Raw genomic sequence first — 57,671 nt, 5'->3', positions numbered from 1 at the left:
ACACTTTACCAGCCGTGATATTGGACGTTTTACCTAAGTTAATGTCGATGAAACGTTCATAGTGACCTAAATCTAAGTCAGTTTCTGCACCGTCGTCAGTGACGAACACTTCACCATGTTGATAGGGACTCATTGTACCTGGGTCAATATTGATATATGGGTCAAATTTTTGAATTGTCACCTTATATCCACGGTTTTTCAACAAACGTCCCAAGGATGCTGCAGTAATGCCTTTACCTAATGATGATACGACTCCACCTGTTACGAAAATATACTTTGTTGACATGATGCCTCCCTAATAATTATATGCTTCTGATTACATTTTTTCAGGAGCGGAAATACCTAAGATACCAAGACCATGTTGTAATACATGCGCAGTTGCTGTAATCAAGCCTAATCGAGCTTGTTGCAATTCTGGGTCAACGCCCATGATACGGCCTTGTTTATAGAAGGAATGGAATAAACTTGCTAGATCGTACAAGTATTTAGCTATACGATGTGGGGCTTTATTATTAGCAGATAACTGAATTTCTTCTGGGTAGGCTGCTAATTTTTTAATCAATTCCACTTCTTGTTCACTTTGCAATGCTGTGAAAGATGTATTCGCCCAATCGCCATACGCAATACCCGCCTCTTTTACTTGTCCAAAAATACTGTGAATACGAGCATGCGCATATTGGATGTAGTACACCGGATTGTCATTGGATTTAGAAGATGCCAAGTTGATGTCGAAGTCCAATTGGCTATCTAAGGAACGCATCAAGAAGAAGTATCTTGCTGCATCTACTCCTACATCTTCGATTAACTCATCTAAAGTAATGGTTTCACCAGTACGTTTAGACATTTTTACAAGTTCTCCATCACGGTATAAGAATACCATTTGTAATAATAGAACTTCTAGTTTATCTGGATTGAATCCAAGCGCTTCCATAGCTGCTTTCACACGGGCAATATAACCATGATGGTCAGCACCCCAAATGTTAATTAATTGTTTGTAGCCACGTTCATATTTATCTTTGTGGTACGCAATATCTGCGGCTAAGTATGTTGGTTCTCCATTGTCACGGATAACCACGCGATCTTTGTCATCACCATATTGCATAGATGCCAACCAATAAGCTCCATCTTTTTCGTACATAGCACCAGATTCTAAAAGCTGATTCACCAATGTACGAATTTCACCGCTTTTATGCAAACTACGTTCACTGAACCAACGGTCAAAGCCAACACGGAAATTACGCAATGTTTTGCGTAATCCATTTAATTTTTCTGTTAAAGCAAATTCTTTAAAGAATGGAACACGCTCTTCTTCTGGAAGCACTGCGAAGAAATCACCTCTCCAGTTAATCAATTCTTGCGCTGTATCGATGACATCTTGACCACGATAGCCAGATTCAGGGAACTCATGTTTCATGTCTAACAATTCTAAATAGCGAGCATTCACAGAGGCCGCCAAGTTATCGATTTGTTTGCCTGCATCATTAATGTAATACTCAGCAAATACATTATAACCTGCTGCACGCATTAAATTTACCAAAGCACTTCCATAGGCAGCACCACGACCATGGCCTACATGTAACAAACCTGTTGGGTTGGCACTGACATACTCGATTTGCACTGTATCTTCTTCACGAAGTGGAGCATTACCGTATGTTTCACCTACAGTTAAGATATTTTTTAAAGTATCGTAAATCACATCTGATGCTAAAAAGAAATTGATAAATCCAGCACCTGCTACTTCAGCACGCGTTAACCAATCATAATTCATATGAGAAATGATCGTTTCTGCGATCGCTCTTGGATTCGATTTCGCTACCCGTGCAGATTGCATAGCAATATTCGTAGAAAAATCACCAAATTCTTTCTGCGGAGGCACTTCCAACTGTGCCTCTGGATAGGTACCTTCTGGTAGTTCTCCTTGTTCCAGAGCTATCTGCAAAGCATCCTTAATGGCTGCTTTCAAAACTTCTTTCATGTCCATAATGTACATCCTCCCGAATCTCTACATATAGTTGGTTGTAAAATTGCCATTCACCACCAACAGAGATATCATATCCTAAACAAATATGGCCCTTGCCATCTTTTAAATCTATGTCTAATTCATGGGTTAGCATAGCTAGTTCTACCGCCCCGTATGGGGTTTCTAAGCTTGCAATGTTCGTCTTCCCCAGTTGATACTCATGGCGCATAGAAAATTCACCAGTTCGCAAGAGTACTACCGAATCCTTATAGGCTTTAATTGTCGTTTTCGTATTCCCCAAACCAGTGACTTCACTTTCATCATAAATAATATGTTTCGCCAAAGCTGTTTCATAATACTTACCAGAGGATACTAATTCCACCACCGTATCTTCTCCATCCGCATCACGTTGCGTACTTTTTACGGACACAATGACTCGTTTCATTAGCATTCCTCCTCTCGTATTCACGCACTATCTGTATCATTTCATTATATCACAACTTGCCGCAATGAGGGCATCTTTTTGGGACCGTTCCATGCGCTTCACTTGCTGTTCCATGGATTGAGCATCTTGCTTTCTACTGAAAGCTGTACTCCACACCAAAGTGACCGGTCTACGACCTCGTGTATACTTGGCTCCCCCTTTAATTTCACCATTATGGGCTCGTATGCGTTTCTCTAAGTCCGTAGTCCAGCCAGTATAAAGAGATCCATCTGCACAACGCACCATATAGGTATAAAACTTTTCTTCCATCTTATTCACCAGCTGGAATTGGTGCTAAGTCAACAGATTGAATCACCACTGGTTCTTTCGGTGTATCTCGCTTATCTCGTGGTACACGACTGATGGCTTCTACCACATCCATGCCCTGTACAACTACTCCAAAGATGGTGTGTTTATTATCTAACCAAGGCGTTGGTGCCACAGTAATAAAGAACTGCGCATTCCCTGTATTTGGACCCGCATTGGCCATAGCCAAGATACCCATTTTATTAAAGTGTAAATCATTACTCACTTCATCAGGAATCGTATACCCAGGGCCGCCCTTTTTATTATCTCCACCTTGGATCATAAAACCATCGATAACACGGTGAAAGGTTAAATTATTGTAGTATCCTTGTTCAATTAAACTTTTAAAGTTTTTCACAGTGATAGGTGCCTTGCTACCATACAGACGCACTTTGATATCACCTTTATTCGTATGAATCGTAGCATATTCATCAGCAATTGGTGTGGCATCAAAGCTAGGCATCTTTGCTTCCACTTTCACGTCTTTACCTACTTCAGATTTTGCTTGCTGAGCTGCATCAGTACCACAAGCAGCTGTCACTACTAATGTTGCTCCTAATAGTGCACTCAGTAAGATACGTTGTATATTCATTAATTATCTCCATTTCTAAAATAAAAACCACCGTTAGATGAAACCTCTAACGGCGGTCTTTACTTATTGTATCATACTTGACGCAGATGTGCAAAAAGAATCTACCCTATCTCGCTAAGACTTGACGAATATAATAGCCACGTGCTCGCAAGGAACCATTCAAATAAACAATCTCATTCGATTTCACACGAATCAAGTATAATGCATCATCACGGTCTAATAATTTTTCCATACCAATTTCTGTTAGTACCTTAGCATACTCTTCATCATCAGGACCTAGCACAGTGGCTACGCCTTCAATCTGAACACTCTTCGCTGTACCTGGACCCTCATAAGAATCAAACACTGTAAGAGATACATTTTTATCTTCTTCTAAATGAAAGAATTTCTCACCACCTTCAGAGAAGATATCAATGTATCCACCATGCACAGTATATGATAATGGTGTGCAACGTACACCCGTTTCACTATGCGTCGCCAAAGCACACGTATGATGGGCCTTCAAAAAATCAACAATCTCAACATGCAATTCACGTGGGTCCATCTTTCTTGCAGTTTTATCCTTCTCTGTCCAAAAAGAAGCTGCTACTTTATAATCCATCAATTCTCCTTTCAACCCCTGCACGAACTTACCTCATTCTATTATAGCACTAACAGCCGTGTCCATTTCAAGTGCTCAAGGAATAATTTTGAAAGTTATTATTAAAAAGATGCAAATCTACAACAAAAGAACTAACACAACTCCAAAGAAAATCAAGTAACACGCAAATTCACAGATGATACCGTCACAATCTGTCCCCTCAAGGAACGCAATTAGACGTAGCAGCCTTTGTGGCCCCCTTACTAACTAAAATCACACAAACCCAAGAAGAGCACGGTGTGCCCCCAAATACACTAAGGAAATGTCACGTTCACTTGTATCATAATTACACTCATCCTAAAAGAGCACGGCATGTTCCTGAAGAAACATTATGAAATACCGTTTCTGAAGGAATGTGCCGTGCTCTTTATTTGCTTTATACAGTATTGTTTGAACGTGACAATCATCAACAGAGAAGCATCGTGCTTTTCCCTTATGCTAGTTACGAGCGCCACAGGCTACATAGCCAAGCAAGAGACGATTGTAATATACCTATAAACTATGTTATACTAAAAGCAAGAAAAGAAGAGCCGTCAACGTGCAGCTAGCGTTAGGCTCATCTCTAGAGTTTAAAAATTAGAAACGGCCTAACGTGTCAAGGTGTAGTAGACCTTATACGTTAGGCTTTTTCATTGTCTACTTAAGTAGATCAATGAGCTGAATTGCTAAACTAGCAATAGAAATAATCAATGAGATTTTTTCATATTTAGTCATAGCAACCACCTCCTCCCATACTAGGAAGAGATGAGCCCAACAACACGTTGTCGGCTCTTACACTTTTATTATACTACAAAACTTCTCATATCGTTAATATTTCTCAAAAAAATACACCTTCTTCTCCAAAGAACCGCAGTTAGGCGTAGTAGCCTTGTGGCGCCCTTACTAACTAAATAACACAAACACAAGAAGAGCACGGTGTGCCCCCGAACAAACATTATGAAATACCGTTTGAGAGAGGGTATACCGTGCTCTTCCCTTCGGCACTATTCAGTTAAAACCGCCACAGGCTACATAGCGAAACAAGAGACGCCCCACAGGCTACATAGTGACAAAAGAGTCACTATTAGCATCACAAAAAACGCCACATAATCAATGCCTTGTAAACTTACTTTTCGCATAAACGTATGTTGCTGACTCCCAAAGCCTCGAAGTTCCAAAGATAACGCCATTGTCTCAGATCGACTTAATGATTTCAGCATCAATGGTTGAATTACAGTCATGTAAGATTTTATCTTTGTCAGCCAATTGCCTTCTAAAGACATGCCACGGCAAGCCTGTGCTTCTTGTACCGCTTTACTTTCACGTAAAAAGTCTGGTACAAATCGTAAAGCCGCTGTAAACATAAATGCATAGGCATAGGGGATGCGACATTGTTGCACAAGAGCCACTGTTAAATCTTGTGTTTTTGTTGTCACGATGAGCATCATAAAAATAGTAGTCATCGTCAACATGCGCAAAGCCGTCACAATAGCAGAATCCACAGACCAGCTACCCAAATACTGTACGATACCTAAGAATGCAGAAAATCCAATTAAAGCCAATAAAGGTTTCCATTGACGGAACAAGATACCACCAATCAACATTAATAGCAATTCTACCCCAAATAAAGCTAACAATAGCTCTGGAGTTTTCATAGCAATGGCTAAGATGGACACGAAAATAGTAGCCCAAATTTTTGTTAATGGTACAAACTTCATCAGTCTCCTCCTAACCTTTCACATACTCTGCATATCGCAGTTCAAACTCTTTCATAGACTTACAATACCCTAAGGCTGGTACCGTTTCACTGAGTACCACACTCGGTGGTTTTGTCAAACCAAGTTCCAACAGATCCTCACGGTTTGTAAATAATTCTTCTGGGGATCCATCAAAAGCTTTCGTGCCGTATCCCATAATGATCACTCGTGTAGAATATTCTGCCATAATTTCCATGTCATGAGTAATTAATAATATGGTCAAACCTTGAGCTTGTAATTCTTGCAATAATACCAAAAGTTCCTTTGTTTCCGTTCCATCTTGACCGCTCGTTGGCTCATCAAGAATTAACAATTTCGATTGCATCGCCAAGGCAGAGGCGATAGCTACCCGTTGCTTTTCTCCACGGCGCAGTCCTAATGGATAGGATTCTGCTAAATGAGAAATGCCTACTCGTTCCAACGCATCTTTCACGATACTACAAACGGTTTCTTTATCATATCCCAACTGTTCAGGCCCAAATGCCACCTCTTCTGCCACGGTTTGGCGGAACATTTGACGATCTGGTTGTTGAAATACATAGCCAATAAAACGCCCTCTTTCAGAGGTAGGCATATGTGTAATATCTTGGCCATCGTAGGAAATCTTGCCCTCAGATGGCGTTTCTAAACCCACTAATAAACGGGTCACTGTCGTTTTCCCACAACCATTACGACCACCTAATGTAATGAACTCACCACTGCCAATGGTGAAAGTCACATCTTTCATAATGTCTTGTCCTGGCACATAGGAAAAGCACAAATTTTCAACTTGTAACATATTAGCGTTCTCCTTTCAATAGACTAGACTGGGCAGATTCCAAGGACAACCATGGTGTATCTAAGGCGATCCCTTTCGCTGCTAATGATTTATACGTCACAAACAAGGATGGTAATGCATCTACATAGGTATTTGTATCATACATGTAAGACAACACATCTTCTACGGAACTATCGATTTTTAGCTCCCCGCCATCGACTAATACCATACGATTTGCGTACGGCAATACAGCATGTAAATCGTGGTCGATAACAACTACAGTAATACCATGGTCACGATTCAAGGAACCTACCAAACGATACAATTCTTCTGTTCCTTCTGGATCCAAGGAACTAGTTGGTTCATCTAAGACTAAGATAGATGGGTTTACAGCTAGTACAGAGGCAATCGCTAAACGCTGGCGTTGACCACCAGACAAGCTATATACATTGCGGTCTTCTAAGCCCGTCAATCCCACTTGATCCAATACAATGGCAGTACGCTCTTCGATAGCTTCCGCCGTATAGCCTCGATTTTCTAGGGCAAAGGCTACTTCTTCTGCTACCGTCATTGTTACTAATTGTGTATCATAATCAGCTAAGACAATACCGATATCATCGGCTACATCTGGTATTTCTAATTGTGTCACCGCTTTACCATTGATGAATACCATACCTTCCATAGTACCACCATAAAACTTAGGCACCGCCCCTGCCATGGCCATACAGATGGTAGATTTACCACAACCTGCTGGTCCTGTGATGACAAGAAAGTCTCCTTCGTTCACAACTAAGTTGATGTCTTTCACGGCATACTTCGTTTGATTTCCATAACGATAACTCATATGATCGATGACGATAGGAGCTTTCACGGATGGTACAATGTGTAAATCACTGTGATCACTGCTGTCCGTCAATTGTTGTCCTTTCACAGTTTGGCGAGCCAACAATTTTTGCGCCGGAATGTACAAGAATGGTGCCACTACGGCATTACAGAGGGCCACCATCAACACCAATGGCCACATGGCATTCCAATACACATTGCTAGGCAAACCTAACACGAGATACAAGCAAGTAATGAAAGCGCCACCAGACGCCACAGTACTGATGAAAGCGCTCAATATAGGCATCAAATTTAACTTACCAATTTTTAGATTAGAAATGTAATGCACTAATACGGCACATGTGAAAGCCCCTAAAGGCTCACTGATCAAGTTGCCATATGGCAATGCCGATTTCGATGTAAATACATTGATCAAGGCGGCTACCAAGCCGATGCCCAAACTTTGTCTAAGGGTCGGACGCGTTAAGTTGATAGCTACACAATAGGTCGCTATGGTCCAGTTCGGCGTCACTCCCGCCACACTTGGGGATACTGCATGCAGAATCGTTCCCAAAGCTAGCATGATGGTACTTACCGTTATCCAACGAAACTGACCACCCTGCACATGGGTATAACTCAGTTTCGACACATCTTTGATTTCTTTCATTCGTTCCTCCCTATCTTCTTCTATATTAATAGTATCGTATATTCTAAAATACAATTATACTATTTTTTTACGATTCATGCTATCACTAACCCCAATATTTACATTCACTCCCTGTAAGGATTCTTACGATGCACCCTATCACTAATGCAATTTTTATGTAGATGCGCTTGGTTGATATACACCTACTTTTCCATACATCAAGCAAACATGACGCCACGCATATACTAATCAGTTACACTGATTGTATTTCTATTATCCTTCTACTATATCTAAGAACGTCCTACAGTATTTTAAATCTCTATGTGCTACTCACGCTACAACAACCCATACAACACAAAAAACCGCAACACTTTCTCCACTAAGAAACTGTTGCGGTCTTTGCCACTTTATAGGCAATAGCCATTTATCCACGGCTAGCTGCCAATAATTGTTGTGTATACGGGTGCATTGCTAATCCCAAATCTTTTGATGCCAAGGTTTCAACGATAGTTCCCTCTTTCATGACAATAATGCGATCTGTGAGAGCCTGCAACACTCCTAGGTCATGGCTGACGAACACATAGGTAAATGGTTGCTCTTCATAAACGCTTTGAATCAGTTCGATAACCCGCGCTTGATTGCACACATCGAGGGCGCTCGTCGGTTCGTCAAACAAGACCAGCTCAGCACCGACTGCCATCATTCGAGCTAAGGCCAATCGCTGTAACTGACCTCCGCTCAATTCATGGCGGTATTTCTGCCACACCGATAGATCCAATCCCACTTTTGAAAGCCACCATTCACAGCGCTCTTTTGCCTCTTGTTTTGTGCCTATACCAAAGTTCACGCAAGGCTCTAACATAAATTCACCTAATGCCATCCGAGGGCTAATACTGTGAAAGGAACTTTGAAACATTATCTGCAAAGAACGATAGAGCTCTGTTTCATGTCCTTTCCACTCTGCCACCGACCGACCAAAGAGAGTTAACTCCCCCTTAGTAGGTGCTTCTTGCAAGGACAATAGTCGTAGTAACGTACTTTTACCACAGCCACTACCTCCTGCAATACCGATTCGCTCCTGTACACCAACGCTAAGGCTCACATCGTGTAAAGCTGTGACCGTTTCCGATTTACCCGTGTACACTTTGCTGATTCCCTTTGCTTCCAGTATCATACTTTCACCTCCTGCAAGGACTGTAAAAGTAGTTTCGTATATTCATGTTGCGGATTCGATAAAACCTCTTCGGTCTTACCGACTTCCACTAACACACCTTCATGCATAATACCCACACGATCCGCTAATGTCCGAGCTATCTGAATATTGTGAGTAATAAATAGCAACGTATTCTGCAAACGCTGTTGTACCTCTTGTAGGACTTTCACAATGTCCTGTTGCACCAATACATCAAGAGCGCTAGTCGGTTCATCTGCAATAAGTAGTTGTGGATGTATGAGTAAACTCATAACGATGGCCACACGCTGTTGCATGCCCCCACTCAGTTGAAATGGATAGGAATCAAGTAATACTTTTCCTCGTGGTAAGGAAACAGCCTCTAGCAGGTTCAAAATATCGCCTTCATCGTAGGTCTTTCCATGGGAGGCTAAGATTACTTTCATCTGCTCTCCAATGCGTTTGAATGGGTTTAAATAATTACCTGGATTTTGGTAAATCATGGCTATATCTACACCACGTACACCTTGCCATTCCTTAGGGCCATAAGTGAGCAAATTATCTCCCCCATAGTGGATGGCTCCCGTTAGGTCTGCCTGTTCTAACAAACCTAAGAGAGCTTTCGCTACAGTAGATTTTCCGGACCCACTTTCACCAATGATGGCAAAGATTTCATTCTGTTTTAACGTGAAAGATACCTCTTTCACGACCTTTACTCCATCATAAGAGACGGATAAATTATCTACGCTTACTAAATCTGTATTAGTCAATAGTACTATCCTTTGTCATTACATAAGAATCAAATTGGGGCTACTATTTCGCCCTTTACACATGCCTACCATCTTGTAAGGCATCACTAATGTAATTTAATAACACAACAGTGATAAAAATTGCTAACCCTGGATAGATCAACAGCCAAGGCGCTGTTTGCAAGAAATCTCGAGCATTCAGCAAGATAGCACCCCATTCTGGTGTAGGAGGTTGTACGCCAATGCCGATCAAGGAAAAGCTTGCCACCGTAATAATCGTGTCCCCCATATGTTGAATGATGACCAACAATAGAGTTCCTCGAAGATTGGGAATCATGTAGCGACGGATAATGCACCACAAAGACGCTCCAGACATACGTGCTACAACCACATATTGTGCTTGTTTTTCCAAATTCACCAAGTTCCGCGTAATCTTTGCGTATTCTGCCCAACGAGTTAGGCACAGTGAAATGATAATATTTTCCACAGACGGCCCCAATATACCGATGCAGGCAATGGCCACGATCATGCTAGGGAACCCTAGTATCATATCGATGCAACGTGATCCCAATTCATCAATATACCAAGGACTCATACTTAACAGGCCACCGATACAAATGCCAATGATACTGCTAATGGCAATGATGGATATAGCTATGAACAATGAATCTTGTCCGCCCCATAATATCCGTGAAAGTACATCACGACCCAATTGGTCCGTACCTAATAAATGCGTCGCACTTATATCTTGTAATCTAGCCCCTAAATTTGTCTCATTAGGGTCAAAGGGAGCTAAGTGAGAACCAAATAGAAAGAGTCCCATCCAAAGTATAGTCAGTAAAATGGCCCCTAAGAGTAGCTTATCTTGTTTCCATAAACGAATCATGGGCGCCCTCCATATCTTCTTTCAGGATGAAGTAAGTACATCCATATATCCACTGATGTATTGACCACCACATAGACTAGAGAAATCCATACGATATAACTTTGAATCACAATATAATCACGACTAATAATACCATGCACCATGAGTTGGCCCATCCCTTTGACAGAAAATACCGTTTCAATCACTGCAGAACCGCCCAACATAGCGCCGGTCGTAATCCCTAACATGGATAACAGCACAAGGCGCACTTGAGGAATAATGTAATCGCGATAGATATATCGTGTCCGTATACCCATCGTTTTTGCCCCTATCACCGGCAATGATGCTTGAGCTTGCACCACAGCATTGCGAACACGACGAATGTATAAGCCACAAAACCAAATCGCCAAGGTAATACTCGGCAACACGTAAGCACTTAACCCCTTCGTATTTGTCACAGAAAAAATAGGAATCTTCACGGCTAGCGCATATAATAACAACAAACCTACCCAAAATGCTGGTACTGCTAAAGCTAGAAAGGATACTATACGCACCACATAATCGATCCAAGTATCTTTATAATGCGCTGCCAGTCCTCCTAACCCTATCGATAGGATACTGCCTAAACCAATGGAAACCGCCACCAAGGATAAGGTCCTTGGTAAAGCACTTTGCAACAAATCTACAACGGGCACATTCAGGAAGATAGACTGTCCAAAATCTCCGTGTAACATCTGCCACAACCAACGACCATATTGTATATACCAAGGGTCATTAAGACCTAACTCTTGCCGAATTTGTTCCACTATAGTAGGATCTGGTGTCATACCTTGCAGATAAAATCGTGCCGATACGGGGTCTACAGAAGACATTTGCATTAAGAGAAACGTTCCCAATGTAACTGCTAATAATACACCCACCATAGATGCCAATTTATATAATAATACTCGTACCATATCAATCCACCTTTTCTTTATATTTTCTCCCTTAAAGTATATAAGATAGGGCCTCTCTTTGTAAATACAGCAATTTAATTTTATCCCTGACTATGATTACATATATAATTGTAAAAGCAGTTAATAAATTATATACTTCCAACATATATTCACTTTTATGAGAATCATTGTCTTTTAAGGAAAGATACGGTATACTATAGTTATTCTTTTAGTTTTTTATAAGGAGGATATATGAAAAAATGGGTTGCACTAGCAATGACACTGTTTGTTGCTATCGGATTAATTGCTGGCTGTGGTTCTGATGAATCAAGTAAAACTGGCAAGCATTTAAATCTTGGTTTATATTGGTTTGGTGAAACATTGAATCCTACACATGAATGGGATGCGTGGACATTAACACGAATCGGTGCCGGCGAAACGTTGGCGACAGTAAGTTCAGATATGAAATTTGAACCTCAGTTAGCCGATTCCTGGGAAGTGGTGGATCCATTGACTTGGAAATTCCATATTCGCGAAAATGTAAAATTCCATAATGGTTCCATGATGACACCTACGGCGGTAAAAGCATCTATTGAACGTACAATCGCCGAAAGCAAGCGTTCCAAAGAAGCTGTAAAGATAGACTCTATTACAGTGGATGGTCAAAATCTAATTATTAAAACAACAGAACCAAATGTTGATTTACTAGCTAGTTTAACTGAGCCTGCTTTTGTCATCGTAGATGTACAAGGTACAACAGATATGGATAATACGCCAATTTTGACTGGTCCTTACAAAATTGTAAAACATACAAAAAAAGAAGAAATTCAGTTGGCGCAGTTCAAAGAATACTGGGGTGGAACACCTGCTTTAGATTCTTTAACAGTTAAAGATCTAGAAGATAATAATAAACGTGCTATGGCTCTACAGTCTAAAGATGTAGATATGATCCAAAAGGTAGATAGTGCTAATCGAAGTTTATTTGAAAAGGGTGATTATAACATCATTGAGTCCGCAGGGGTTCGCACATATATGCTACAGTTGAATGTCCGTGAAGGCAATGTATTATCAAATCCGACCGTACGAGCAGCTATCGCAAATATGATCGATTATGATGCATTAGCAAAAGTAATCGGTAATGGTGCCGTTACTGGAGGTGCCCCATTCCCTCCAACAGCCAACCTAGGCTTTGACGAACTAAAAAATAAACAACATAAAGATTTAGCTAAAGCAGATGAATTACTAAAACAAGCTGGTTACACAAAACAAGGTGATACCTACATGAAAGATGGCAAACCATTACACTTAGTGCTAGCTCTTTTTGGTAAAGATAGTAGCGTTTACGAAAAACTTCAAGATGATTTAAAACGAGCTGGTGTTGAAGTCGAATTAAAACGTGTACAAGGTCCTGATGAATTATTAACTTTAGCTCCTAATGGTTTTGATATGGGAGAAACAAACTGGGTAACAATGTCCACAAATGATCCATATTGGTTCCTTAGCCTAGCTTTCAAAAGTGGTGCTAAATCCAATCGTGGCGACTATTCGAATCCGAAGGTTGATGAGTTAATTGATAAAATGACAACCACATTTAACGAAGAAGAACGCACAGCGATTGTCAAGGATATTCAAAATGTGTTGCTAGAAGATAATGCTGGTTATTTCTTGTACTATCCAAGCGCCAATGTTGTAACAACAAAACGAGTTAAAAATGTGAAAGTATTCCCTATTGACTATTATGTGATTACAAAAGACACTACTGTAGAATAAGGGTATGCTCTATTCAGTCTCTTTCCTATAAGAACTGTATAAAGATGTAACTATAATAAAATAAAAAGAAACATCAGTGAGATGCATGATATAACTGTTTTCAGATATAGCAAAGTAGCCTCACTTATGTTTCTTTTTTTATAGTTTTACTTTTCTCATCGGCTAGGACATCATAAATACTATTTGCTTTCCTATTTAGTCAACAGTAACATCCTTCGTCATTAAATAATAATCAATTGGGAATGCTTGTGCATTGTGAACGCGTTTTGTTGTTACAACATTGGCGCTTGGGTAGTACAGGAAGTAAGCCGCATTATCTTGAATTAATATGTTTTGAATTTCTTTTGTAATGTTACGACGTTCTTCTGCATCAAAGGTATTTGTCATTTTATCCAACAATGCATCTACACGAGGATTAGAGTACTCACCACGGTTTGCTTTCGTACCTGTTGCAAATAAAGCAGATAAGAAACGGAATGGGTCATTACTTGTTAAGGTAGACCAGTTATTTTCACCCATAGTTAAATTATCTGTAGCACCGCCTAAGACATCATCAGCGCTTTGTACACGTTTTAACTCTACTTGTACGCCAGCAGCTTTTAAGTCAGATTGGATCTTTTCATAGGATACAGTGTCTTTACCCCATACACCCATTGTTAATTGCAATGGTTGACCATCTTTTGTATATACGTCGCCTTCTTTTGTGTAACCAGCTTGTTTTAACAATTCATCTGCTTTTGCTAAATCTTGATGTTGTTTATTTGGCAAGCTATCAAAGCCTAAGTTCGCTGTTGGAGGGAATGTAGCACCACCAGGAATCGCACCATTACCCAATGCTTTTGCTAATCCTTCATAATCAATCATATAAGAGATTGCAGCACGAACCATAGTGTTTGCTAATGGAGAACCTTCTTTCATATTGATTTGTAGCATATGCGTACGAACACCAGCTACTTCTAATAAGTTGTAGTCTTTATTTTCGAATAAACTACGGTTAGCACCGTCTACTTTTTGGATAATATCTACCTCTTTAGATTGTAATGCCATAGCACGTTTGCTGTTGTCTTCGATGTTTTTAACTGTCAACGTATCTAAACCAGGTGTGCCACCCCAATACTCTTTATGTTGTTCTAGTTGAATTTCTTCTTGTTTCGTATGTTTCACAATTTTATAAGGACCTGTTAAGATTGGTGCATTTTCCATATCTTTTGTGTCCGCTACATCCACAATCACGAAAGCAGGTTCTGTTAAGTCTGCCAATAAATGTGCATTTGGCTCTGTTGTTTTAAAGATCAAGTTTTGACCATCTACAGTGATACTTTCAATTTTAATGGCATCATTAGAACGTTTGCTGTTAGCAATAGTTCTTTCAATAGATGCTTTCACCATATCTGGAGTCATCACAACACCATTATGGAATTTTACATTTTCACGGATATGGAATTTCCAAGTCAATGGATCCACATTTTCCCAAGAATCTGCCAATTGTGGTTGAAATGTCATATCTTTATCTACTGTCGCCAATGTTTCACCAGCACCAATACGAGTCAATGTCCATGCATCCCATTCATGAGTTGGGTCCAATGTTTCCCCAAACCAAAATAAACCCAAGCCTGCATGCTTACCACTTTTACTAGTGTCTGAACCACATCCAGCTAATAATCCTAGGGTAACAACCAACGTCATTGCTAGCACTAACCAACGTTTCATAGTTCCTCCTTTTACACATGCTTACCATCTTGTAAGGCATCACTAACGTAATAATACAACGGTGATAAAATCCACCTTTCCTATATACTCTATCTCCTAGTATATAGGGTGAGACCTCAATTTGTAAATATACCAACTATGAATTTAATGCATAACTATTCCTTTTTCACAAATGATAGAGTGTTCATTTATATACATTTACAGATATTCTTGCGAAAGCAATATATAAACTTTATTCATTCTAATTACGTTAGTATGCATTTATAATGTTATGCAGGACGCAAAAAAGGACGGCGGCAACCGTCCTTTTTTGTTTGACAACATGCTCGAGTTATCAATCCTTAGTACCTAAGCTTATTATATACCAAATATCCTCAAAATACAAAACATCCCTTATTATAGTCCAAAACGAGCCATAATAGTATCTACATGACGTAACAATGGTGTTGGATCAAAGCAAGCATCAATTTCTTCAGGGCTTAAATACTTAGTAATCTCTGGGTCAGATTTTAATCCTGTGGCAAAGTCTTTTCCTTCCAACCAACGAGCCATAGCATGATGTTGTACCCAACGATAGGCTTCATCACGAACAGCCCCTTTATCCACCAAATGTGTTAAAATCGTTTGGCTAAATACAAGACCACCTGTTAAGTTCAAGTTTTTCATCATATTTTCAGGGTATACTAACAATTTATCTACTGTACGTGTAGCTAGATGAATCATGTAATCCAATGTAATCGTTGCATCTGGTAAAATCACACGTTCTACAGAGCTATGAGAAATATCTCGCTCGTGCCATAAGGCTTGGTCTTCAAATGCCGCTTGTGCATGACCACGCAATACACGCGCTAAGCCACAGATTCTTTCACAAGTAATTGGATTACGTTTGTGAGGCATCGCAGAAGAACCTTTTTGTTTCGGACTGAAATACTCTTCCGCTTCACGCACTTCTGTACGTTGTAAGTGACGAATTTCCAAAGCGATACGATCCAAGGTGCCACCGATAACAGCAATCATAGACAACAATTCAGCATGACGGTCACGAGATACTACTTGTGTCGCTACTTTCACAGGTTCCAAGCCCAATTTTTCACATACATATTGTTCCACAAATGGATCGATATTAGAGTACGTGCCCACAGCACCAGATAATTTACCTACCGCTACAGACTGACGAGCTTGTTCTAAACGAGCAATGTCGCGATCAATCTCGGACATCCAATTCACCAATTTGATACCAAATGTAATCGGCTCTCCATGAATACCGTGCGTACGACCAATCATCGGCGTGTATTTAAACTCTACCGCACGGCGAGCCAACACATCACGGAAATTACGCAACCCTTTTAACAATAAATCACAGGCTTGTTTCATCATGTATCCTAATGCTGTATCTTTTACATCTGTGGACGTTAAGCCAAGATGAATGTATTTTGCAAACTCAGGACCTACATATTCGCCCACCGCAGTGACGAAGGAAATGATGTCATGATTTGTTTCCCGTTCAATTTCACGAATCCGTTCTACTTGAAAGTCACCTTTCTCACGAATCGCTACCGCCGCTTCCTTCGGGATAATACCCAATTCTGCCTGCGCTTCAGATGCCAAAATTTCAACTAATAACATCGTATCGAACTCATTGCGTTCGCTCCAAATATGTCCCATCTCTTCACGAGTGTAGCGATTAATCATTCCTTAACTCCTTTATCTAATCCATTTTCTTATAGAAATATATTTACTATCTATTATGAAAGTCATACCTCACAGGGCATTCTATATTACCTTATCATTATACAAAAATCAGGGGGAACTGTCAGCTATTAGTTAACAGTTCAGTTCCGCATATTACGCACACCTGCCGGGATAGCCCCTACTAAGCAGATCACTCCAAATACTACTAATGCGACGGTACTATTGTACTCCATCATTTGTAATGCGGACATTCCTTCTATCGTATGTGCCAAAATAACCCCAATCAAAGCCATGCTCATAGTTTGCCCCAAGAGACGTACTGTGGAAATCGTAGAAGAGGCAAAGCCAATGTACGTTTTCGGTACAGAACTCATAATTAGATTATTGTTCGGTGGCGCAAAGCAACTCACTCCGATACCTACGATGGCTAAGCTTATCATGATAATTGCCATACTTTCAGTGAAAGTACCATAGGCCATGCTAAGCAATCCTAAGCCGATGAGCACCATCCCCCATCTAGCAAATTGGGATGGATTGTATCGATCAGATAAAGCACCCATACGAGGCGCTAAAAATACCATAATTCCAGTTTGTATGCATAAAATCAATCCGGTCATACGAGAATCAAAGCCCATTATCATTTGTAAAAACAAGGATAATACAAATCCTACGCCAAAAGTGGCGCTAAAGTTCATCATGGCAGCCACACTAGACATAGTAAATCCTAGATTCGACACAAATATCCTAACTGGAATGAGCGGATCCTTACTATGCCATTCTACATATCCTAACACGCTTAATGCCACCAATCCTACTACAAAAGCATAGACACTCCACCAAAAGCGAACCCATTCGGTAATACCAACCATCACTGCGCTGATACCCAAGGCGTATAAAAGTAAACTTTTCATAGAAATACTACTATCTGGTGTATGCACCCACTCTTTATGCAACGAGCGAAAGGCCATCACATTTGCCACAACACCTAGTAAAGTAGTAAACACAAAAATACTACGCCAACCATAATAGTAATTTAGGAAACCACCTAAGGCAGGTCCTAAGGATAACCCTAAGTAGACCATTCCGCCAATCATACCGAACGCATATCCCCGCCGTTCCACTGGTACAGATAAGGTTAAAATAGACATAGACGTAGTATATACAATCCCTAAAGCAATTCCTTGCAATGCCCGATACACTGTCAACATCTCTACAGATCCAACAAAGCACATAAGCCCCGATATTATCGTAAATACAATACTACCTATATAAAACAGCTTGCGTTTCCCATAGATATCCGCTAACTTACCAGCCGGGATCACCGCCATCGTACAGCATAGCAAAAAGGCTTCTACCACCCATGCCATATCATTCGTAGATGCTCCAAACTCGCGCATCATATCTGGAAAAGACATCGTAAGAGAACTCGATGCAAAGGGGTTCAAAAACGCCGCCAGCATCATCGTATATAAAACAGATTTCATCTAATTATCACTCCTTGTTTCAATCTACTCTCATTATAACAATACAAATGAGATTTTGAAAGCGACACCCCCACAGTTGCAGCTGTGGGGTTTCTATATTTAAAGTGACAAATCTCTCTAAGTATGATATAATCCAATTGACAACAAGTTGACTAGTTCCATGGGAACAACAAACCCCCACAGCGCCTACTGTGGGGGTTCTGCTTTTTAAAGAGAGCTACCTCTAGATTGGGTTAGTTACCTTTTAAACCGTCTGTCTAACCACTTGCAGAAATAATGACTGATCGTTCCTGCCACAACAGAGATTAACAAGTTGACTAGGATCTCCATGAATCCACCCCCTTCCTGTCACCAGTATTGGGGAGGTAACATCTACAGTATAGCAAAAATCCACAAATTATAAAATAAGTACCGCAAGCAAACCATATAATCACAAGAAACCAAACGACTTATAAAAACTTTAGCACAGGTTATCTTTTAGAGTACCTACATGTTTCTGTCTAATGTTTACCACCAAGAAAAGCCGTAGTGCTTACTGAAAACTTTAGCGTAGGTCAGTTTTCAGAAGCGCTGCGGCTTTTCCTCCCCCCCTCGAGTCCCCCCCAATAGAAACAACATATCTCATTAGACACTATGATAAAGCAAAAGAAAATCCGCATTGCTTACTAAAAACTTTCGCCAGTTTTTAGAAGTAATGCGGATTTTCATTCTACCTATATACTCAACCGAGATATGTCGTTTCTATTTGAACTCGTTGCAAAGAGATGCAAACATCTCTGCATCCGGTTTCACCACGTCATGTACTAATGCACGAGCGTGTGGACCACCATTTGCTGCATATAATGCTTGTTCAAAGGATGGTTTTGTTGTATCTTGATAAATCAAGCCTGTTACAAGACCATTTGTTTCGCCTAACATAGCAAATGCTTCTGCACGATTTGTTGGATCATAACCTTCTGGCAAATTCACCAAATTATCTTTGAAGTAATCGTAGCCATTTTGTTTATTGTAAGTTACACAAGGGCTGAACACGTTAATGAAAGAGAATCCTTCGTGTTGCATACCTTGTTTAATTAAATCCACTAATTGTGCACGGTTTACCATGTAACTTTGTGCTACGAAAGTAGCACCAGAAGCGATGGCGGTTTCACAAATTGGCAATGGGCTTTCAAAAGAACCATGAGGAGATGTTTTTGTCACAAATCCCACATCAGAACGAGGAGATGTTTGGCCTTTTGTCAAACCATATACATGGTTATCCATAACCACATAGGTAATATTTACGTTACGTTTGAAAGCATGAATCGTATGGCCCATACCGATCGCGAAGGCATCACCGTCACCACCGCAAACCACAACGTTCATATCTTCATTCGCTAATTTCACACCTTGTGCATACGGAAGTGCACGACCATGTGTAGTATGCGCACCATAGGCATAGAAGTACCCACCGATACGGCTAGAACAACCGATACCAGAGATAACAGCCAACTTTTCAGGCGCAATATCAAGAGCAGCTACTGCATCAGCGATGGCTGCTTGTACCCCATAATGACCACAACCTGGGCACCAGTTAGGGCGGATATCATTTCTATATTCATTTGCTGTTGCCATTATAAAACCTCCTTAATTGCCGCTTTTACATAAGATGTTGTAAATGGATTGCCATCATATTTTAAGCAACTAGAAAGTTTTTCTTTATTCGGCATATTGATGCGGAATAAGTTAGTTAATTGACCTGTCGCATTTTGCTCACAAATCACAACTTTTTTAGCACTGTTATAGAATGGTAGCAATTGTTCTTTCGGGAACGGTTTAATTAAACGAAGTTGTAAATGGTTCACTTTGTGGCCTTCTGCCTCTAATTCTACCACTGCTTCTTCGATAGCACCACGGCTAGAGTTAATACCGATCACAAGAACATCTGCTTCCTCATGTTTTGCATTGTTCAAGAATGGTTCATATACATCCGCTACTGTAGATAATTTGCGGAAACGTTTGTCTGTTTGTGCCACGTGCATAGAAGGTGCTTCTGCTGGTTTACCTTCTTCGTTATGCTCTAGACCAGTAGACAAGAATAGACCGTTTTTCATACCTGGAATCGTACGAGGGGAAATACCGCTTTCAGTCAATTCAAAACGTTTGAAGTATTTAGGATTTTCCAATGCTGGTAACTCTTCTTCTTTCATCAAATTACCACGTTCAATACCAACACGGTTCAAATCGAATGTTGGTACAGATTGTTTATTCAAGCCTTGTTGTAAATCAGGCATAAAAATAACTGGACATTGGTATTGTTCCGCCAAGTTGAAAGCATGTTGAATTTCATAGAAACATTCTTCAATACTTGTTGGAGCAATGACGATATTGGAATAGTCCCCATGTGCATTGTAGCAAGCTGCATCAATATCGGATGTTTCCACTTTTGTAGCCATACCTGTGGATGGGCCAGAACGTTGTACATCAATGATCAGCATTGGCAATTCAGCCATAGATGCCATAGATAAAGACTCAGCCATCAAGCTCAAGCCAGGGCCAGATGTACATGTAAAGCCACGAACACCAGCGTATACGCCACCCATAGCCATCATACATGCAGCAATCTCATCTTCTGTTTGTACCACAGTAGATCCAACTTTATCCATTTTCTTAATCATGTATTCCATAACTTCAGAAGCTGGAGTAATTGGGTAAGATGCCATAAAACGGGAGCCCGCTGCAATCGCACCCAATGCTAACGCTTCATTACCAAGCAAGAACATTTGATCTTTTGGTGTTGGTTTATCCAATGTATCTACTTCTACATCACCCAATTGGTCTTTTACCAATTGATAACCCAATTGGAATGCTTGTAAGTTTTTGTTAATAATATCTTCAGATTTTTTTGCAAAGCGAGCTTTGATAGCTGTTAAGAACAATTCTGTTTCAAAGCCCAATAGCGCAACGGACATACCTAGTGCCACGATATTACGCATCAACAAGGAGCCTTGTTGTAATGCTGTTTCAGAAATTGGTAATGCTAAGCATGTTACACCAGTGCCTGTGAAAGCTTCAAAATTAGGATTTACTTTGCTATCGCAAATGATAAAGCCACCTTCACGCACTTCTTTACCGTGCATATCTACAGTTTCTTGGTCAAGTGCTACCAAGAAGTCGATATGCTCACCGACTGTCATAATTTGTTCTAATGCGATACGTAATGCAAATGTTGTGTGACCACCTTTGATACGAGATGCAAACAAACGTTGGCTGTACAAGGAATAACCTTCTTTGGCAAGAATAGTAGCTAAAATTTCGCCACAACTTTCAATACCTTCACCTTGCTGACCGCCCATTTTCCAGATAAAATCTTTACGTTTTTGCAAGAGATTCACCCTCCTTAGGATTGTAATATAGGACCACAGAAAGACTGTATTTATTCAGTGTTTTCGATACACATCAATCTCTCAAAGTTCACCTCTAATAATAGCATTTTTACAACGTTTCATCAATCATATTCCCTATATTTATAAAGCAATATTACCACTTTCACAGACTCTTTATCCATCTATTTCCTAACGTTATGACAGGCATGGTATATAGAGGCATGCCCTATAAGCTAAAAAATACAAAAACCTCGGCCAAGAGAATAAAGCCGAGGTCTTTGTATTTGAGAAAAAAGAGAGAGAACATTTGAAATAGCTTCAAATGTTTTGTTGGGGCAATGGGGGGCGCCCCTTCGGTAAAAGTAGGGTCTTTTACCTGGGAAGGTATAAGATGAACCCTTCCCTATTGTAAGTTAGGTAGATAAAGAGAGAGATCTTTATCTAGCAAAGGTAGTGTGAACCCTTTGCTTGAGTTATTATAGCAAATGATTGTGTAAAAGTAAACACATGATTTTAGAAATTCCTAGCCTTTTTATATATTTTTTATATATAACGTTAGAAACTATTAGTATTACAACCTATGAATACTTTCACCGCCAAAATATTACTTTTCTTTCTGCTTCGCCAATAACTCTGCATGAGCCTTTTTAAATACAAAGGCATTGCGCACATGGCCTCGCATCCGCTCTTCTGCCAATTCGCCGTTGCGGTCATGAATGGCTTCCATAATTTGCTGATGTTCTAAATCACAAGAAATCGTCCTCGTTTTATCTGACGTACTAATGTACATATCACGATTCACCATTTCTCTAAAATCCGCTAAATAATCCGCCACCCGATCATTACCGGAAAATTCTGCAATCAATGTATGAAAGCGGCTATTAATAGCAACCCGTTCTTCTGGATTTTCCGTATGGATACCCGCATCGCACACCTCTTGTAGTTCTACTAGTTGCTCCTCTGTACAGCGCTCCGCGCAAAGTCTAGCCCCTAAGCCTTCCATCACTTCACGACATTGGTACATAGCTACAATCTCCTCTGGAGAGTACCCTTTTACGGTAACACCTTTCCAAGGTTTAATGACCACAAGATTATCTTTCGCCAGTTTACGAAATGCTTCACGAACCGGAGTAGCACTCACATTTAATTGTTCTGCAATACGCACTTCACTTAACTTCATTTTTGGTTTCAAAGAACCCGTCAAAATAGCTTGCTTTAATGACATATATACTTGTTCACTCAACGGCAATCGCCCAATTGAGTCAATACTATGCAAACGATACTCTTCTGTCTTATCCATCGAATCCCCCTCCAGGATGTTACTGTTCTATACTTGTACCTAGTCTTGGCATACGTAACATATTTCTTTCATTATACGTGAAATAGCTCCTAAAAATCAATGAAATCTAATGTCCCTGTGATATAATAGTAATAACTAAATGTATCTGTGTATAGAATAGGAATCAACCATGAGTCGTTGTCTAATTATTATAAACCCGGTATCAGGCGGTGGTCGGGCTCGCCGATACGTAATGGAACTGCAATGGCAACTAAGCGCACTCTTTGATCGCTTAGAAGTAAAATTCACCCGACAAGCCGGCGATGCTACCCGCTTTGCCATCGAAGCCTCCGACGAGGGATTTGATGCCATCTTTTGTATGGGCGGTGATGGTACCATCAACGAAACCGTTAACGGCATTGTGAAAGCTGGCTGTCGTGCTAAATTCGGTTTCATCCCTCTTGGCACGGTCAACGATATGAGCCGCGCTTTGGGCATCCCTTTACAACCTTTAGAGGCTATTCACGGTTTAAAACATAGCACCATCCGCCATGTCGATGTAGGCCGTTGTAATGATGCGTTCTTCTGCAACAACATTGCTATCGGAGTCATTCCCGAAGTCGTTGCCTCCGTCACTCCAAAAGAAAAACAATTATTAGGACCTCTAGCCTACTTTGCCAAAGGTGGACAAGCTTTATTTACGACCAAAGATTATAAGTTCCGCATTACTACCGAAGAAGGAACCCAAGAATTTATGTCCCCATTGGTTATCGCCTTGTTAACCAATGTAGTATCTAGCTTTGAGCATTTCATGCCCACCGCCTCCGTCGATGATGGGTACATGCGCATTATCATTTTTAAAGAATACTTCATCATGAACCTATTCTTTATCTTGCCACTCATTCTAAGCGGTTCTATTTATAATTCAAAATATGTAACCATACTGAAAGTCAAACAAGCACGCATCGAGGTATGCGACACCATGGAGGCTTCCACCAACATGGATGGCGATATCGGCCCTGATGCGCCAGTAGACTTGGAAGTATTGCCTAAGTTTTTACAAGTTTACGTGCCTAGCAAACGCCCTAAAAAGACCAATGGATTATTCCACAATCCATTACAAAAATAAATCCAATAGTTTTTGAACAAGCAACAGAGGAGAGTTGAACCATCAACTCTCCTCTGTTTTCTGTTGTTTTTGAAACGTTACCGAACTACGAATCCATTCCACAGGACTATTCCGTTTGTTGCCTATATCAATTTGTTGTACCATATCCCGCAATTGTGCTTCTCGCACTACAATATCTCGAATACCACCACCTATAGTTGTGGTCTCACGAACACGCATCGCTAGTAGTACATCTTCTATCGTCAATCCTTGTAAATACACATGCTGAATCCAAGTGTTCCCTGTATTGCTAAAGATGATACCTACCTGGCTATGGCGAATCTGTAAATTATACGCATTCCACTGTTCCGTTACACTGGATCCTACAGGATGTCCTGCTAACACTACAATCCCTTGTTGCATACGTTCCATCACAAGATTATGCATCAATAGCCCTACACCATCCCAATGCAATCCATCGCCACTGTGCATACCTTCCATACGCACATCTTGGATACTCAGTTGGTCAACTTGTGTAGCCTCTACCATATGAGCCGGTGCATTTCTTAACACTGTATGTTTTAGGGAAATATCTTTACCATGATGAATGACCACTAATGAAGACCGTGTGGAATTCCCTTTTTCATAACTAGCCCCTCGATGCATAGCAGCTTGTACTTCTGACTTACTTAACAAACCAGTAGTATCAAGAGCAACTTGTGCCACTGCATCCGTTTCAGCTCCACTCTCCTCTTGCAAAAGGTCTTCTTTCCACCCATATCCATCAATAGTACCACCACGAATGACAACACTTTCAATAGGGCCTTGGTCATCACCTTCTAATTGTAAAAGCCCTAAATACGGCGTACCTCCTGTTACCACATAATTAGGTTTCACAAAGGCCGCGCTATCATTGACCGCCATCAACACGGCATCCTTATCTAGTTCCAAGGTCATATAGCTATGTAAGAATAGCGTTCCTGTGCGGTATACACCTTTACTGAGATGTAAGATGCCTCCTGCAGGGGTATCACGTATCGCTTTTTGCAAAGCTACCGTATTATCTGTAACTCCATCCCCTACAGCGCCATAAGCTGTCGCCTCTAACCGTGGTTCTCGAGGCAATGTTTTGACAGGCACCTTGGAAGAATCAGATACGGTAGAACCCGCTTCATCCACCGCTTTTACTTGCACCACATAGACTGTATCAGGATCCAATCCATTCAACTCTACCCTAGGAATCATAGTTCCTCCCTTTGTATTAGGGCGAATTTTTTTCACTTTTTCTTGATTAACGTAAATATCATACCCCGCCAATCGATCATCATCCACTGGATGCCAAGCTAAGGAAATCGTCGTGCTAGTAACATCTAATTTAGGTATTTGCAATTCAAAGTCGCCTGCTTCTACCGTATATTTCGTTACTGGCGTTGTATATTTCACATACATATTCCAGCCTACCCCTAGCAAAGCTAAGAGTAAACTCAATCCTACGACCCACCATCCATACGCTCTATATCGTTTCTGCTTCATTATGTCCATCCTGTTCTCATGTATTCGCCATAGCTCATCTATCTAGCACATGACTTATATGTACCATTCTACATGATTTACAAAAATGGTCAATACTCAGCCGATAGTGGTAACTCGCATAATATGAGACATAGGAACAAGCACGTCTCCTACAGTCATCGTTCGATACACTGTATCAATCTGCTGTAATCGTCCTTGCACCGTATCATAGGCTCGTCCATTGTGATACACCACACTGACTAAATTCCCTATCACTAGCCCCTTACACTGTTTGTCTAACACTTCCAATTGCTCCTCTGAAAGCTCTTTACGACACTCTTTATATCGTGCTGTTTCATCCAACAACTCTTGAAATCCCTTTAATGCCGCAAAGGGCATAAATTGTTTAGCCCGCTGTAACAATGTCATTTTCGGTCGTTTATGTTGCATTATGTCCTCCCACCAAGGTGTTACGAAACTGCATAGTCCCCTCTTCTTGCAAACTGCTAGCACGGAGTATGGAGTTACCGCCGAACTTTTCCTTTATAGTCAATACAGTCCGTTCCACTTGATATGCCTTTTCTTCCCTATCCTGAGACATGGAAAACAAATCTTCTTCCCAAGGTACGGCCTCACGGTTTACTAAATCATCAAATCCTACCGATAACTGCCGAATCGCTTGATGAGGGTGGGCAGTGTCTTTGTACAATTCCAGTACCGTCTGTGAAAGTACATCTAAAGAGCACGTATACTTCGATAATCGTCTTGATCCACCAGTACCTTTCACTGTTCGATCTGCATACCGCACACCTAAGGAGATATATTTCGTCAGTGCTTCTTCTGCAATCAGTTCCAATACTAAAGATTCTACCATTTCCCGAAGGGGCACAAAACACTCCTCATAGGAATAATTTCGCAGCAAAATTTGTCCTCTCGACAACGAATGTTTTGCCGGTCGGTAGGCATGAATTTCTTTCATCGTACACGTCTCATGCCCCCAAGCATGATCAATGAGTAGCTCTGCATTCACACCAAATTCTTTATACCACCTATCCTCTGGCACAGTCGTGATACCATGTAGATCTACTACGCCATACTTATGTAACCGGCTTGCTATTCCCTTTCCGATTTGCCAAATATCAGTGATGGGTCGATGATGCCAGATTTTTTCTTTAAACAGCTCTTCATTAAGAACGCCAATCCCCTGTGGCTCATGCTTTGCTAACACATCGAGAGCCACCTTAGCTAGAAACAAATTGCTTCCTAAGCCGACCGTGGCATGAATATGAGTTTGTTCCAGTACCTTTTGTTTGAATAGCAACGCCAATTCACGCCATGTTTTCTTATATAATCGGCTATATGGCGTTACATCGATAAAATATTCATCAATGGAATACACATGAATATCTTCTGGTGCCACATAGTCCAGTAAGACACCATAAATAGAGGCAGATACCTCCATATATCGTCGCATTCTAGGTTTCACTGCCATATACTCAATGTTGGAGGGAATCTCAAACAAACGACATCGATTCTTGACACCTAATCGCTTGAGTGCCGGAGAAATAGCCAGTGTAATCGCCCCTAGCCCACGTGATGCATCTGCTACAACTAATGGCGTAGTGAAAGGATCTACCCCTAAATCTGCACATTCCACAGACGCATAAAAACTCTTCAAATCTAAGCACATATACACTGCCATACTATCCCTCCTCTATAGGAGTATAATAGCATATTTGTTCTATATTTTCAATATATATGTTCGCTTATTAAACCTATCATACTATAGTAGTTATATATTATTTTTAAAAGATGACTATAGAATAATATCCGCTTTTGACTTGGTTTATTATCAAGCCCCCCTCTCTTTATCATCCTCGACACTTATTAAAGCAACTTTAACATTCAATAAACCAAGCATGTAACTAAGCTCATCACTATTAAAACCAACTCATTTGGGCCTATACCCCAAGAATAGATGAAAAAACAGGTTGCCCCGAAGGACAACCTGTTGTAAGTTTGTGTGATATGATTATATTTCTGATTATAAGAAACGGTTCAAGGAAGCAGTGCTTGCCAAGTGACGATCTGTCATACCCATTTCTGCTGGAGTGCAACCCAATGCAAGACCAATTAATTGGCTCATGTGGATGATAGGCATATCACCATTCATTGGAACAGTTGCTTTTGCTTCTTTTTGGAACATATCCAATTGCATTTGGCAAAGTGGGCATGGTGTTACGACACAATCAGCACCTTCTTTTTGCGCATCTGCATTGATAGAACCAGTCATTTGCATTACAGAATCATGTGCAGGGTATACTGCATGGAAACCACAGCAATCTAATTTACGGGAGAAATCAATTGGAGTCGCACCTAATGCTGTAATCAAGTCTGCCAAGCTTGTTGGGATTTGCATATCTTCAAAGCCCATTTCTTCTTCTGGACGAAGGATATGGCAACCATAATATTCAGCAACGCGAAGGCCAGTCAATGGGCGAGTCACTTTTGCTTTCAAATTATCTAAACCATATTCGCGGATAAGCACCCACAAGAAATGTGTTACTTCACTAGTACCTTTATAGTTCATACCTGCTTCGCCAAGAATGTTGTTTACTTTTTGACGAGTTACTTCATGCTCATCAAGCTCTTTTTTAGCTTCACGAAGCATTAACGTACAAGTGTTACAAACTGTAAGAATATCTAGACCTTCTTTTTCAGCCAACGCGATATTACGAGCGTTAGTGGAAAGAGTCAATAATGGATCGATATCTTGAACGTGGGATGCGCCGCAGCAAGTCCATCCGTCTAATTCTTGGATTTCGATACCTAATTTTTTCGCTACTGCAACGGTTGCTAAGTAGTCTTCTTTAGATGCGCCTTCTAATACGCAACCTGGGAAAAATCCGTATTTCATTATTTTCCAGCCTCCTCTACTGCACGACCGATTGTACGAACACCTTCAATACCATTTACTGGTTTATGAGGAACTACCAATTCGAATGGATTGATTTTGCCATGTTTCCATAAACGAAGAGCGTATAGACCTTGTTTTGCGGAATCTAATAATCCGTCTGTTTTCAAGCTCATTGTTACTTCGTTTAGGCGACCAGTTTTTAACAAGTCTTGTTTGAACGCGATAGCATGACGAGTACCTTTGTTGGACAAGCCAGCTTCTGTCGCTACACGGCGAAGGTTGGAAATATCTTTTTCTGGTTTCAAATGTTTAGGACAACGAGTGATACAGTTCATGCAATGTACACATTTCCACAAGCCATGATTGAAAGCTGGTGTAGTATGCGCCATTGGAGACACATCACGGGAATCCATTACAAAGCGGTTAGCTTTTGTATATACATATGGATCTAAGAAGTCTTCACGATTAGCAGACAATTTGTTACATTCGGAAGCACAGCATCCGCAAAGGATACATTCTGTGTTCATAACGAATTTTTTGAAATCTGCAGCTGTTTGACGAGTACCAGTTTTAGTAGTGAATTCTGGTTTTACGAAGATCCAAGGAGCTACTTCTTTCAAGCGGCTAACTTTTGCTTCCCAGTCAACTACTAAGTCACGGATGACATCAAAGTTACCGATTGGTGCTACTGTGATTTCGTCAGAACCGAAACGTTCTGTAATTTCGTCGATTTTAGCTTCACAACCAAGCATTGCTTGACCGTTAACTTTCACGGAGCAAGCGCCACATACTGCGGAACGGCAAGCTGCTACGAAAGTTAATGTTGGATCTAATGTATCTTTAATTTTTTGTAAGCCCCAAAGGATAGTACGGTCTGCTTCATAATCGAAAGTATAAGACTGTACATACGCGCGGCCTTCGTTAAAGCGGTGGATATGATAAGTAATTTGTCTCATCTTAGTACTTCCTTTCTTGTGGTTCGTATTTAGTGAACACTACATCGCGTTCGGACATTTCGTATTCGCCATTTGCGCCAAGTTTCCAAATTGTATGTTTTAAATATTGGGAATCATCACGTTTAGGGAATTCTTCACGAACGTGAGCACCACGGGATTCTTTACGGTTTAACGCACCTAATGCAATAGCTTTCGCAACTGTTAACATAGATTTGATTTCTACGTAGTTAACGAATGCCATGTTGTAAGTACGGTTGGAATCACCTACGTAGCAAGTTTCATACTCTTTAGTTAAACGTTCGATTACTTCAAGAGCTTCTGTGATACCTGCTTCGTTACGGAAGATACCTACTTTATTCCACATAGCTACTGCCAATTCATCACGAATTTCAGCTACTGGACGACCAGAAGTACGGGATGTAACTTCAACGAATTTAGCTTCCCATTCTTCAGCTTTTGCTTGTAATTCAGCATCGCAATCTGCGAATGTGCTAGCTTGCGCATAGTCAGCAGCGCCTGCACCGGATACTTTACCGAATACAACGCCGTCTGCCAAGGAGTTACCGCCTAAACGGTTAGCACCATGGATAGAGATACAAGAAGCTTCACCAGATGCGAAGATACCAGGGATTTCTGTTGCACAAGTTTTGTAGTCAACTACGTCGATACCGCCCATGATGTAATGGCAAGTAGGACGAATTGGCACTGGATCAGTTAGTGGATCGCAATGTTCAAAGCAAAGAGCCAAATCACGGATACCATGAAGTTTTTCGATGATAACTTCTGGTCCTAAGTGACGAAGGTCTGCTACTACATAAGCATCAAGACCAGTTCCGTTGAAACCACGACCTGCTGCGATTTCATCTTCAATTGCTTTTGCAACAACGTCACGAGACGCTAATTCCATTTTGTTAGGAGCGTATTTTTTCATGAAACGTTCGCCCTCAACGTTTAACAAGTATCCGCCTTCACCACGAACAGCTTCGGACATCAAGATACCAGTTTTACCAAGACCAGTTGGATGGAATTGGATCATTTCCATATCTTTCAAACCTACACCAGCACGGAAAGCTACTGCCATGCCGTCACCAGTGGAAAGGAATGGGTTAGTTGTACGAGTCCAGAATACACGGCCAGCACCACCAGTGGATAATACGATGGATTTAGCTTTGATAATTTCTACTTTACCTTTTTTCATATTCCAGATAATAGCACCACCAGCTTTACCGTCTTTTACAACGATATCTAATAGGTACCATTCTTGTAAGAAATGCACGCCTTCTTTAAGACATTGTTCATATGTTGTATGAAGAATCACATGACCAGTTTTATCCGCACTGTAGCATGTACGTGGATAGGACTGTCCACCAAAGTTACGTTGTGCGATTTTGCCTTCGTCTGTACGAGAGAAAGGAGTTCCCATGAAATCCATTTCTAATACGCCTTCTGGGCAACGTTGACAGAAGAATTCGATAGCATCTTGGTCGCCAAGATAGTCAGAACCTTTTACTGTATCAAATGTATGAACTTCTGTGGAGTCTTCTTTTGCTACGTTATTTAACGCCGCATTAACACCACCTTGTGCCATTGCTGTGGCAGAACGTGTTGGGAAAATTTTTGTGATCAATGCTACACGCAAACCATCGCGTCGTGCAGCTTCTAAAGCAGCTCGTTGGCCTGCTCCACCACTACCTACTACGAGAACATCATATTGTTCCATACGTACCTCCTCAAAAACACTTGTCTTATTTTGAACTATACCTCTTACATACTGTTCTGAAATAAGGAACTATGTTTAACTGCATATATGACTGACATATGCATCAATCTATAGCCTTATTATATACGCTATTTCAAAGTGTTACAATTGTCACACCACCCCCTTAAAAACCCCTTTTTTACAAGGGATTAAGCGGTTTTGATAACGTTTTTCATAGGTTTTATATAAGTATATAACAATACTATTATTTCAAGCTAATTTCCATGCAATTTATACTTATACAGTGTACTTTTATCTTTCCCTCAATTATCTTATTATTACACAATTTTTTAGGTTTTATAATTTTTTGTCATTATTAAATTTTACTTCCAAAACGCATTAGTAAAATGCTTTTAAAAGGTTTTCTTTTTTCTATGTGATATTTTTTCTCATTAATTTTTTTCATATCTATTTATACTTTTTTAGCATTAATAATATGACTTAAATTTATAATACAATATATTGATTTTTATCACATATCACATACAAGTCATATCTATTTTTTTCCATCTTCTTCCCCCCCTCTAATCACTATCTCCCCTCTCATTCACTGATGATACTCTCTAATTGGACGTGTTGTTTAATCCTTTAACTAGTTTCTATCAGTAGCCTATATCCCTCCCCATACTTAGGTTATATAAGATCAGCACATTTTTACTCACTATATTTTGTAAAGTATTTTTTCCTCATTATGGTATGCATTTTTGACATGCTGAGAGCGTTGTGAAAAAACGACTCCTATAGTATAATTTTAGAAGATGTTGTGCCAAAGTGCTTCATCGCTATACAATATATTGATATTGAGTCCGTGTGAAAACATATCTATGCACTCTCATTTACACGTTGTAAATGGGAGTCCTTTTATGGTCAAGGCCTAATACATATGTTAGCCGGATATACTTTCACATATATTCAATATATGTGCATACTCTTTACAATGAATACAAAAACGACATCGTCAGAAAAAGGAGACACTCATGAGCATTATGATCAAGAAACGGGATGGCCATTATGAGCCATTATCGGTAGAAAAAACGAAGAAAATGGTTGCCTTTGCTTGTTTAGGCCTAGATTCTTGTGATCCTATCGAACTAGAAATGGATTGTAAATTACAATTCGTAGACGGTATGACTACAAAACAAATTCAACAAACCCTTGTTCAAACTGCCATCGAGAAAGTCATCCAAAAGGTAGACGATGGGTTCGGCAACATGGTAAACCGCATGAACCAAGATTGGCAGTTCGTGGCAGCTCGTCTATACTTATTCGATTTGTACAAAGAAGCTGCTATCAACCGCAAATACAAAGCCTTCGGCTATGGTAACTTCACTAATTTGGTGAAAACATTGGTGGATGCTGGTCGCTATGCAGACTTCTTCTTAACACAATATACAGAAGCTGAATTAGAAGAACTAGGCGACTATATCAAACCAAAACGTGATTACTTATTTAACTATGAAGGTATTAAGTTATTAGCAGACCGCTATTTAGTGAAAGGGTTCAACAAGGAAATTTTTGAACTTCCTCAAGAACGTTTCATGGCTATCGCTATGCATTTAGCTGTCATTGAAGGCGACAAAAAGGTCTACTACGCCAAAAAATTCTATGACTTAATGAGCGAGTTAAAAATGACCACTGCTACTCCAACATTGGCAAATGCAGGTACACCATTCCATCAACTAAGCTCTTGCTTTATCTCTGGTGTGGAAGATAATCTATGGTCCATTTACGACGTGAATGCGAAGTTCTCTCGTGTGTCTAAACATGGTGGCGCTCTTGGTATTTATCTTGGTAAAGTGCGCGCCTTGAACTCCGATATTCGTGGCTATAAAAACTCCTCTGGCGGCGTTATCCCTTGGATTCGTTTATACAACGATACAGCCGTTGCGGTAGACCAATTGGGGAAACGCAAAGGTGGCGCTACGGTAACACTTGATGTATGGCATAAAGACTTCTACGAATTCGTTGAGCTTCGTACGAACAATGGTGACGATCGCCGTAAAGCGCATGACATCTTCCCTGCTCTATCTGTGCCAGATATTTTCATGGAACGTGTTATCAACCGTGAGCACTTCACATTATTCGATCCACATGAAGTATCTCGTGTGATGGGCTTTCAATTAGAAGACTATTACGATGACGATACGAATAAAGCTTTCACAGAAAAATATTTAGCTTGTGAAGCTAGTCCAGATTTACACGGCATCGAAGTAAGCGCCTTGGATATGATGAAAAAAATCATGCGTTCCGCTGTAGAAACAGGTACACCGTTTATCTTCTTCCGAGATACGACAAACCGTGCGAACCCTAATAAACATGCGGGTATGATTTATGCGTCCAACTTGTGCCATGAAATCGCACAAAACGTTGGGTTCACTGATTTAGATGAAGAGATTATCCAAGACGATGGTTCCATCGTGACTCGCACGAAAGCGGGGGACATGGTAACGTGTAATTTGAACTCTATCAACCTAGGCCAAACCTCTGACGAAGAATTGGAAGAAAACATCGCTTTACAGGTGCGTATGTTGGATAATGTTATCACCATCAACCAATTCCCTGTGCCTGAAACTCGTGTGACTAGCGAAAAATATCGCGCTATCGGGCTTGGCACTAGCGGTTACCACCACTATTTGGTGAAACATAAAGTACAATGGGAAAGTGATGCACACTTGGAAATCGCTGATACATTGTTTGAAAATATTGCCTATGCTGCCATCAAGGCATCCATGGAATTAGCAAAAGAAAAAGGAGCGTATCCTGCTTTCAAAGGGTCTCAATGGGAAACTGGAGAATATTTTGAACGCCGTGGTTATACCTCTGAAAGATGGCAACAACTGAAAGCTGACGTAGCCAAATATGGTATCCGTAACGGTTACTTAATGGCTATCGCACCGACAGGCAGCACATCCAATATTGCTAATACCACAGCTGGCATTGACCCAATATTCAAAAAATTCTTCATCGAAGAGAAAAAAGGTAGCTTCACTCCGAAAACAGCGCCTGATTTGAGCAATGAAACGATGTGGTTCTACAAAGAAGCACATACTATCGATCAACAATGGTCTATTAAAGCCTGCGGTATCCGCCAACGCCATATCGACCAAGCGCAGTCTTTCAACTTGTATATTACGCCACAAATGAAAGCAAAAGAAATTCTAGATTTATATGTGGAAGCCTATAAACAAGGCATTAAAACAATTTACTATATCCGTAACCAATCCTTAGAAATGGATGAATGCACTAGTTGTTCCTCCTAATCTTTGGCGGGGTTATATGTAATCAATAAAAGAGCACGGCATGCTCCTCTCAAACGGTATTTCATAATGTTTGTTCGGAGCACACCGTGCTCTTTTGATATATTTCAAATTAGATAAATCCCCCGCCAAAGATGTAGTCGGAACGACGTCGTTATTTCGGGGAGGGGCGGATTTGTATTCTGTAAGTAACTATGGTATACTTGACATAGAAACAAGAAGAGCCATCAACGTGTTGTGGCGTTAGGCTCATCTCAAAAAAACGGTGAAATGAAATGGCCTAACGTGTTGAGGTGGTGAGATACCTCTTTACGTTAGGCGTTTTCATTATTTATATAAAGCAATAATGTTAACTACTAATAATAAAATAGAAATAATCAAGCTGATTTTTTCGTATTTCGTCATAGTATCACCTCCTCCCATCGTAGGAAGAGATGAGCCCAACTCACGTTGATGACGCTTCTTTATCTTTATTATATCACAAATATTTACGATATGTTGATATTTTAGGCATTTTATATCATGAAACTCCTACAGATGTCGACTATAATCGAACTTACGCTAATATCTACTAATAATTTCGACTATACTCGAAATTATATATATAAATTCTAATGATTTCGAGTATAGTCGAAATCACTGTTGGAATATACATCTATTTCGAGTATAATAGAATCAATGAAAGTGAGGTGTTAGCCGTGGAATATATTAAACGCCCTAAGTACTTGGCACAAATAGAACCATTTATTGATAAACCAGTGATTAAAATTCTCACAGGTATGCGTCGTGTGGGGAAGTCTACTTTATTAACAATCATTAAAAATACTATCTTGCAGGAAGTACCTGATGAACAAAAAATTTATATTAATTTTGAATCCTTAGAATTTTTAGAGATAAACACTGCAGCACTACTAGCTAAGCATCTCATAGAAACAACGAAACACTTGGATGGAAAACTCTACTATTTTTTTGACGAGATACAATTGGTCCAAGATTGGGAAAAAGTTGTAAATGGTCTGCGTGTTGATAGAGATTGTGATATCTATATTACTGGCTCCAATTCCTCCTTAATCTCTGGCGAGCTTGCTACACTTCTTGCTGGCAGATATGTAGAGTTTGAAATACAACCATTTACATTTGATGAGTTTATAGAAGTATTTCAGGAGAAACACCTGAGTAAGGAAGATCTATTCACTAAATTCATCCAATTAGGTGGCATGCCTACCTTAAAATACTTTAACTTAGAAGAAAATAGTAGTTATAAATATCTAAATGATGTGTATCATACGGTTTTGATTAAAGACGTGTTAACACACAATAAGATTCGCGGTGTAGATATTTTCAATCGAATCCTATCATTTACTATACAAAATATAGGGTCCCCTGTTTCGGCAACTAGTATTAAAAAGTATTTAAAGAGCGAGCATCGGGATGTTTCTATTGATACTATCCTGAATTATTTAGACTATTGTCAGCAAGCTTTCATCCTGAAAAAGGTGTCTAGATTCGATACGGTCGGTAAAAAAAATCTTAAAATCGATGAAAAATATTACCTTACGGATCATGGATTTCGGGCTGCTAAGGGGTATTCTAATACGAAAGATATTGAAAGAGCCCTGGAAAATATCGTATATATTGAGCTGATTTCTAGAGGATATACCGTAGAAATTGGGAAAGTAAAAGATATGGAAATCGACTTTATCGCCACTAAAGATAAAGAACGAATATACTATCAAGTGTCCTATCTCATGGAAACAGAAGCCACACGACAACGTGAATTTGGCGTCTATGCTCATGTACAAGATAATTACCCTAAGTTTGTTCTCTCCATGGATACCGTTGACTTTAGCCAGGATGGAATTGTTCACAAACATGTAGTTGATTTTTTGTTGGAGAATACGGAAGTATAAAACGTATATTAGAATAAAGTATACAGAAATCTCTTGCGACTTATTTTCCCACTTTTTATTTTTTGCTGTATACTACTACCAACAACAATTACTTTTCCTATTTCTCTACTATCGTGCTACAATAAAAGCGTACTAAATTAACAGGAAACGTATTCTAGCGTAGGGTACACAAAAAAGCACAGGACTGGTACTCCTGTGCTTTTTGATTGCCATTTTCTCCACCTTTTTAGTATAATAGAGGGTAGTATGCATCTACATCTCTATGAAAGCATGCATCATATCCAGGCTTTCATAATAATTTATATACATATTTTGATTATAGATAAGGTAGGATCAACTTTCATGGAAAAGAAACTGATTTTTAATGAACATGGTGACCGCGGCACGCAAAGTATGGTGGGCGGTAATACGACGAATTTACGGGAATGGAATCGTATTAAGTACGATTGGGCGAATACATTGTATCGCACGATGCTGAACAATTTCTGGATTCCCGAAGAAATTTCTTTGAACGAAGATATTAAGCAATTCCCGTATTTAACAGATAGCGAGCGCCGTGCTTTCGATAAGATTATTTCTTTCTTAAATTTCTTGGACTCTATTCAAAGCGAAAACTTGCCAAACTTGAGCCGTTATATTACGGCATCTGAAGTGGCTTCTTTATTGAATATCCAAGCATTCCAAGAAGAAATCCACGCTCAATCCTATTCTTACATTTTGGATACGGTAACGAATCCAATTACTCGTGACCGCATTTATGATGAGTGGCGTACAGACGAGCATTTATTGGCTCGTAACCGCTTCATCGCCGACATTTACCAACGCTTCAGTGATGAGCCATCGGAGCACAATTTAATCCGCACTATCATGGCCAACTATATTTTAGAAGGCATTTATTTCTACTCTGGATTTAGCTTCTTCTACACATTGGCTCGCCAAGGTAAAATGACGGCTACTTCCACAATCTTCAAATATATCAATCGTGACGAAGTAACTCACTTAGTATTGTTCCAAAATATTATCCGTGAACTTCGCATCGAGCGCCCTGAATTATTCACTGCTGAACTAGAAGCTGAGTTAACACAAATGCTTCGTGAAGGTACTGAAAATGAAATTGCTTGGGGCCAATACATCACTGATGACAAAATCTTGGGCATCAACAACACATTGATCGAACGCTACATCAAATACTTAGCGAACCAACGTGCTGATTCCATCGGCTTGCAACCGTTATATCCAGACATCAAGGAAAACCCTATGGCTTGGATTGAAAGTTTCTCCAACTTGAACAGCACAAAAACTGACTTCTTTGAAGCGAAAGTTACAAACTATACAAAAGCTGCTGCCTTCGATTTCGATGATTTGGAGTAATAATGCCTATAAGGTTATATACATAAAAGCTACACGTAGATATATTCTACTGTGTAGCTTTTTGTTTTCTCTATCAATCTATATGTTTCAATTTTATAATTCAATAAACTTAGTACTTAACTAAGTTCATTGCTATTAAAACCAACTCATGTTGTCCTATAACACTCATTTTCCCCGTCAACATTTTTAACGTTTTGTATGCATAAAAAACACATGCAAAAAGGTCTTCTTTATACTCTTAGATTCTATAAACCTAATTCTAAAGAAGACCTTTTAATAGATACCTTATTATATATGTAATTATATCAGATATGATGCAATTGTTTAGGCTTTCACCAACGCCCGATGTATGAGTCCAATCACGAATCCTACGCCACCGAATACAACCCAGTCCATACCAATGCCGTGCATTGGCACTTGTGTAGCAAAGAATTGTCCTAAGCTCCCCAAGTCTACCTTCGCTGTTTCTAAGCCAGATACAAGAGCTGTGATAAACGTTGTGCCTACTGTCCATGCATACACACATTGACGCCCTTTAAATACAGGATCCAAGAATGCCAAGGCGATCAACACAATAGCCAATGGATACAGGAACATCAACACTGGGATGGCTGCTGTAATGATAGTTTTCAATCCAAACATACCGACACCAATGGAAATCAGTACAAACAATACGGCATAGGCTTTATAGGATAAGCCTCCAAATTGTGTGCTAAAGTACTGGGCGCAAGAGGTAACCAGTCCAATGCTCGTCGTCAAGCATGCTAGCAATACGATGACTGCCAAGATCATGGCCCCTAAGTCGCCGAATAATAAGCGAGCTGATTCTGCTAATACAGGTGCTCCCGTATCTAAGATGCCTAGCTGTTCTACGCTAGTAGCGCCCAAGCTAGCAATAAAGATATACACCACGCCCAAGCAGCCTACGGCGATTAAGCCAGCTTTCAGTGTAGCACGTGTAATTTCATCACGTGTTTGTGCCCCTGAAAGTGTAACAAATTCGATGACCAAAATGCCAAACACAAAGGATGCTAATGCATCTAATGTGTTGTACCCATCTAAGAACCCTTGTAAGAAAGCTGTTCCACTAGTAGCGTAAGCCTCTGTTGGCGTACCGTAGCTCCCCAAAGGAGTAATCAAAGATTTAATAATCAACACCACAATTGTCACTAACAAGGCTGGTGTTAACACTTTACCAATGCGATTCACCAGTTTTTGTGGATTAATAGATAGCCACAAGGTCAATAGGAAGAAAGCAATGAGGAATATGGTTTGTGCTGTATCCGAGGCAGTACCGCCTAAAAATGGTTTTACTGCAATTTCATAGGATACAGTTCCCGTACGAGGAATGGCAAAGGCAGGGCCGATAGATATATATAATGCCAATGTAAATAAGACCCCAAACACTGGATGCACACGACTAGCCAAGCTCTGTACATTGCGACTGCCAGAGTAGCCCATGGCCATTACCCCTAATAATGGCAAGCCTACACCAGTGACGATAAACCCTAAAATAGCCCACCACACATTAGTACCAGCATGTTGACCTAAGGTAGCGGGGAAGATTAAGTTACCTGCCCCAAAAAATAAAGCAAACAGCATCAGGCCGATAGCAATATAGGCTCGCCCCGATAGTTGAGTATGATCTGACATACGCTCTCCTTTCAAATACATTCTATACTAACAAATATACACTGTATAAAAACAATTTTTATGCTTATTTTCTTATTATATCTAATTATAGACGAAATAAAAAGCCATTTCCCTCGTCGGAAATGGCTTTGTCTATACTGATTATGCATATACAGGCGAGCTATGATTGATAGATAAATTACATGGATTAACTATAGCCTAACCCTTTTAATCGCATGGTTCTACATCCACTTTTACATCGTAAAATGTACTTCCCCACCCATAATCGGTTGGCCTGGAGGCAGTCAGCACATTCATCGTATATGTTGAATCATGAGACTGCGATTGCCACCATACGCCACAGCTCACAATCGTCCCTTTAGCCACAGTGTCGTCAATGTCCAAAGCAATTCGCAAGGATCCTCGCTCATTATACAAGCGCACAAACTCACTGTGTAATACCCCTTTACTGAGAGCATCCTCTGGATGCATGCGAGCTATCATCTGAGGTACATCCTCTTGTAACTCGCAAAAAGAAGAGTCCAATATGCGTGGGTCTGTTCCATTGATGAGGAAAAACTCCGCTGTATCTCCATGAGCTTCACGATACACAGGATATGGATCAGCCTCTATTGGATTGTATAACTCGATTTTACCTGATGATGTACCGTACTCCAGTTTATACGTGTCTGATAAGTCCATCTCCACCAGCTCCCCTGCCAAGATTCTATCTTGTATGTCTACTGGAATCGATGCATGTCGTACAATGTCTTCAATCATCTCCAATTCTGACATGGCAAATACAGGATTATCAATACCCATCGCTTTGGCAATGCTACAGATAGTATTCCAGTTAGAACGACTTTCACCAACTGGAGGAATGGCTTGATAGCCACAACCGATAGTGTAATGACCATAGGAATTATATACATCATTGTGCTCTACAGACGATGTGGCAGGGAGTACAATGTCCGCATACTTCGCCGTATCTGTCATAAATCGTTCATGAACGACTGTGAACAGGTCTTCTCTGGCTAATCCTTTACGCACCACCGTTTGGTCCGGCGATGTCACCGCTGGATTACTAGAGTATACATAGAGGACTTTAATCGGTGGGTTAGCCGCTTCTGTTAACATGGGCCCTAAATGAATCATAGGATTTAATCGGGTTTCTTTCCTCTGAAAGCGCTCCCAGCTGACACGCTTACCGCCAACAAATTGACTACCTGATGCACTCGATAACAAGCCCCCTCCTTTGTGTAGATATGCGCCCACCAAAGCCGGTAGTGCTACCACACACCGCACTGTATTGGCTCCATTTCCATACCGTGAAAGCCCACTGCCTAAGCGAATAAATGGCGCCATAGCACTTCCATAGGCACGAGCAAACTGGATGATTCGTTCTTCAGACACACCTGTAATCTGTGCTACTTTTGATGGTGAATACTGAGAAATAACAGTATCTCGGAATCCTTCATAGCCTTGTACATGACGATCGATAAACTCCTCATTTACTAGTCCTTCTTTGGCTAACACATAAGCTACCCCCAAGGCGAAAGCTCCATCTGTGCCCGGTCGCAAAATAATGACTTCATCCGCTAATTTTGTTGTCTCTGTGTGGTGGGTATCAATTACCCACAGCTTAGCACCTTGTTGACGAGCTATGGTCACATCGTGTAAGACATGTACATCCGTCGCCACTGCATTGAGGCTCCACAGCACCACGCAATCACTGTGTTGTATATCTTGTGGACGATTCCCCAAAGTGTTTCCCATAAGGCTAGCCCAACCATATCGCTTTGCGGGGGAACAAATTCCCTTATCTTGACGGGTAGCACCTAATATAGCAAAGAGCGGATCCCCTGCGCTTTTTTGTAAAATTCCCATGGTTCCTGCATAGGAATAAGGCATGATACTTTCAGAACCATAGGTGTCGATACAATATTGAAATCGCTCTGCAATTTCTTGTAATGCTTCGTCCCATGTGATAGGTGTAAATTGACCGCTTCCCTTAGGGCCTGTACGGCGCAAAGGGGTGGTCAGACGTCCACTATGGTGGACGGTTCGTTCATAATGTTGCATTTTTTGGCACAGTGTTCCTCGTGTGAAACTATGCGTTTTCATACCTCGTACCTGTTGCAACTGGTCTCCCTCAATGGTCAAGGTCAATCCACAGGCATCTGGGCAATCATAGGGACATACTGATGTCCTTATCTGTATGGGCTTCGTCATTATTCATTCCTTACTAGTCATCATCAAAGTCATCAAACAAGTCAAAGTCAACGTCAAAGTCGAAGTCAAAACTATCTCCAGAATCATGACTGTAGTGATCAGAGTCTTCGGACTCTCGCTCGTCATATTCTAACTCATCTTCCATAATATCATTGTAGTTGTCACGGAAAAACCGGTCTTGTTCTGTTTCGTTTGCATCGGGAGAATCATAGTCTTCATTAGAGTCTTCTGACAATACATCTGATTGTCTATAATCGCGAATCGTCATGGCTGCATAAGGGTCCACAGGTCTACTGTTTTCCGCTGAATCTTCAAGTTCTACCATATCCATAGCTCGATTCAAATCTTTAGGCGTTCCCTCTTGTTGCACCATATCCAAAAACTCATCCGAACTTACTTCACTCACTAGGGTATCCATATCTTCTACCACTGATGGATCCTTTTGTGGTTCTATGGTTTGTAATCGGCCCTGTCGTAAAAATCGATTCATTCTCTGTCGCCCCTTTCACCATCTCTCAACTATTATATGTATTATACCACCGATAGCTAGATTTTCACTATATCCCCTTATCTATCACCTTGTAAAGGTATCCCCTATATACTAAAAGGACCCCTGAGCAGGGGTCCTCATGTATAGTTGTATAGTATAGTTGTATAGTGTTAGTAATGTTCAGGATAGTATCACATATAATGGAGTGTATGTGATTAGTTCGATGTTACTTTCAGGAGGAGTTAGCCTAAAGTAGCACGTAAGAACCATAATTGTTTTTCATAGTAAGCGATGTGGTCTTCCATGATAGCTACTAATCCAAAGTTGCCTTCTTCATCAGCAGATTCACGAATGGCACGAGCTTCTTTATTCAACAATTCAAAGTCTCCTACTAAGAATTTATACACTTGTTCTACAGAGAATTTGTTGCCTGGTTCTTCTTTTAAAGATGCAATTTCTAAATATTTTGCTACATGTACTACAGGTTCTTCACCTTGCATTTTTACATGCTCAGCCACTGCATCATAATAGTCGAATGCTACATCGTAGACTTCTTCTAAATATTTGTGAGCTGGCACAAATTGAGATCCTACTACATTAAAATGGAAATTGTGAAGTTTAATGTTCCAAATTGCTAAGTTTGCAATATATTGGTTGACTGCTTGTAAGTTTTTCATAACTTGTTCTCCTTTTCTTAGTTTTTGCTAATTAGTATAATTAGCAATTAATAATTATTATTTATTATGTACATATCTTAACATAGTAAATTTAAAAATGCAATAGTTTTTCATATAGTTTATCGAAATATTTAAATGTAAAAAGTTCCCGTTACCTATAACGTAACGAGAACTTATATCACATATTATTCACTTTTCTTAATAAATCCTTGTGTAGCGCTGTACAAGCAGAACCATACAAAGAAACTAGCCCCTGTAATAATCAAATACATGGTGTCTGTTAACTCACCCGAACGATACATCGCCAAAGTGTAAAAGAAGGCAGTCATGGTCATCAGAATATAGGATAATACGTAGCGCATACCACGCTCTACCTCTGCATCGGTGAACATTTCTTTCTTGAAACGCATCCAGTAAATCCCACAAAGAACTAAGCCGCCCAACATATTAGCAGCTAGTAAACTCATGTCTGCCCTGCCATTAAAGAACCAGCACAACGCCAAATGATTGATGAATAGCATCCATTTGATCATCGTCGTCAAACGGGCTGTTGTAATCGTTTGCTGTGGCTGTGATTGGTGTTGCTTCTTTTTCTTTCCTTTTCCCATAGTATCCTCTCTATTTAATCTGTTCTCTATGTCTTAGAACAATACATGAGATGTATAAATTAATCGCAACGCTAAGATGCCAACCCCAATAGATAAACCAATCAAGATTGTTTTTGCTCGTAACCGTTTGGCAATATAGGCGCCTAGTTGCCCACCTAGTAAGGCACCAATACCGCAAGGGATGGCCACTTCAAAATGGATGTGTCCGTTCAAGAAGTGCGTTAATGTCCCTACCGATGTGGAGGTAGCTAGGATAAAATGACTCGTAGCTGTTGCCATATGCGTAGGGAATCCCATCATATAAATCAAGGCTGGCACGTGAATCAATCCACCGCCAATACCAAATAAGCTTGAAATAAAGCCTACTACCAAACTCACTAAAACACCTACTACTTTATTGTAGGTCAATTCTTCTAGTTGCAAGCTTTCTTCTTTCCGCTCTCCCTTTCTCATATTTTTATATCCTATAAACAAGGACATAATCAACAAGAAAGATCCGAACCAGAACCGGAATCCACTGGGATCAAAATAAGCTACTACTCTGGCACCAATGATGGATCCAGGAAAGGTGGCAATACTAAATAAAATCGCCGCACTATACAGTACCTTTTTTTGTTTTACATACGCCAAGGTTCCAGAAATAGCATTGCATGTCACAGTAAATAGCGAGGTGCCTACCACCATGGCTGGCGTCCACTCTGGGAAAAAATATAGAAATACAGGTACAAAAATCATGCCTCCACCAGCACCAATGATCGTTCCTAGAGCAGCCACAGCAACGCCTAACAATATAAATCCTAAAATACTTACTACATCCATACCTTAGTCCTCCTTAGTTAGCTTCGCAAATCGATCTAGTTTATGCTTCTTAAAGATCGCTTTCATCCCTCGCTTTTCTGCTTTTTTCTCTGCCTTTTTCTCTGCTTTTTTGGCTACTTTTTGTAAAACCTTCTCCGTCCATGCATCACCATGTTCTTCTGCATAGCGTTCCCATTTAGATAGCTTTTTCGCCCACTTGTCTATAGAATGAGCCTCTTTTTTATGTTTCGACTTATCCTTGCTTTTTTCCTTCTTTTTCTTTTTTTCTTGTTTCACAATACAACATTTTTCTCGCTCTTCTGGGATAGGAGAATCTTCTGTGCAATGTTTACAACGTTTTTTATATTCTTTTTTGGGTTTTCCCATCTCGAAGGTATCATACAAGTGAGACTCTGCACTAGTTTGTTTTGTTAGGTCTATAGCAGTCTCCTCTTGACTAACATCTGCACGGTCCTCTTCTGCCAACTCCCAGTCTTCATAGTCATATTCATGGATACGCTTCGTTTCGCTAGCACTGCTAAATAAATCCATAAACGAACTTGATACTGGCTTTAGTTCAACGGTTTCCACAACTTCTTCGACAGCCTCTTCCCCTTGCCAGCGGTCAGCCATCACAAAGTCTACCCCTAAAGCAACCCCTACATCATAGCCTTCCACACCTTCCTCAGCCATAGATTCTACTTCTGTTGGCTCTTCTAAGGAAGATATCATATCACACAGATAGTGCTCCCTTACCATACTTTGGAGACTACGTAGTTCTTCCCATTGTTTTCCTAGCAGCGCCAACATATGAGCAAAGTTTTCTAAATCTTCTACCACTTCCATAGCCATTTCAGGAGATTCCATATGTTGCGCCTCTAAATTCGCCACATATTGCTGTTGTACTTCCTTGCAATGACCATAGGCTGTCTGCAATCCTTGTAACAATTCTTCAATCTGTTCCTGTTCCAATATATATTGTTGCATACTATCCTCCTAAGACGATGTCGTGTCATCCTTCAACTTTCGTTTCCACAGAGCTCCCGTGGTAACAATATCTTCTCCAAACCGTTCTTCCAAAGTATCTAGCACTTGCGCTAATCGATCTGGCTCTGTTTCTTCACTCTGAAAGAGCGAATCTTGTTCCACCTGCTGGTGAAAGCCACTGACCGTAATTCCCAACAAGCGAAACGGTCCCTGTACATTAAGTTTATTATATAATACACACGCCGTCTCATACAATACATCTTCTCGGTCCGTCTGATAGGATAATCGTTTTTGCCGTGTTTTGGTTGTAAAATCTGGTAATCGCACTTTGATAGCTATCGTATGACCTTTGAGCCCCTTCTGGCGTAATCGCTTAGCCACGTGATGCGCAAAATATCGCCATTCATGGTCAATTTCCTCTGGATCCACTAAATCCCTTTCATAGGTCAGTTCATTGCCTACGGATTGCAACTCACGATTCCACTCAATAGGACGCTCATCAATGCCTTTGGATAACAAATAAATACGTTCACTTTGATGACCGCAATAGGGTTCTAACTCGTGATAGGACTCTAGGCGCGCAACATCTTGAATCTGATGAAAGCCACCTCGTTGTAAAGCTTGTTCCATATGGGCCCCTACGCCCCACAATCTACGCACTGGTAAGCGCCCAATATGTGCTACCTCTTGCCCATGAGGAATAATGTATAAGCCATCCGGTTTTTTCAAATCCGATGCAAGCTTCGCTAAAAACTTATTCGGTCCAATCCCGACAGAGGCGACTAGACCCGTTAGATCCTTAATTTGCTCTTTCACAGCACGACCCACTGCCATAGGCGATTCATAGAGTTTTCCTAGCCCTGAAATATCTAAAAACGCCTCATCCATAGAAATGGGTTCTAAATAAGGACTAAACCGATGTAATACCTCATGAATTTGATCAGAAATTTCGTGATACCGTTCCATCCGTGGCAATAGATAGATACCATCTGGACATAATTTTCTAGCCTTCCCAATGGGCATAGCAGAACGCACTCCAAACTTTCGCGCTTCATAACTGCATGTAGCCACTACACCACGTGAAGAAAGGCCACCCACGATAACAGGGTGACCTTGTAATTCTGGACGATCATGTTGTTCTACAGATGCAAAGAAAGCATCCATGTCTACATGCATAATCCAACGTTTCATATTATTCTGCCGCCGCTTGAGGAGCGTCTTCGATGCGACAGTATTTAATTTGTGCGCAAATGCACTCATCTTTTGTTTTATATAATTCAGGCAAGAATTTAACAAATTCATCAAATGCTTCTTCATTAATGGAATAGCGAGTCCACAAGCCACTACGCACAGAATTCACAATACCTGCATCAATTAAAATTTTCATATGATAACTAAGGGTAGATTGAGATAACTCAAAACTAGCCAAAATATCACAAGCACATAATTCATTACAAGACAACATGTCTACAATGTGCAATCTCGTTTCATCGCTAAGGGCTTTAAAAATCGCTGCCAATCGTTCGTATGTAACTTCTAACATCCTCATTCTCCTATATGTATTCTAGTGTAACCTTACCCCCTTATTATATACAAATTTTTAAACTAAATCTAATAATTTAAATGAATAAAGGATACCTTTTAGTAATAGCACTATATGATTTCTGAAAGATAAAAACGACAAAGCATAGCTTTGCCGTTTTTATGGGAAGTAAAGGATCTAAGATGTGTTCTTAGGAAAGTTTACAAATATAGTCAACATGCTCATTTAGTGCACCTTGTGTTGTTCGAGACTCGATAGAGAGAGGGAGAAGAATCTCGAACCACAAGGTCTAAAAGAGCTGTTTATTTACATTAGATTTTGCCAACTAAGCCAAGGTCTGCTGGGTTCAATGTTTTTTCACCAGGAGTCCATTTTGCTGGGCATACTTCGCCATGTTTTGCAACAAATTGGCAAGCTTGTACTTTACGTACTAACTCAGCAGCGGAACGACCTACGCCCATGTCGCAAATTTCTGCGGCACGAACGATGCCTTCTGGGTCCACTACGAAAGAACCACGATAGGCTTGGCCAGATTCTTCAGAGAATGTATCGAAGAAATCAGCTAATTCATGTTTAATATCGGATAACATAGTGTATTCGATTTTATTGATTGTAGGAGATGCATCGGACCACGCTTTGTGAACGAATGCAGAGTCAACAGACACGGAGAACACTTCTACACCCAAATCTTTCAATTCTGCGTATTGATCTTGTAAGTCTGCCAATTCTGTTGGGCACACAAATGTGAAGTCTGCTGGATAGAATACAAATACGCTCCATTTACCTTCGATATCTTTATTGCTCACTTTAATAATTTCAGGTTTACGGAATGCGTCTAATTCAAACGCTGGTAGTTGTTTACCGATGATTGCCATTCTAATATCTCCTTTGATGCAACAACCTATGCATAGCACATACTAAGTATGTGACTATCTAATCAATCTATGTATCTATCATACACTATGCTTTTATAAAAATCAATATAGAATTGTTCTCATTCTCTATACCAATAATGCATAGATTACTTTTCTAACATCGTTTCTAAGATAACAACATCGGTTTGCTTCATTCCCTCACGGGCGATGGTCGCTACCGTTTGCACTGTATGGTCAATGTCTTCTTTGACGATACCTTGGCCTGCTTTAAAGCTATTATCCGTCTTTGCTTGAGTATATGCCAATAAGGAATTACCAAGGGACATACCAATTTTCATAGCACACGATGCTTTCGCTCCATCACAAACAACACCAGATGTACCTGCCAATGCATTTGATAATGTTTCCCAAACAACTTCTTTAGATTCGTTTAACAAAAATGCTACTCCAGCCGCTGTAGCAGAGGCAGCACTCACCACACCACAGTAAGCACTCAAACGACCAATATATTGTTTGATGTATAGAGCTAGCACATTGGCTAAGGCTAAGGAACGCAATGTATGGTCACGATCGATACCATATTCTTTGGCATACATCATAATAGGTACAGACAATGTAATACCTTGGTTACCACTACCGCAGTTAATCATAACAGGCATAGAACAACCGTCCATGCGCGCATCAGATCCAGCTGCAGCATAGGCACGAGCTTTATCTGCAATAGAGGAAGAGTTGGAAATAATCAATTTACCAATGTTAGAACCATAATTATTTTTCATACCTTCTTCAGCTATGGCCATATTCAAATCTAATTGTGGGCCTAAAATATCTTCTAATTCTTTCGCATCTACTGTGCTAGCAAATGCATAGCAAGAGTCAAAGCACAATTCCATAGAATGCTTTGCCACTTCTTCCGGAGATAAAGCAATCAATACTTCTCCGTCTTTTTCTGCATAAGAAATTGTAGTATGTGTATTTTGAACAATCACCTTAGACGTGTGCTCACCAGCAACGGCAGTGACTTCGATAAATAGGTTTTCTACCCCTTCTGCTAACTCGATATCACAGTAATCCGCTTCAAATAAACGGTCTGCCTCTACTACTTGTTCATGGGTAAGGTCCTCTAACACTTCTAATTCTTTTGCCGCTGTGCCTACTAAGGTGCCTAAAATAAGACTATAGTAAATGCCAGTACGACCCTCTGAATTTGGAATGGTCACACTTTTCGCATTTTTAATAATATTACCGCTTAAACGGCCGTGAATATGATCTGGTCGAACTCCCAACAGTTCTGCCGCTTTCGCCGCTGCAAACGCCAAGGCAATTGGCTCTGTACAACCGAAGGCAGGTTTTACCTCACGTTTTAATAAATCTATGTACTCTTTCATACAAACCTCCTACTTACTCTATCGTAACAGTGCTATACTTCACCAACTACTAGCACCGTATAAGTTGTAGACTTTCAAATACTACCTACTTATTGTATCATACCACATCCATATCCTGTGAAAGTATACAAATCAGTTATAGCTGCCATAATTTCTTATGTATACAATATGATGTTATCGCTTCTATATCAACATCTACACCCAATCCAGCACCATTAGGTACCTCTACAAATTGTGAAAGTCCCTTTGTACCGCAGTCTTGTATTCTACTAACAATGGGTGGACTAGTCAAATCTCGATCAAAATAACGCAGTGAATCTGACAAATCTCCCGGCATATAGGCATCGCCTAAAGCCGCTAATTGTACATGCATCCACTTAGAAATACTCGATTCCACCATGGAGCCAATCCAGTACTGAATCCCATGGTCACGACAATAGTGAATGACCTTAGCCGTTTCTCTAAGACCACCTAAACGCCCTACCTTTACATTCAGCACATCTAATAATCCATGGCTATGGGCATAGACCAAATCGTCATAGCTCAATATTGATTCATCTAAGCATATAGGTGTCGTAATCTCCCAATCATGGGTTGACCTATATTGTTGATAGGTTGCTAAACTATCTATCTGAAAGGGCTCTTCTATACACGCCAAATCAAATCCATTAAATGCCCGTACTTTGTCCATCTCTTGATAGGTATAACTTTGATTCGCATCCACCGCTAACATAAGGTTCGGATAGGCTGAACGCACTCGTTGCACTCGTTCATAACCATCTTTGGGGGATACTTTCAGTTTAATACGTTCACACCCTTGTGATACATAATTAGACACGGCATCCACCAAAGTATCTAGCGGAATCTCGCCTATAACAATCCCTGTAGGCACGGTCGCTGCTAAGGGCTGTTGCAACACATATTCCACCGTATTAACCCCTAAACGAGCACATTGCAGATGGAGTAAAGCATTTTCCACGGACGCCACGGTCATAGGCATTCCTTCCGACAACCATTGCTGTGGTAATGTGGTGCTTACTTCTTGCCCCAATAGGTTTGGCAAATACCGTGTGCATAATACATCCCAACAAGATGCCACCGTTTCCAGCGTATAAAAAGGGTCTACGAAGGCCACGCATTCCCCGTAGCCTACATAGCCCTCTTCATCTTCCAAACGAACAATGAGAGTATCCCTAACACCTACTTTGCCCTTTGCTGTTTTGAAAGTAAACTTCATCGGTAGTTGTACATGGTACAGGGCAATATTTGTAATCATAGGACACCTCTCATTTCTACTGCGATAATTAAAATGATATATACCTAATCAGCTTCATACTATAGCCTATCTATGACTGCATGACATAGTAGACACCACTGTAGTATGCAGTAGATATGTTATCTATTACTGTAATACACAGTAAATAGTCTTTTAAACACTATTTCTTGCTATATCTACTCATTCTTCTAGTACATATGCTTAATATAATTTTTAGTATTTTTTAGTATAGAAAAACTGTTTCAGCATCTGTCTATACGCCTCTGGCGCTTCTACATGCACATTATGCCCCACCTGTGGCACGATGCAATGGACATCGCCAAAATACTGTGCTCCGATGGCTGTATATTTCATATCTAGCTCGCCACTAATGTAACAGACCCGCATAGTTAATTCCGACAATCGATGCCCTACATAAGGCATACTACCCTGTCCACTTCCTTCCAAGGTGAAAGCCAACGCATGGGGGCTATTTAATAACCGTCGACGCTGAATTTGCTGTTGTACCTTTGCAGGTAAACTTTGTTGGGTCTTAAAAATATCTAACTTTGCCCAGGTCTCGCTGAACCACTGTATATCTTTCTCACGAATGCGATTCCCTAACGCTTTATCTGCAAAATAACGTTCTTGGCGTTCCCCTCTATCTTCTATCCCTACAGAGCCACTTTCCAAGACTAGGTGACTCACTTCCTCTGGATACTCCAATGTATAGAGTAAAGCTAACCTAGCCCCCATGGAGTAGCCCATGAGAGCATAGCTTTCACCGGCTACGGCATAGATAACTCTATGTAAGTCGCTCAGCATTTGCGGCAATGTATAGGGTGTTAATTCCATAGGCCGTGCAGACCTACCATGACCCATACTATCGATCCGTATCAACCGATAGCCTGGTACCTCTATGCCATCCCAGGTGGATCCGAATTCCGAAAACCCATGGAAACAGACTAGAGGTTTCCCTGTACCTACTACAGACACTCCGTAGTGATACTCCCCTATGTTGATCTGCATCCGTTGTATATCTAAGGTTTGTATATCTTGAATCATTGACTTCATATTATTGCACCCGATACACTTTGTGTAGTTCACGGCTAATTTCTTTAGACGTAGGCACTTCGATAATATGAATACCCTCTGTACCGATATACTGTTTCATGGCTAATTCTAACTCTGCATTTGTCGTGACTTTCACATAGTCTAATCCATACATGGTTGCCAGTCCACTGTAATCAATGCCCTGCGGTGTATTGAATAGGTAATCGAAATCATCCGCTCCTTTTTGTGGCAAATATTGGAAAATTCCGCCACCATCATTGTTATGCAAAATGATGGTCAAATTCATACCATGTGTCTTGCCAATGGCTAAGCCATTCAAATCGTGAAAGAAACTTAAATCTCCTGTAACCATGACCGTCGGTTTCCCATTCGTACTAATCCCTAACGCCGTAGACACCGTTCCATCAATACCATTGGTGCCACGATTACCGTACACCCTAGCTTGAGATCGCCCAGAGGCCCAAAAATAGTCCATATCCCGAATAGACATACTATTCGCTACTAGAATTTGTCCCTCATGGGGCATCATGTGTTGCAACATATGAATCGTACGACCTTCAAATAAAGTTGGTTCTTCTTGTACTTTGTCTAATTGTTGACGGCTGTCGGATTCTATCTGTTGCCATGCTTTTACATATTCTATGTCGGCTATTGTATACTGAGCAAATACAACACTACCGTTCTCTACTCTATGTTTTTCATTTATATTTTCTTGTTGCACTCCTAATTCATCACCAGCAGTGCTTACATTAGAGTCTTCTACATTAGATATATTGAATAGATTTTGCTCTTTATCTCTTATCCTTGTGCTTAGTCCTGGTATCACAAATAAGCCACGACACAACTCCCCTAAGAATACATCTACACTCGCCATCACATGTATAGTGGTTGTCAAACTAGGATTCACCACATCTGCATTAGGACTCACCGTAATATAGTCGATGTCCGTCAAGGTTGCCATCCATTGTTGAATCCGCTTCGACACAGGGATTTGCCCCAATTGGATGACCACATCTGGTCGCAACTCCTCCCACCGCTCATGATGCGCTAAGAATGCATCATAGGTGCTGATGACGCCCTCATATTGACGCAAATTGGACAAAGGGTCCCCTATCACAACGGCACCAATTCGTTCTGCAAACTCTACCACTGTTTTAGGATTCGTCACACTAGGGCCACCCAAGATGAGTACTCGTTTTCCATCTAGCAAGGATACCAAAGGCCCTATTTCCTCATGTTTCACGAGGCGGAAAGGGTTCGCACTGCGCCCCTGTGTAAAATACTCTTCCTCACGATTGGGCACCAAGGGCTCAAACAAAGGTACATTGATGTGTACCGGTCCCAGTTTGTGGTCATTCGCTTTCAAATAGGCACGGCGTGCCACTTGACGAGGGTACGTGTAATAGTGACTTTCACTAGGCACAGACAATTCCTCATAATAGTTCACGGCAGTGCCAAAATATTTCTGTTGATCAATCGTCTGCGGTGCCCCCACCTGTTGCAAGGTGTACGGACGGTCGGCGGACAAGATGATCATCGGCACACCGCTGTGCTTGGCTTCCACCACAGCAGGGCCATAATGGGTCAATGCAGACCCCGATGTGCACACTAACACGGCTGGTTCGCCTTGTGCTTTAGCAATGCCCAACGCCATAAACCCAGCGGACCGCTCATCAATATTCATATACGTGTGAAAGCCTCCATGGCTTTGAAAGAGCATGGCTAATGTAGTGGACCGTGAACCAGGACTGAACACCGCATGGCGCACCCCTAATTGGTATAACTCATCGACCAAACTTGCTATATATTCATTCATATCGTATCTCCCATACCAACCTGTGGTATTGTACTATATCTAATAGTGACTATCTACTATGTATTATACCATTGTTTTTAGATTCTGTACGTATCCATATGAGTTGCACTGGGTATCTATCTAACACCTAGACGCCCCTATCTCGTTCATAATTAACTGACATACATAGACATGGGTTCATAACAAAAAAAGGAATGCTGATTGCTCAACATTCCTGTTTAACTTCCTGTATCTGTTCAATACATCGGTACGGATTCATCATCCTACCCTATGGCATGCCTAATTGGATCTATACGTGGATGTATCATCCTACAAGGCATCCAATATGGTGCCCATTTTATTGATAGTTTCTTCGTACTCTTCATCGCTATTGGATTCGCTCACAATACCACATCCTGCATAGGCATAGAGTCGGTTATCCATGATAAGGGCAGACCGAATAGCCACCACTAGAATGCCATCCCCCATATCCTTCATAAATCCAAATGGTGCCGCATACATGCCGCGCTCATGGGTCTCATACTTAGCCAGTAAATCCATCGCCAGTTCTCGTGGCTCGCCCCCTAGGGCTGGTGTGGGATGTAACAATTGACCCCATTCGATGAGGGATTTCGTGCTATCCTTAGCGGTGATGATGGTCCGCAAATGGTATAACCGTGAAAGCTCCATAATCCCTGTCTCTCCTATGGTCACATCCTTCGTTACTTGTCGCATCGTATGCACAATACGATCTCGCACAATATTATGCTCCAACCGATTTTTATGGTCATTTAGGAATCGCTCTTTCGTCCACGCCTTAGGACCAAACTTTGGTGCTGTTCCTGCCAAAGCATAGCTTAGAATTTCATCCCCCCGATGACGTACGAGAATTTCAGGAGATGCCCCCACGAAGGTACGCCCCTCTTTCTCATAACCAAAAATAAAGCAATTCGGGTTATTCTCCACCAAACGGTCTAATATACTCACCACATCAAACTTTGTAGGGCTGGTAAATTCTACTTCACGAGAAGAAACCACCTTCGTCATGCGCCCATCATGGATATTTGTCAAAATGGCATCCATCAAGGTATCCCAATCTTGTTTATCATCACTGGTTTCTGTGAAAGCGTGGTCTACGCGCTCAATCTTATGGCGCTGTATATCTACGCCCTCCCCTGCATGCAGATAAAAGGACTCCCCATTTTCTACAATATAGTAATGGGTGAAAGCCACCATTTCATGGCCCATATTACTCCATTTTTTATCTTTTACAGTAGGGAAGAAGGTGCCCCCATAAAATACGTACGCATATTGTTCCCTGTCGATATCATCTTGTACCACCGCCAATCGTTTGGCGCCTACCACCACACGATCACTTTGACGGTCCACCCAAAAGACCCGTTCTTCCCCCTCAAAGTTTAGCCAAAACTCCAAAGGATTGTCTAATTGTAAAGGCTCCTTAATATATTTCATATGACTCCTCATCGTCCCTAATCCCTAAGTAGGGACACGTTATATAGATTCTATTACAATTATACCACACCTGTGAAACTCTAATGCAGTCTTAGTATGTCACTACATGGGTCACTATTCTAGTCTAGTCATTGAACACTTAGATAAAAACATATATTGATTCATATAAAAAATACATGTTAGGATACCCCAAAATAGAGTATACCTAACATGTATTCCTGTCATAATCTTAGTGTCTATACACTAGGAGATATCCTAGTGATCTATTCTCTAAGTTATTTCTTATTTAGCTTGTAATTTTGCGTAGATATCGTACAACGCTGCTTTTACTTGTTCGTTTTCAGCTGTTAAACGATCTACTGCGCTTTGTAATTCAGCTACTTTAGAGGAGTTCATTTTTGCACCTTCGCCGCTGCCGAATCCAATTGTAACGCCAGCATTAGCCATTGCGCCGTTACCGTTACCGAAGCTTACACCTGCATGGTACATTAAGTTTTCGCTAGCATAATGAGCTGCACCTAATGCTACAGCAGTTTTACCACGGTATGTACCAACACCTGCCATTACTTGAGTAGTTTGACCAGGGTTGTATTGTAGAGGTTTCAACGCTGCTAACGCCGCTGCATTCGCACCTACAGTTTTCACATCATTTTCAACAGTCGTTAAACGAGCTTCATGGTTTTTGTCTACTTCTTGTAAAGCTTTGATATCTGCAGAATGATCTTTTTTAAGAACTGTAGTATTCTTTAACGTGTTAATGCTTTCAGTAAATCTTTCGTTTGCTGCATCTTGAGCCTGTTTATTAGTCGCAATTGTGCTTGTATTGTTATCAATTTTACCATCTTGCGCAAGATTTTTATCATCTAAATCTTTTTTATTGTCTTTGATATTTTTTTCTAACTCATCAGATGCTGCTACAAGTACATCAGTTAACATATTTACTTTTGTATCTGCTACTTTTGCTGCATCTTTAGCTGCTTTAATTTCAACATCTTGGGCATTATTTTTTGCTTCTAACGTAGCATCTTTTTCATGTAATGCATCAATTTCTCCTGCTGTTTTAAGTAGGCCAGTTGCTACTGTTTTAATATTCTCAGTATTTGTCTTAATTTTACCATCTTGTTCAGCATCTTTAGCATCTATTCTATCGATTTCTTTTGCTGTTTCAATTAAGCCAGTTGCTACTGTTTTGATATTCTCTTTATTTTCTTTTACAGCTTCACCTAATTCTATATTTTTTTCTACTATTTCTTTAATGTAGCCGGTGTTTTTAGCAATACTTTCAGCATTTGTATTAATACTATCTACATTGTCATTAATAGCTTTTGTATTTTCATTAATTACTGTTGCATGTTCTACTAATTTTTTATTAGCTTCATCAACGGCTTTCGTATTTTTATCAATAGCTTTAGTATTAGCATCGATGGCTTCAGCATTGCCAGAAATTTCATTATCTTGCTCAGCGTTTTTATCGGTTAGTTCATCGATTTTTTCTGCTGTTTTAACTAAGCCAGTTGCTACTGTTTTAATATCGCCTGTATTTTTATCTACCTTAGCTTCTACATTTTTAAGCATTTCAAGGCCTTCTTTAGTACCTTTTACAGCTTCTAATGCAGTTGTGCGATTATCCAAGTTTGTAATAGAAGTTTCATGAGCGGAGTGTTGTTCTTTCAACTCAGCAATGTCTTTTTCATTTTTTTCTACAGCTTTTCCCATTGGATCAAGAATATTTTCACTTAAGTCAGTCATAGCATCAGTAAGCGCTTTAGTTGTATTTTCTTTTACTTTTGTAATACGCTCATCTGCTGCTTTAATTGCTTCTGCATTTTTAGCAATTTCTTTTTTATTAGCTTCGATATTCTCTTCATTTTTTGCTACATCAGTAGCTAATGGATTAAGAACTTCCTCACCTAACTTTTCCATAGCATTTGTAATTGCTTTAGCTGTAAGTTCTTTTACTTTTGTAATACGATCATCTGCTGCTTTAATTGCTCCTGCATTTTTAGCAATTTCAGCCTTATTAGTTTCAATATTAGCACTATTTGCATCAATATCATTACGATTTGCTTCTACTGCTTTATCAACTACATCTAATTTTTCTTCATCTTTCTCTACAGACGCTTTAAGAGTTGTAATAGCCTCATTGTTAGCATTTACACTCTCAATAGCTTCTCCAATTTTTGTTGTATTGGCAGCAATCGCCTCTTTATTCGTAAGGATATCGCTAGCATTAGTGTCGATTTTCTTGCCATTTTCTTCAACGTCTGTAGATATCTCACTTACTGCATCAACTACTTTATCAACTCGTGTAGCCTGCGCTTCAATTTCAGTTTTGTTTTTTTCGATATTAGTAGTGTTTGTATCAATATCACTGCGATTTGCTTTTACTGCTTCATCAACATCATTTAATTTTTCTTCATCTTTCTCTACAGACGCTTTAAGAGTTGTAATAGCCTCATTGTTAGCATTTACACTCTCAATAGCTTCTCCAATTTTTGTTGTATTGGCAGCAATCGCCTCTTTATTCGTAAGGATATCACTAGCATTAGTATCGATTTTCTTGCCATTTTCTTCAACGTCTGTAGATATCTCACTTACTGCATCAACTACTTTATCAACTCGTGTAGCCTGCGCTTCAATTTCAGTTTTGTTTTTTTCGATATTTGCTTTATTTTCTTCAATTTGCGCATTATTTGCTGCTGCACCTGGTGTACCAGCTGTTACCTTAGCATTAATTTTAGAGACTGTTGTTTCTAAAGAAGTTAATCGAGTATCTAAACTATCAACATCAGCCGCATTCACCGCACCTACGCCACTAGTTAATACCAATGCAGCTGCTACAACTGCTGCTTTTTTACCATTGGATTTAGCAAACTCAGATGTTACCACATAACATTGTTTTGCTGCACTGTACACAACTTTGAAAATCTGATTCATAATAATCATTCTCCTTTTACTCGCGATTAATTATTACACACATGCCTGATAAAGTGTAGGTGTCATTACAATTAACTTTCTCTACAATTTCATCTTGTCTTCATAATAGCAAATTTAATTAAGTAAATCAATAAAAAACTTTAATAATTAACAC

At 40.3% G+C, this 57,671-nt stretch carries 46 protein-coding genes (1 of these 46 running past the window's edge); 5 read left to right on the top strand and 41 right to left on the bottom strand.

Annotated features, from left to right (window positions below):
- The 13 genes from EO127_RS03850 to EO127_RS03790 form a co-directional block, all read right to left on the bottom strand.
- Positions 1-286: the 5' portion of a CTP synthase gene (locus tag EO127_RS03850; protein WP_127448101.1), read on the bottom strand. Its footprint begins 1,325 nt before the window's first position; the window shows 286 of its 1,611 coding nt (coding positions 1-286); its start codon is at positions 284-286; the stop codon falls past the left edge of the window.
- Positions 287-316: 30 nt separating this feature from the next.
- Positions 317-1,981 (bottom strand): arginine--tRNA ligase, encoded by a 1,665-nt coding sequence (gene argS, locus EO127_RS03845; RefSeq protein WP_127448100.1) that lies wholly within the window; start codon positions 1,979-1,981, stop codon positions 317-319.
- A complete protein-coding gene (locus tag EO127_RS03840) occupies positions 1,947-2,405 on the bottom strand; it encodes a DUF1934 domain-containing protein (RefSeq protein WP_038144345.1) in 459 nt (152 codons plus the stop codon). Before EO127_RS03840 ends, argS begins: the two co-directional genes overlap by 35 nt.
- Positions 2,406-2,441: 36 nt before the next feature.
- Entirely contained in the window at positions 2,442-2,714 is a 273-nt protein-coding gene (locus EO127_RS03835; RefSeq protein ID WP_126940941.1) for a GIY-YIG nuclease family protein, read from the bottom strand.
- A 1-nt stretch (position 2,715) separates the two neighbouring features.
- Positions 2,716-3,342 (bottom strand): peptidylprolyl isomerase, encoded by a 627-nt coding sequence (locus EO127_RS03830; RefSeq protein ID WP_127448099.1) that lies wholly within the window; start codon positions 3,340-3,342, stop codon positions 2,716-2,718.
- 106 nt (positions 3,343-3,448) lie between these two features.
- On the bottom strand, positions 3,449-3,943 hold the full coding sequence (locus tag EO127_RS03825) for a pyridoxamine 5'-phosphate oxidase family protein (protein ID WP_127448098.1): 495 nt from the start codon (positions 3,941-3,943) through the stop codon (positions 3,449-3,451).
- A gap of 1,046 nt (positions 3,944-4,989) precedes the next feature.
- On the bottom strand, positions 4,990-5,679 hold the full coding sequence (locus EO127_RS03820; RefSeq protein WP_371412853.1) for an energy-coupling factor transporter transmembrane component T: 690 nt from the start codon (positions 5,677-5,679) through the stop codon (positions 4,990-4,992).
- 10 nt (positions 5,680-5,689) lie between these two features.
- On the bottom strand, positions 5,690-6,496 hold the full coding sequence (locus tag EO127_RS03815) for an energy-coupling factor ABC transporter ATP-binding protein (RefSeq protein WP_127448096.1): 807 nt from the start codon (positions 6,494-6,496) through the stop codon (positions 5,690-5,692).
- A 1-nt stretch (position 6,497) separates the two neighbouring features.
- Positions 6,498-7,964: an energy-coupling factor ABC transporter ATP-binding protein gene (locus EO127_RS03810; RefSeq protein WP_127448095.1), complete on the bottom strand. Its 1,467-nt coding sequence runs from the start codon at positions 7,962-7,964 to the stop codon at positions 6,498-6,500.
- Positions 7,965-8,367: 403 nt separating this feature from the next.
- The gene (locus EO127_RS03805; RefSeq protein WP_127448094.1) at positions 8,368-9,117 is read right to left on the bottom strand and encodes an ATP-binding cassette domain-containing protein; all 750 of its coding nucleotides are present in this window, start codon (positions 9,115-9,117) and stop codon (positions 8,368-8,370) included.
- Positions 9,114-9,884 carry an ABC transporter ATP-binding protein gene (locus EO127_RS03800; RefSeq protein ID WP_127448093.1) on the bottom strand — a complete coding sequence of 257 codons (771 nt, stop codon included), beginning with the start codon at positions 9,882-9,884 and terminating at the stop codon, positions 9,114-9,116. Before EO127_RS03800 ends, EO127_RS03805 begins: the two co-directional genes overlap by 4 nt.
- A gap of 55 nt (positions 9,885-9,939) precedes the next feature.
- The gene (locus tag EO127_RS03795) at positions 9,940-10,749 is read right to left on the bottom strand and encodes an ABC transporter permease (protein WP_127448092.1); all 810 of its coding nucleotides are present in this window, start codon (positions 10,747-10,749) and stop codon (positions 9,940-9,942) included.
- On the bottom strand, positions 10,746-11,684 hold the full coding sequence (locus EO127_RS03790) for an ABC transporter permease (RefSeq protein ID WP_127010275.1): 939 nt from the start codon (positions 11,682-11,684) through the stop codon (positions 10,746-10,748). The genes EO127_RS03795 and EO127_RS03790 overlap by 4 nt, the downstream gene beginning before the upstream one ends.
- Before the next feature lie 231 nt (positions 11,685-11,915).
- Here EO127_RS03790 and EO127_RS03785 point away from each other — a divergent pair, with 231 nt between their 5' ends.
- A complete protein-coding gene (locus EO127_RS03785; protein ID WP_127010277.1) occupies positions 11,916-13,433 on the top strand; it encodes an ABC transporter substrate-binding protein in 1,518 nt (505 codons plus the stop codon).
- Positions 13,434-13,628: 195 nt separating this feature from the next.
- On the opposite strand, the gene EO127_RS03780 is transcribed toward EO127_RS03785, so the two are convergent.
- The 6 genes from EO127_RS03780 to EO127_RS03755 all read right to left on the bottom strand — a co-directional run bounded on the left by EO127_RS03780 (position 13,629) and on the right by EO127_RS03755 (position 22,984).
- The gene (locus EO127_RS03780) at positions 13,629-15,143 is read right to left on the bottom strand and encodes an ABC transporter substrate-binding protein (protein ID WP_127448091.1); all 1,515 of its coding nucleotides are present in this window, start codon (positions 15,141-15,143) and stop codon (positions 13,629-13,631) included.
- Positions 15,144-15,539: 396 nt separating this feature from the next.
- A complete protein-coding gene (purB, locus tag EO127_RS03775; RefSeq protein WP_127448090.1) occupies positions 15,540-16,835 on the bottom strand; it encodes an adenylosuccinate lyase in 1,296 nt (431 codons plus the stop codon).
- A 140-nt stretch (positions 16,836-16,975) separates the two neighbouring features.
- Complete coding sequence (locus EO127_RS03770) at positions 16,976-18,319, bottom strand: MFS transporter (RefSeq protein WP_127448089.1); 1,344 nt, start codon at positions 18,317-18,319, stop codon at positions 16,976-16,978.
- 741 nt (positions 18,320-19,060) lie between these two features.
- On the bottom strand, positions 19,061-19,933 hold the full coding sequence (locus EO127_RS03765) for a 2-oxoacid:ferredoxin oxidoreductase subunit beta (RefSeq protein WP_009352915.1): 873 nt from the start codon (positions 19,931-19,933) through the stop codon (positions 19,061-19,063).
- Complete coding sequence (locus tag EO127_RS03760; protein WP_127068833.1) at positions 19,933-21,684, bottom strand: 2-oxoacid:acceptor oxidoreductase subunit alpha; 1,752 nt, start codon at positions 21,682-21,684, stop codon at positions 19,933-19,935. The genes EO127_RS03765 and EO127_RS03760 overlap by 1 nt, the downstream gene beginning before the upstream one ends.
- 604 nt (positions 21,685-22,288) lie before the next feature.
- On the bottom strand, positions 22,289-22,984 hold the full coding sequence (locus EO127_RS03755) for a GntR family transcriptional regulator (protein WP_127068832.1): 696 nt from the start codon (positions 22,982-22,984) through the stop codon (positions 22,289-22,291).
- Between the two features lie 169 nt (positions 22,985-23,153).
- Here EO127_RS03755 and EO127_RS03750 point away from each other — a divergent pair, with 169 nt between their 5' ends.
- On the top strand, positions 23,154-24,092 hold the full coding sequence (locus EO127_RS03750; protein WP_127448088.1) for a diacylglycerol kinase family protein: 939 nt from the start codon (positions 23,154-23,156) through the stop codon (positions 24,090-24,092).
- A gap of 42 nt (positions 24,093-24,134) precedes the next feature.
- Here EO127_RS03750 and EO127_RS03745 read toward each other — a convergent pair whose 3' ends face one another.
- The 6 genes from EO127_RS03745 to EO127_RS03720 form a co-directional block, all read right to left on the bottom strand.
- Entirely contained in the window at positions 24,135-25,604 is a 1,470-nt protein-coding gene (locus tag EO127_RS03745) for a glycosyl hydrolase family 28-related protein (RefSeq protein WP_164742280.1), read from the bottom strand.
- 96 nt (positions 25,605-25,700) lie between these two features.
- Complete coding sequence (locus tag EO127_RS03740; protein WP_240645999.1) at positions 25,701-26,033, bottom strand: hypothetical protein; 333 nt, start codon at positions 26,031-26,033, stop codon at positions 25,701-25,703.
- The gene (locus tag EO127_RS03735; RefSeq protein ID WP_127448086.1) at positions 26,023-27,285 is read right to left on the bottom strand and encodes a DNA repair protein; all 1,263 of its coding nucleotides are present in this window, start codon (positions 27,283-27,285) and stop codon (positions 26,023-26,025) included. Before EO127_RS03735 ends, EO127_RS03740 begins: the two co-directional genes overlap by 11 nt.
- Positions 27,286-27,627: 342 nt before the next feature.
- A complete protein-coding gene (locus tag EO127_RS03730; protein ID WP_127061866.1) occupies positions 27,628-28,500 on the bottom strand; it encodes a CoB--CoM heterodisulfide reductase iron-sulfur subunit B family protein in 873 nt (290 codons plus the stop codon).
- On the bottom strand, positions 28,500-29,456 hold the full coding sequence (locus EO127_RS03725) for a succinate dehydrogenase/fumarate reductase iron-sulfur subunit (RefSeq protein WP_127061868.1): 957 nt from the start codon (positions 29,454-29,456) through the stop codon (positions 28,500-28,502). The genes EO127_RS03730 and EO127_RS03725 overlap by 1 nt, the downstream gene beginning before the upstream one ends.
- Before the next feature lies 1 nt (position 29,457).
- Positions 29,458-31,176: an FAD-binding protein gene (locus tag EO127_RS03720; RefSeq protein WP_127068826.1), complete on the bottom strand. Its 1,719-nt coding sequence runs from the start codon at positions 31,174-31,176 to the stop codon at positions 29,458-29,460.
- A gap of 1,016 nt (positions 31,177-32,192) precedes the next feature.
- Between EO127_RS03720 and EO127_RS03715 the strand changes: the two genes are divergently transcribed.
- From EO127_RS03715 to EO127_RS03705, 3 genes are all read left to right on the top strand, one after another.
- A complete protein-coding gene (locus EO127_RS03715) occupies positions 32,193-34,475 on the top strand; it encodes a ribonucleoside-diphosphate reductase subunit alpha (RefSeq protein ID WP_127448085.1) in 2,283 nt (760 codons plus the stop codon).
- Positions 34,476-35,170: 695 nt separating this feature from the next.
- On the top strand, positions 35,171-36,382 hold the full coding sequence (locus EO127_RS03710; RefSeq protein WP_127448084.1) for an ATP-binding protein: 1,212 nt from the start codon (positions 35,171-35,173) through the stop codon (positions 36,380-36,382).
- Between the two features lie 342 nt (positions 36,383-36,724).
- Positions 36,725-37,753 carry a ribonucleotide-diphosphate reductase subunit beta gene (locus EO127_RS03705; RefSeq protein ID WP_127068821.1) on the top strand — a complete coding sequence of 343 codons (1,029 nt, stop codon included), beginning with the start codon at positions 36,725-36,727 and terminating at the stop codon, positions 37,751-37,753.
- A 324-nt stretch (positions 37,754-38,077) separates the two neighbouring features.
- On the opposite strand, the gene brnQ is transcribed toward EO127_RS03705, so the two are convergent.
- The 16 genes from brnQ to EO127_RS03625 all read right to left on the bottom strand — a co-directional run bounded on the left by brnQ (position 38,078) and on the right by EO127_RS03625 (position 57,517).
- Complete coding sequence (gene brnQ / locus EO127_RS03700; protein WP_127448083.1) at positions 38,078-39,406, bottom strand: branched-chain amino acid transport system II carrier protein; 1,329 nt, start codon at positions 39,404-39,406, stop codon at positions 38,078-38,080.
- A 207-nt stretch (positions 39,407-39,613) separates the two neighbouring features.
- Positions 39,614-41,617: a molybdopterin-dependent oxidoreductase gene (locus tag EO127_RS03695; RefSeq protein ID WP_240645997.1), complete on the bottom strand. Its 2,004-nt coding sequence runs from the start codon at positions 41,615-41,617 to the stop codon at positions 39,614-39,616.
- Positions 41,618-41,630: 13 nt separating this feature from the next.
- Positions 41,631-42,107: a hypothetical protein gene (locus tag EO127_RS03690; protein ID WP_127448082.1), complete on the bottom strand. Its 477-nt coding sequence runs from the start codon at positions 42,105-42,107 to the stop codon at positions 41,631-41,633.
- Between the two features lie 242 nt (positions 42,108-42,349).
- Complete coding sequence (locus tag EO127_RS03685) at positions 42,350-42,784, bottom strand: DNA starvation/stationary phase protection protein (RefSeq protein ID WP_127069360.1); 435 nt, start codon at positions 42,782-42,784, stop codon at positions 42,350-42,352.
- A 185-nt stretch (positions 42,785-42,969) separates the two neighbouring features.
- Positions 42,970-43,392 carry a hypothetical protein gene (locus tag EO127_RS03680; protein ID WP_127160479.1) on the bottom strand — a complete coding sequence of 141 codons (423 nt, stop codon included), beginning with the start codon at positions 43,390-43,392 and terminating at the stop codon, positions 42,970-42,972.
- 33 nt (positions 43,393-43,425) lie between these two features.
- Positions 43,426-44,211 carry a sulfite exporter TauE/SafE family protein gene (locus tag EO127_RS03675; RefSeq protein ID WP_127448081.1) on the bottom strand — a complete coding sequence of 262 codons (786 nt, stop codon included), beginning with the start codon at positions 44,209-44,211 and terminating at the stop codon, positions 43,426-43,428.
- Positions 44,212-44,214: 3 nt separating this feature from the next.
- Positions 44,215-45,177: a hypothetical protein gene (locus EO127_RS03670; RefSeq protein WP_127448080.1), complete on the bottom strand. Its 963-nt coding sequence runs from the start codon at positions 45,175-45,177 to the stop codon at positions 44,215-44,217.
- A 9-nt stretch (positions 45,178-45,186) separates the two neighbouring features.
- Positions 45,187-46,368 carry a DNA polymerase IV gene (locus EO127_RS03665; RefSeq protein WP_127448079.1) on the bottom strand — a complete coding sequence of 394 codons (1,182 nt, stop codon included), beginning with the start codon at positions 46,366-46,368 and terminating at the stop codon, positions 45,187-45,189.
- A gap of 1 nt (position 46,369) precedes the next feature.
- The gene (locus tag EO127_RS03660; protein WP_127069355.1) at positions 46,370-46,720 is read right to left on the bottom strand and encodes a helix-turn-helix transcriptional regulator; all 351 of its coding nucleotides are present in this window, start codon (positions 46,718-46,720) and stop codon (positions 46,370-46,372) included.
- Positions 46,721-47,031: 311 nt separating this feature from the next.
- Positions 47,032-47,595: a redoxin domain-containing protein gene (locus tag EO127_RS03655; RefSeq protein WP_127069354.1), complete on the bottom strand. Its 564-nt coding sequence runs from the start codon at positions 47,593-47,595 to the stop codon at positions 47,032-47,034.
- 146 nt (positions 47,596-47,741) lie between these two features.
- Positions 47,742-48,983 (bottom strand): serine dehydratase subunit alpha family protein, encoded by a 1,242-nt coding sequence (locus EO127_RS03650; RefSeq protein ID WP_127448078.1) that lies wholly within the window; start codon positions 48,981-48,983, stop codon positions 47,742-47,744.
- 136 nt (positions 48,984-49,119) lie between these two features.
- The gene (gene menC / locus EO127_RS03645; RefSeq protein WP_127448077.1) at positions 49,120-50,259 is read right to left on the bottom strand and encodes an o-succinylbenzoate synthase; all 1,140 of its coding nucleotides are present in this window, start codon (positions 50,257-50,259) and stop codon (positions 49,120-49,122) included.
- A gap of 213 nt (positions 50,260-50,472) precedes the next feature.
- The gene (menH, locus tag EO127_RS03640) at positions 50,473-51,312 is read right to left on the bottom strand and encodes a 2-succinyl-6-hydroxy-2,4-cyclohexadiene-1-carboxylate synthase (RefSeq protein WP_240645995.1); all 840 of its coding nucleotides are present in this window, start codon (positions 51,310-51,312) and stop codon (positions 50,473-50,475) included.
- A gap of 1 nt (position 51,313) precedes the next feature.
- Entirely contained in the window at positions 51,314-53,128 is a 1,815-nt protein-coding gene (menD, locus tag EO127_RS03635; RefSeq protein ID WP_127448076.1) for a 2-succinyl-5-enolpyruvyl-6-hydroxy-3-cyclohexene-1-carboxylic-acid synthase, read from the bottom strand.
- A 309-nt stretch (positions 53,129-53,437) separates the two neighbouring features.
- On the bottom strand, positions 53,438-54,580 hold the full coding sequence (locus EO127_RS03630; protein WP_127448075.1) for an isochorismate synthase: 1,143 nt from the start codon (positions 54,578-54,580) through the stop codon (positions 53,438-53,440).
- Positions 54,581-54,862: 282 nt separating this feature from the next.
- Entirely contained in the window at positions 54,863-57,517 is a 2,655-nt protein-coding gene (locus EO127_RS03625; RefSeq protein ID WP_164742279.1) for a YadA-like family protein, read from the bottom strand.
- Positions 57,518-57,671: the final 154 nt, after the last annotated feature.

Source organism: Veillonella sp. 3310, from assembly GCF_003999875.1.
Taxonomy (GTDB): domain Bacteria; phylum Bacillota; class Negativicutes; order Veillonellales; family Veillonellaceae; genus F0422.
Note: the sequence above shows the minus strand (reverse complement) of the source record. Positions and strands in the feature narration are given on the sequence as shown.

Excerpts from the sequence above, each read along its gene's own strand:
- EO127_RS03675 (WP_127448081.1), bottom strand. The coding sequence starts at position 44,211 with ATGGATGTAGTAAGTATTTTAGGATTTATATTGTTAGGCGTTGCTGTG.
- EO127_RS03840 (WP_038144345.1), bottom strand. The coding sequence starts at position 2,405 with ATGAAACGAGTCATTGTGTCCGTAAAAAGTACGCAACGTGATGCGGAT.
- EO127_RS03705 (WP_127068821.1), top strand. The coding sequence starts at position 36,725 with ATGGAAAAGAAACTGATTTTTAATGAACATGGTGACCGCGGCACGCAA.
- EO127_RS03740 (WP_240645999.1), bottom strand. The coding sequence starts at position 26,033 with ATGCAACATAAACGACCGAAAATGACATTGTTACAGCGGGCTAAACAA.
- EO127_RS03680 (WP_127160479.1), bottom strand. The coding sequence starts at position 43,392 with ATGGGAAAAGGAAAGAAAAAGAAGCAACACCAATCACAGCCACAGCAA.
- EO127_RS03825 (WP_127448098.1), bottom strand. The coding sequence starts at position 3,943 with ATGGATTATAAAGTAGCAGCTTCTTTTTGGACAGAGAAGGATAAAACT.
- menD (WP_127448076.1), bottom strand. The coding sequence starts at position 53,128 with ATGAATGAATATATAGCAAGTTTGGTCGATGAGTTATACCAATTAGGG.
- EO127_RS03730 (WP_127061866.1), bottom strand. The coding sequence starts at position 28,500 with ATGAAATACGGATTTTTCCCAGGTTGCGTATTAGAAGGCGCATCTAAA.
- EO127_RS03720 (WP_127068826.1), bottom strand. The coding sequence starts at position 31,176 with ATGGAACAATATGATGTTCTCGTAGTAGGTAGTGGTGGAGCAGGCCAA.
- EO127_RS03650 (WP_127448078.1), bottom strand. The coding sequence starts at position 48,983 with ATGAAAGAGTACATAGATTTATTAAAACGTGAGGTAAAACCTGCCTTC.
- EO127_RS03685 (WP_127069360.1), bottom strand. The coding sequence starts at position 42,784 with ATGAAAAACTTACAAGCAGTCAACCAATATATTGCAAACTTAGCAATT.
- EO127_RS03810 (WP_127448095.1), bottom strand. The coding sequence starts at position 7,964 with ATGAAAGAAATCAAAGATGTGTCGAAACTGAGTTATACCCATGTGCAG.
- EO127_RS03755 (WP_127068832.1), bottom strand. The coding sequence starts at position 22,984 with ATGGATAAGACAGAAGAGTATCGTTTGCATAGTATTGACTCAATTGGG.
- EO127_RS03695 (WP_240645997.1), bottom strand. The coding sequence starts at position 41,617 with ATGACGAAGCCCATACAGATAAGGACATCAGTATGTCCCTATGATTGC.
- brnQ (WP_127448083.1), bottom strand. The coding sequence starts at position 39,406 with ATGTCAGATCATACTCAACTATCGGGGCGAGCCTATATTGCTATCGGC.
- EO127_RS03660 (WP_127069355.1), bottom strand. The coding sequence starts at position 46,720 with ATGTTAGAAGTTACATACGAACGATTGGCAGCGATTTTTAAAGCCCTT.
- EO127_RS03785 (WP_127010277.1), top strand. The coding sequence starts at position 11,916 with ATGAAAAAATGGGTTGCACTAGCAATGACACTGTTTGTTGCTATCGGA.
- EO127_RS03745 (WP_164742280.1), bottom strand. The coding sequence starts at position 25,604 with ATGAAGCAGAAACGATATAGAGCGTATGGATGGTGGGTCGTAGGATTG.
- purB (WP_127448090.1), bottom strand. The coding sequence starts at position 16,835 with ATGATTAATCGCTACACTCGTGAAGAGATGGGACATATTTGGAGCGAA.
- argS (WP_127448100.1), bottom strand. The coding sequence starts at position 1,981 with ATGGACATGAAAGAAGTTTTGAAAGCAGCCATTAAGGATGCTTTGCAG.
- EO127_RS03715 (WP_127448085.1), top strand. The coding sequence starts at position 32,193 with ATGAGCATTATGATCAAGAAACGGGATGGCCATTATGAGCCATTATCG.
- EO127_RS03815 (WP_127448096.1), bottom strand. The coding sequence starts at position 6,496 with ATGTTACAAGTTGAAAATTTGTGCTTTTCCTATGTGCCAGGACAAGAC.
- EO127_RS03830 (WP_127448099.1), bottom strand. The coding sequence starts at position 3,342 with ATGAATATACAACGTATCTTACTGAGTGCACTATTAGGAGCAACATTA.
- EO127_RS03835 (WP_126940941.1), bottom strand. The coding sequence starts at position 2,714 with ATGGAAGAAAAGTTTTATACCTATATGGTGCGTTGTGCAGATGGATCT.
- EO127_RS03670 (WP_127448080.1), bottom strand. The coding sequence starts at position 45,177 with ATGCAACAATATATATTGGAACAGGAACAGATTGAAGAATTGTTACAA.
- EO127_RS03805 (WP_127448094.1), bottom strand. The coding sequence starts at position 9,117 with ATGATACTGGAAGCAAAGGGAATCAGCAAAGTGTACACGGGTAAATCG.
- EO127_RS03690 (WP_127448082.1), bottom strand. The coding sequence starts at position 42,107 with ATGAATCGATTTTTACGACAGGGCCGATTACAAACCATAGAACCACAA.
- EO127_RS03665 (WP_127448079.1), bottom strand. The coding sequence starts at position 46,368 with ATGAAACGTTGGATTATGCATGTAGACATGGATGCTTTCTTTGCATCT.
- EO127_RS03750 (WP_127448088.1), top strand. The coding sequence starts at position 23,154 with ATGAGTCGTTGTCTAATTATTATAAACCCGGTATCAGGCGGTGGTCGG.
- EO127_RS03630 (WP_127448075.1), bottom strand. The coding sequence starts at position 54,580 with ATGAAATATATTAAGGAGCCTTTACAATTAGACAATCCTTTGGAGTTT.
- EO127_RS03780 (WP_127448091.1), bottom strand. The coding sequence starts at position 15,143 with ATGAAACGTTGGTTAGTGCTAGCAATGACGTTGGTTGTTACCCTAGGA.
- EO127_RS03765 (WP_009352915.1), bottom strand. The coding sequence starts at position 19,933 with ATGGCAACAGCAAATGAATATAGAAATGATATCCGCCCTAACTGGTGC.
- EO127_RS03795 (WP_127448092.1), bottom strand. The coding sequence starts at position 10,749 with ATGATTCGTTTATGGAAACAAGATAAGCTACTCTTAGGGGCCATTTTA.
- EO127_RS03735 (WP_127448086.1), bottom strand. The coding sequence starts at position 27,285 with ATGGCAGTGTATATGTGCTTAGATTTGAAGAGTTTTTATGCGTCTGTG.
- EO127_RS03725 (WP_127061868.1), bottom strand. The coding sequence starts at position 29,456 with ATGAGACAAATTACTTATCATATCCACCGCTTTAACGAAGGCCGCGCG.
- menH (WP_240645995.1), bottom strand. The coding sequence starts at position 51,312 with ATGAAGTCAATGATTCAAGATATACAAACCTTAGATATACAACGGATG.
- EO127_RS03625 (WP_164742279.1), bottom strand. The coding sequence starts at position 57,517 with ATGAATCAGATTTTCAAAGTTGTGTACAGTGCAGCAAAACAATGTTAT.
- EO127_RS03790 (WP_127010275.1), bottom strand. The coding sequence starts at position 11,684 with ATGGTACGAGTATTATTATATAAATTGGCATCTATGGTGGGTGTATTA.
- EO127_RS03655 (WP_127069354.1), bottom strand. The coding sequence starts at position 47,595 with ATGGCAATCATCGGTAAACAACTACCAGCGTTTGAATTAGACGCATTC.
- EO127_RS03770 (WP_127448089.1), bottom strand. The coding sequence starts at position 18,319 with ATGAAATCTGTTTTATATACGATGATGCTGGCGGCGTTTTTGAACCCC.
- EO127_RS03820 (WP_371412853.1), bottom strand. The coding sequence starts at position 5,679 with ATGAAGTTTGTACCATTAACAAAAATTTGGGCTACTATTTTCGTGTCC.
- menC (WP_127448077.1), bottom strand. The coding sequence starts at position 50,259 with ATGATTACAAATATTGCCCTGTACCATGTACAACTACCGATGAAGTTT.